This is a genomic window from Cellulomonas sp. B6 (assembly GCF_001462455.1).
In the GTDB taxonomy this organism is placed as follows: domain Bacteria; phylum Actinomycetota; class Actinomycetes; order Actinomycetales; family Cellulomonadaceae; genus Cellulomonas.
In genome coordinates, this window is the sequence record NZ_LNTD01000053.1 from 1 (window position 1) to 41,400 (window position 41,400).

At 74.7% G+C, this 41,400-nt stretch carries 35 protein-coding genes; 29 read left to right on the forward strand and 6 right to left on the reverse strand.

From position 1 onward, the window contains the following. Positions 1-209: 209 nt before the first annotated feature. Positions 210-1,238: a 4-hydroxy-3-methylbut-2-enyl diphosphate reductase gene (locus tag ATM99_RS03860; protein ID WP_082659246.1), complete on the forward strand. Its 1,029-nt coding sequence runs from the start codon at positions 210-212 to the stop codon at positions 1,236-1,238. Between the two features lie 125 nt (positions 1,239-1,363). On the opposite strand, the gene rmuC is transcribed toward ATM99_RS03860, so the two are convergent. Further along, entirely contained in the window at positions 1,364-2,749 is a 1,386-nt protein-coding gene (gene rmuC / locus ATM99_RS03865) for a DNA recombination protein RmuC (RefSeq protein WP_062101618.1), read from the reverse strand. A gap of 126 nt (positions 2,750-2,875) precedes the next feature. Between rmuC and ATM99_RS03870 the strand changes: the two genes are divergently transcribed. The 7 genes from ATM99_RS03870 to ATM99_RS03900 all read left to right on the forward strand — a co-directional run bounded on the left by ATM99_RS03870 (position 2,876) and on the right by ATM99_RS03900 (position 12,098). Continuing rightward, entirely contained in the window at positions 2,876-3,769 is an 894-nt protein-coding gene (locus tag ATM99_RS03870; protein ID WP_082659231.1) for an ABC transporter ATP-binding protein, read from the forward strand. Beyond that, on the forward strand, positions 3,745-5,301 hold the full coding sequence (locus ATM99_RS03875) for a hypothetical protein (protein ID WP_062101619.1): 1,557 nt from the start codon (positions 3,745-3,747) through the stop codon (positions 5,299-5,301). The genes ATM99_RS03870 and ATM99_RS03875 overlap by 25 nt, the downstream gene beginning before the upstream one ends. Positions 5,302-5,380: 79 nt before the next feature. After that, positions 5,381-6,466: a redox-regulated ATPase YchF gene (gene ychF / locus ATM99_RS03880; RefSeq protein ID WP_062101620.1), complete on the forward strand. Its 1,086-nt coding sequence runs from the start codon at positions 5,381-5,383 to the stop codon at positions 6,464-6,466. A gap of 57 nt (positions 6,467-6,523) precedes the next feature. After that, positions 6,524-7,174: a 4a-hydroxytetrahydrobiopterin dehydratase gene (locus ATM99_RS03885; RefSeq protein ID WP_062101621.1), complete on the forward strand. Its 651-nt coding sequence runs from the start codon at positions 6,524-6,526 to the stop codon at positions 7,172-7,174. A gap of 319 nt (positions 7,175-7,493) precedes the next feature. Beyond that, positions 7,494-9,284 carry an ABC transporter family substrate-binding protein gene (locus tag ATM99_RS03890; protein WP_223304794.1) on the forward strand — a complete coding sequence of 597 codons (1,791 nt, stop codon included), beginning with the start codon at positions 7,494-7,496 and terminating at the stop codon, positions 9,282-9,284. Positions 9,285-9,495: 211 nt separating this feature from the next. Then, positions 9,496-11,025, forward strand: a complete 1,530-nt coding sequence (locus ATM99_RS03895) for an ABC transporter permease (protein ID WP_062101623.1) — start codon at positions 9,496-9,498, stop codon at positions 11,023-11,025. Next, positions 11,022-12,098, forward strand: a complete 1,077-nt coding sequence (locus ATM99_RS03900; RefSeq protein WP_082659233.1) for an ABC transporter permease — start codon at positions 11,022-11,024, stop codon at positions 12,096-12,098. The genes ATM99_RS03895 and ATM99_RS03900 overlap by 4 nt, the downstream gene beginning before the upstream one ends. A 29-nt stretch (positions 12,099-12,127) precedes the next feature. Here the strand turns inward: ATM99_RS03900 and ATM99_RS03905 are convergent, their stop codons facing one another. Beyond that, a complete protein-coding gene (locus tag ATM99_RS03905; RefSeq protein WP_062101624.1) occupies positions 12,128-12,739 on the reverse strand; it encodes a PH domain-containing protein in 612 nt (203 codons plus the stop codon). Positions 12,740-12,765: 26 nt separating this feature from the next. Here ATM99_RS03905 and ATM99_RS03910 point away from each other — a divergent pair, with 26 nt between their 5' ends. From ATM99_RS03910 to ATM99_RS03950, 8 genes are all read left to right on the forward strand, one after another. Continuing rightward, a complete protein-coding gene (locus tag ATM99_RS03910) occupies positions 12,766-14,556 on the forward strand; it encodes an ABC transporter ATP-binding protein (protein ID WP_062101625.1) in 1,791 nt (596 codons plus the stop codon). Between the two features lie 152 nt (positions 14,557-14,708). Continuing rightward, positions 14,709-16,652: an ABC transporter substrate-binding protein gene (locus tag ATM99_RS03920; protein ID WP_082659235.1), complete on the forward strand. Its 1,944-nt coding sequence runs from the start codon at positions 14,709-14,711 to the stop codon at positions 16,650-16,652. Between the two features lie 52 nt (positions 16,653-16,704). Next, on the forward strand, positions 16,705-18,642 hold the full coding sequence (gene typA / locus ATM99_RS03925) for a translational GTPase TypA (RefSeq protein ID WP_062101628.1): 1,938 nt from the start codon (positions 16,705-16,707) through the stop codon (positions 18,640-18,642). A 23-nt stretch (positions 18,643-18,665) separates the two neighbouring features. Then, positions 18,666-20,426, forward strand: coding sequence for a BCCT family transporter (locus ATM99_RS03930; protein WP_062101629.1), 1,761 nt, complete (start codon positions 18,666-18,668; stop codon positions 20,424-20,426). Beyond that, entirely contained in the window at positions 20,423-21,379 is a 957-nt protein-coding gene (locus ATM99_RS03935) for a PIG-L family deacetylase (protein WP_062101630.1), read from the forward strand. The genes ATM99_RS03930 and ATM99_RS03935 overlap by 4 nt, the downstream gene beginning before the upstream one ends. Before the next feature lie 5 nt (positions 21,380-21,384). Further along, positions 21,385-21,756 carry a hypothetical protein gene (locus tag ATM99_RS03940; RefSeq protein ID WP_062101631.1) on the forward strand — a complete coding sequence of 124 codons (372 nt, stop codon included), beginning with the start codon at positions 21,385-21,387 and terminating at the stop codon, positions 21,754-21,756. Beyond that, positions 21,753-22,247: a flavin reductase family protein gene (locus ATM99_RS03945; RefSeq protein WP_062101632.1), complete on the forward strand. Its 495-nt coding sequence runs from the start codon at positions 21,753-21,755 to the stop codon at positions 22,245-22,247. The genes ATM99_RS03940 and ATM99_RS03945 overlap by 4 nt, the downstream gene beginning before the upstream one ends. 126 nt (positions 22,248-22,373) lie before the next feature. Continuing rightward, complete coding sequence (locus ATM99_RS03950) at positions 22,374-25,268, forward strand: VanW family protein (protein WP_062101633.1); 2,895 nt, start codon at positions 22,374-22,376, stop codon at positions 25,266-25,268. A gap of 13 nt (positions 25,269-25,281) precedes the next feature. Here the strand turns inward: ATM99_RS03950 and ATM99_RS03955 are convergent, their stop codons facing one another. Further along, a complete protein-coding gene (locus ATM99_RS03955; protein WP_062101634.1) occupies positions 25,282-25,575 on the reverse strand; it encodes a hypothetical protein in 294 nt (97 codons plus the stop codon). Positions 25,576-25,669: 94 nt separating this feature from the next. On the opposite strand from ATM99_RS03955, the gene fdxA reads away from it, so the two are divergent. From fdxA to ATM99_RS03970, 3 genes are all read left to right on the forward strand, one after another. Further along, entirely contained in the window at positions 25,670-25,996 is a 327-nt protein-coding gene (fdxA, locus tag ATM99_RS03960; protein WP_062101635.1) for a ferredoxin, read from the forward strand. 25 nt (positions 25,997-26,021) lie between these two features. Further along, positions 26,022-27,170 (forward strand): succinyldiaminopimelate transaminase, encoded by a 1,149-nt coding sequence (dapC, locus tag ATM99_RS03965; RefSeq protein WP_190278766.1) that lies wholly within the window; start codon positions 26,022-26,024, stop codon positions 27,168-27,170. Positions 27,171-27,399: 229 nt separating this feature from the next. After that, positions 27,400-28,710: a citrate synthase gene (locus ATM99_RS03970; protein WP_082659242.1), complete on the forward strand. Its 1,311-nt coding sequence runs from the start codon at positions 27,400-27,402 to the stop codon at positions 28,708-28,710. Positions 28,711-28,803: 93 nt separating this feature from the next. On the opposite strand, the gene ATM99_RS03975 is transcribed toward ATM99_RS03970, so the two are convergent. Together ATM99_RS03975 and dapD are read right to left on the reverse strand one after the other, a co-directional pair. Continuing rightward, on the reverse strand, positions 28,804-29,715 hold the full coding sequence (locus ATM99_RS03975) for a hypothetical protein (protein WP_062101636.1): 912 nt from the start codon (positions 29,713-29,715) through the stop codon (positions 28,804-28,806). 4 nt (positions 29,716-29,719) lie between these two features. Continuing rightward, entirely contained in the window at positions 29,720-30,715 is a 996-nt protein-coding gene (dapD, locus tag ATM99_RS03980) for a 2,3,4,5-tetrahydropyridine-2,6-dicarboxylate N-succinyltransferase (RefSeq protein ID WP_062101637.1), read from the reverse strand. An 81-nt stretch (positions 30,716-30,796) separates the two neighbouring features. On the opposite strand from dapD, the gene dapE reads away from it, so the two are divergent. The 6 genes from dapE to ATM99_RS04005 all read left to right on the forward strand — a co-directional run bounded on the left by dapE (position 30,797) and on the right by ATM99_RS04005 (position 37,053). Then, on the forward strand, positions 30,797-31,912 hold the full coding sequence (gene dapE / locus ATM99_RS03985; RefSeq protein WP_062101638.1) for a succinyl-diaminopimelate desuccinylase: 1,116 nt from the start codon (positions 30,797-30,799) through the stop codon (positions 31,910-31,912). 77 nt (positions 31,913-31,989) lie between these two features. Further along, a complete protein-coding gene (locus ATM99_RS03990; protein WP_082659244.1) occupies positions 31,990-32,871 on the forward strand; it encodes a TIGR00730 family Rossman fold protein in 882 nt (293 codons plus the stop codon). Next, complete coding sequence (gene folP, locus ATM99_RS03995) at positions 32,868-33,794, forward strand: dihydropteroate synthase (protein ID WP_062101648.1); 927 nt, start codon at positions 32,868-32,870, stop codon at positions 33,792-33,794. The genes ATM99_RS03990 and folP overlap by 4 nt, the downstream gene beginning before the upstream one ends. Further along, positions 33,791-35,137 carry a hypothetical protein gene (locus ATM99_RS04000; RefSeq protein ID WP_190278767.1) on the forward strand — a complete coding sequence of 449 codons (1,347 nt, stop codon included), beginning with the start codon at positions 33,791-33,793 and terminating at the stop codon, positions 35,135-35,137. The genes folP and ATM99_RS04000 overlap by 4 nt, the downstream gene beginning before the upstream one ends. Positions 35,138-35,276: 139 nt before the next feature. Then, positions 35,277-35,444 (forward strand): DUF3117 domain-containing protein, encoded by a 168-nt coding sequence (locus ATM99_RS18525; RefSeq protein WP_082131650.1) that lies wholly within the window; start codon positions 35,277-35,279, stop codon positions 35,442-35,444. Positions 35,445-35,454: 10 nt separating this feature from the next. Beyond that, positions 35,455-37,053, forward strand: a complete 1,599-nt coding sequence (locus tag ATM99_RS04005) for a M17 family metallopeptidase (protein ID WP_062101639.1) — start codon at positions 35,455-35,457, stop codon at positions 37,051-37,053. A 57-nt stretch (positions 37,054-37,110) separates the two neighbouring features. On the opposite strand, the gene ATM99_RS04010 is transcribed toward ATM99_RS04005, so the two are convergent. Then, complete coding sequence (locus ATM99_RS04010) at positions 37,111-37,743, reverse strand: O-methyltransferase (protein WP_062101640.1); 633 nt, start codon at positions 37,741-37,743, stop codon at positions 37,111-37,113. Positions 37,744-37,945: 202 nt separating this feature from the next. Between ATM99_RS04010 and sigE the strand changes: the two genes are divergently transcribed. Genes sigE through ATM99_RS04030 form a run of 4 tightly spaced genes read left to right on the forward strand, consistent with a single transcriptional unit; the run spans position 37,946 to position 41,349 of the window. Next, on the forward strand, positions 37,946-38,554 hold the full coding sequence (gene sigE, locus ATM99_RS04015; RefSeq protein WP_062101641.1) for an RNA polymerase sigma factor SigE: 609 nt from the start codon (positions 37,946-37,948) through the stop codon (positions 38,552-38,554). Next, complete coding sequence (locus ATM99_RS04020; RefSeq protein ID WP_150118107.1) at positions 38,554-39,462, forward strand: zf-HC2 domain-containing protein; 909 nt, start codon at positions 38,554-38,556, stop codon at positions 39,460-39,462. Before sigE ends, ATM99_RS04020 begins: the two co-directional genes overlap by 1 nt. Next, positions 39,459-40,934 (forward strand): trypsin-like peptidase domain-containing protein, encoded by a 1,476-nt coding sequence (locus ATM99_RS04025; protein WP_062101649.1) that lies wholly within the window; start codon positions 39,459-39,461, stop codon positions 40,932-40,934. Before ATM99_RS04020 ends, ATM99_RS04025 begins: the two co-directional genes overlap by 4 nt. 58 nt (positions 40,935-40,992) lie before the next feature. Further along, a complete protein-coding gene (locus ATM99_RS04030) occupies positions 40,993-41,349 on the forward strand; it encodes a hypothetical protein (protein ID WP_062101643.1) in 357 nt (118 codons plus the stop codon). The last annotated feature ends 51 nt before the right edge of the window (positions 41,350-41,400 follow it).

Consider the following 41,400-nt stretch of genomic DNA (forward strand, 5'->3'; position numbering starts at 1 on the left):
GCCTGCCGCACGCGTGCGACACCGTCGGCGGCACGGGCACGGGCACGGGGCCGGGCGTGGTGGGGGGCGACGACGGGGACCTTCCGTCGCCGGCTCGTGGAGGTCGCGTGAGCGTGGCCGCCGTCACCCGGTCGCCCCGGGGCGCCGCGACCCGCCCGACCTAGACTGGGGGCGTGAACCCCACCTCTTCCGGCACCGACGCGGCCGCCGTGCCCGCAGAGCCCGCCGCGCCCCGCAAGCGCGTGCTGCTGGCGGCCCCTCGCGGGTACTGCGCGGGGGTCGACCGGGCGGTCGTGGCTGTCGAGAAGGCGCTCGAGCACTACGGCGCGCCCGTGTACGTCCGCAAGGAGATCGTCCACAACCGGCACGTCGTGGACACGCTCGCGGCGCGCGGCGCGATCTTCGTCGACGAGACCGACGCGGTCCCCGAGGGCGCGCGCGTCGTGTTCTCCGCGCACGGGGTGTCGCCCGCGGTCAAGGAGGCCGCCGCGGCGCGCAACCTGCAGACCATCGACGCGACGTGCCCGCTGGTCACCAAGGTCCACAAGGAGGCCGTCCGGTTCGCGGCCGACGACTTCGACATCCTGCTCATCGGCCACGACGGCCACGAGGAGGTCGAGGGCACGCAGGGGCATGCGCCCGAGCACATCCAGGTCGTGAACTCGCCCGCCGACGCGGACCACGTGGTGGTCCGCGACCCCGAGCGGGTCATGTGGATCTCGCAGACCACGCTGTCGGTGGACGAGACGATGGAGACGGTCCGCCGCCTGCGTGAGCGGTTCCCGCACCTGCAGGACCCGCCGAGCGACGACATCTGCTACGCGACGCAGAACCGCCAGGTGGCCGTGAAGAAGCTCGCGCCGTCGTGCGACGTCGTGATCACCGTCGGCTCGGCGAACTCCTCGAACTCCGTGCGCCTCGTCGAGGTCGCGCTCGACGCGGGCGCGCGGTCGTCGTACCGCGTCGACAAGGCCGCCGAGATCGACCCGGCGTGGCTCGAGGGCGCGACGACCGTCGGTGTGACGTCGGGTGCCTCGGTGCCCGAGATCCTCGTCTCCGACGTGCTGGCGCTCCTCGCCGAGCACGGCTTCGGCGAGGTCGAGGAGGTGCGCACCGCGACCGAGGACCTGATGTTCTCGCTGCCGCGCGAGCTGCGCGCCGACCTCAAGGCGGCGGGTGAGCCGACCGGCCGACCGCGCCCCGAGGGGCGTCGCCCGCTGAGCGTCCAGCCCGTCTGACGTCTCGCCCGTCCGACGTCTCGCCCGTCTGACGTCTCGCCCGTCTGACGTCTCACCCGTCCGACTTCTCGGCCGTCCGACCTCCCGGTGCTGTGCGGTGCGGTCCCGCCGCCCGGTGGTGCTCGTCAGGCGGTCGAGGACGCGTCGTCCCGCGGCGGCGCGGGCCGTGCGGACTCGTCGGTCCACGCGCGCTCGTCCCGCCGCGCCGTTCCTCCGCCGAGCGCGAGGTCCTCGAGAGCGACGACCCGTTCGTCGGCCGACGCGACCAGCTCGGGTGCGCTGAGCGCCGCGAGCCGCGGGTCCGCGGGTGCGGGCGTCTCCAGGCCGGCGTCGACGACGTGCAGGTCGGCGAACCGTCGCGCACTGACGAGCACGCGTGACTCGAGCGAGCCGACCGTCTGGTTGTAGGCCCCCGCGGCCGCGTCGATCGCGCGGCCGAGCCGTGCGAGGTGCCCGCCCATCGTCGCGAGCCGTCCGTGCAGCTCCTTGCCGAGCGTGAGCACCTGCTGCGCGTTGGCGGCCAGCGCGTCCTGCCGCCACGCGTAGGCGACGGTCCGCAGCAGCGTGAGCAGCGTGACGGGCGTCGCGAGCACCACGTTCCGCTCGAACGCGTACTCGACGAGCGTCGGGTCCTGGTCCGCCGCGGCGTGCAGGAACGACTCGGCGGGGACGAACATCACGACGAACTCGGGGGCGGGGGCGAACTGGTCCCAGTACCGCTTGGACGCGAGGTCGTCGACGTGCTTGCGCACGTGCCGGGCGTGCGCTGCCAGCCGCTGCGCGCGCACGGCCTCGTCGTCGGTCTCGGTCGCCTCGAGGTACCCGAGGAACGCGACCTTCGCGTCGACCACGACGTGCTTGCCGCCCGCGAGCCGCACGACCATGTCGGGCCGCAGCAGACCGTCGTCGGTGCGGACCTGCTCCTGCTCGACGAAGTCGACGTGCGCGAGCATCCCGGCGGCCTCGACCACGCGGCGCAGCTGCACCTCGCCCCACCGCCCCCGCACCTGCGACGAGCGCAGCGCGGTGACGAGGCGCCCCGTCTCGCCGCGCAGCTGCTCGGAGGCGTCGCGCATGGCCCGGACCTGCTCGCCGAGCGCCGCGTTGCCCTCGGCCCGTGCGCGCTCGGCCGCGACGATCTCCGCCCGCACCTGGTCGAGCGTGCGACCGAGCGGCTCGACCATCGCGCGCACGGCCTGCTCGCGCTGCGCGAGCTCGCCGGCCTGCGTCTGGTGCTCGGCCGCGAGACGCTGGTGGGCGAGCGCGAGGAACTGCTCGCTCGTCGCCGCGAGCGCCTCGTCCGCCAGGGCGCGGAACCTGTCGCCCGCACCGGCTCGCTCGGCCTCGAGGTGCGCGCGGGCGCGCGCGGCGTCGACCTCGGCGGCGCGTACCCGGTCGTCGGCGGCGCGAGCGGTGCGCGCAGACGCGAGCACCCAGGCGACGACGCCGCCGACCACGCCGCCGACGAGCAGCGCGAGCACGACCGGCCAGGGCGAGGCGGGGATGTCCATGCGGGCAGCGTGCCAGCGACGTCCGACACCACGACGTCCGCCGCCGGACGGGACCCCGTGCCCCGTCCCGGGACGGAGGCGCGAGATCCGTCGCGCGGCCGATCCAGGGCGTCGGACGTGCTCCCTATGCTCGACGACGTGACCACACCACCTCCCGTCCCGCAGCCCGGGCCCGAGACCGGACCGGGTGCGGCGCCCGGCGCCGTCCCGACCTCCGGGTCCGTGCCGCAGCCCGCGACCGGACCCGGGCCCTCGGCCGGCGCGCCCGCCCTCTCGCTGCACGGCCTGTGGCGCCGGTTCGGCGACAAGGTCGCCGTCGCCGGCGTCGACCTCGTGATCCCCGCGGGCTCGTTCTACGGTCTCGTCGGTCCCAACGGCGCGGGCAAGACGACCACGCTGTCGATGGCGACGGGGCTGCTGCGTCCCGACGCCGGCACGGTCCTCGTCGGAGGCGTCGACCTGTGGGCCGACCCGGTCCGCGTCAAGCGGAGCCTCGGCGTGCTGCCCGACGGCGTGCGGCTGTTCGACCGCCTCACCGGTGCGCAGCTCGTCACGTACGCGGGCCTCCTGCAGGGCCTCGACCGCCCGACCGTCGAGGGCCGCACGCGCGACCTGCTCGCGGCCGTCGGTCTCACGCAGGACGCCGACACTCTCGTCGTCGACTACTCCGCGGGCATGACCAAGAAGGTCGCGCTCGCGTGCGCGCTCGTGCACGCGCCGCGCGTCCTCGTGCTCGACGAGCCGTTCGAGGCCGTCGACCCCGTCTCGGCCGCGAACATCCGCGAGATCCTCCACCAGTACGTCGACGGCGGTGGCACGGTCGTCGTGTCGTCGCACGTCATGGACCTCGTGCAGCGCATGTGCGACCACGTCGCGGTGATCGCGCAGGGCCACGTCCTCGCGGCCGGCACGGTCGACGAGGTGCGCGCGGGCCGGTCGCTCGAGGAGCGCTTCGTCGACCTCGTCGGTGGACGCATCAGCGGGGAGGGCATCGCGTGGTTGCGCACCTCGTCCGACTGAAGCTCACGCTCCTGCGCAACGGCCTGCGACGCAGCGTCTGGCAGGTCCTCGGCATGGTGGTCGGCGCGCTGTACGGGCTGTTCCTGCTGGTCGGCGCGGTCGTGGGCCTGTTCGCGCTCGGCTTCGCGGACCTGCAGGTCCGGTCCGACGTGCTGGTCGTCGCGGGCTCGCTGCTCGTGCTCGGCTGGTGGCTGATCCCGCTCGTCGCGTTCGGCGTGGACGCGACGCTCGACCCGCGGCGCTTCATCACGTTCGGCCTGCCGCGGCGCGACCTGCTCACGGGGCTGACGCTCGCGGGCCTCATCGGCGTGCCCGGTGTTGTCACCGCGCTGACCGCGCTCGCGACACCGCTGTCGTGGTGGCGGGAGCCCGCCGCCGCGGTCGCGGCGCTGCTGGGCGCGCTCGTGGGCGTGCTGGCGTGCACGATCGGGTCGCGCGCGACCACGACCGCGCTCGCGCCGGTCATCGGCCGGCGCCGCGTGCGCGAGGTCGTCGCGGCCGTCGCGATCCTGCCGATCATGTTCCTCGGGCCGATCATGTCGGCGGTGGCCGACTCGGCAGACCGGCTCGCGAGCCTCGTCACGGCGGCGCGCGTGCTGTCGTGGACGCCGATCGGCGCGCCGTGGGCGGTCGCGCCGGCCGTGGCCGCGGGTGACTGGCTCGGTGCGGTCGCGCGGCTCGCGATCGGTGTCGCGACGGTCCTGGTCGCGCTGCGCGTCTGGTCGTGGGCGCTCGACCGCACGCTCACGGACCCCGTCTCGTCCGGGGGTGACGCGCGGGCGCGCGGGCTCGGCTGGTTCGGCGTGATGCCGGCGACGCCGGTCGGCGCGATCGCGGCGCGCGCCGCGACCTACTGGCTGAGGGACCCCCGCTACGCGATCGCCGTCGCGATCGTGCCGGCGATGCCGATCGTGCTCGGGTTCGCGTCCCCCGGCAGCTCGTTGCTGCTGATCGCGGGGCCGGTGACGGCGTTCGTCGTGGGCTGGAGCATCTCGGCCGACGTGGCCTACGACGGCACCGCGTTCTGGACCCACCTCGCGGCACCCGTGCGCGGCGTGACCGACCGTTGGGGCCGTGTGCTCGTCGCCGGCGCGCTCGGGCTCGTCGTGATGGTGCTGGTGACGGTCGGGACCGTCTGGTACGCGGACCGGTTCGACGCGCTGCCCGCGCTGCTGGGGGCGGGCCTCGGCCTGCTGCTCACGTCGCTGGGTGCCGCGAGCGTCACGTCGGCGCTGGTCGTCTACCCCGTGCAGATGCCGGGCGAGAACCCGTTCGCCACCAAGCAGGGTGCGAACGCCGCCTCGTTCACGTCGCAGATGGCGGGCTTCACCGCCGTCGGCGTGCTGGCCGCGCCCGCGGCCGTGCTGGCGCTCCTGGCGGTGTCTCAGCGCTCGGCCGCGCTCGGGTGGGTCGCGCTCGCCGTCGGTGCCGTGCTCGGTGCGGTCCTGCTGGTCGTCGGCGTCCGCGTCGGCGGCTCCGTCCTCGAGCGCCGCGGGCCCGACCTGCTGCAGCGCATGCGCTCGTTCGACTGACCGACCGGGACGCCGCGGCGCCCGGCCTCCCCCCGTCCGGGGTCGGGGCCGGGCGCCGCGCTGCGTAGACTCGTCGCCCGTGGCTCTCACCATCGGCATCGTCGGCCTGCCCAACGTCGGCAAGTCCACCCTCTTCAACGCGCTCACGCGCGCGCAGGTGCTCGCGGCGAACTACCCGTTCGCGACGATCGAGCCGAACGTGGGGGTGGTCCCGCTGCCGGACCCGCGGCTGACGACGCTCGCCGGGATCTTCGGCTCCGAGCGGATCCTGCCGGCGACCGTGTCGTTCGTCGACATCGCGGGCATCGTCAAGGGGGCGAGCGAGGGCGAGGGCATGGGCAACCAGTTCCTCGCCAACATCCGCGAGGCCGACGCGATCTGCGTCGTGACCCGCGCGTTCGCCGACCCGGACGTCGTGCACGTCGACGGGCGCGTCTCGCCGAAGGACGACATCGAGACGATCCACACCGAGCTCGTGCTCGCCGACCTCCAGACGCTCGAGAAGGCGGTGCCCCGCCTCGAGAAGGAGGTGCGCGCCAAGAAGACCGACGCCTCCGTCCTCGCGGCCGCGCAGGCCGCGCTCGGCGTGCTCGAGCAGGGAACGATCCTGTCGCAGGGTGCGCGTGCCGCGGGCATCGACCCGGCCGACCTCGCGACGTTCCAGCTCATGACGACCAAGCCGTTCATCTACGTCTTCAACACCGACGACGCGGGCCTGGCCGACACGGCGATGCAGGCCGACCTGCGCGCGCACGTCGCACCGTCGGACGCGGTCTTCCTCGACGCGAAGTTCGAGTCCGAGCTCGTCGAGCTCGACGAGGACGAGGCGCGCGAGATGCTCGAGGCGAACGGCCAGGACGAGGCCGGGCTCGACCAGCTTGCGCGGGTCGGGTTCCACACGCTCGGCCTGCAGACGTACCTCACGGCGGGGCCCAAGGAGTCGCGCGCCTGGACGATCCGCCAGGGCTGGACGGCGCCGCAGGCCGCGGGGGTCATCCACACGGACTTCCAGAAGGGCTTCATCAAGGCCGAGGTCATCTCGTTCGCGGACCTGGTCGAGGCGGGCTCGGTCGCTGCTGCGCGCTCGGCGGGCAAGGCGCGCATCGAGGGCAAGGACTACGTCATGGTCGACGGCGACGTCGTGGAGTTCCGCTTCAACGTCTGACGTGCCGGTCCGACCGCTCGCCGTGCGACGGGAGCGGTCCGGCGCCACGATGGGCGGGTGGCGACGACGCTGGGCGGGCAGGAGGTCGCGGACGCCGGCCTGACGGGCTGGACGTTCCTCGGCGACGGCCTGCGCACGCGGGTCGCAACGCGAGACTTCGCGACGGGGCTGGCGCTGGTCGGCGCGATCGGGCGGGCCGCCGAGGAGGCGGGCCACCACCCCGACCTCGACCTGCGGTACGACCGCGTCGACGTGCGGCTCGTGAGCCACGACGCGGGCGGCGTCACGCAGCGCGACGTGGACCTCGCGCGGACGGTGTCGCACCTGGTGTCGCAGGCGGGGCTGCGGACCGACGGCGACGACCTGCAGCGCACGGAGATCGCGCTCGACACCCCGGACACGGCCGCGGTGCGGCCGTTCTGGGCCGCCTTCCTCGGGTACGAGGTGACGCCGGGCGTCGACGACGAGGTCCGGGACCCGGCCGACGCGCAGCCGCCCGTGTGGTTCCAGGGCTCGGGTGCCGCGGAGCCGCGCCAGCGCTGGCACCTCGACGTGTGGCTGGACCCCGAGCAGCTGCAGCCGCGGGTCGCGGCGGCCGTGGCGGCGGGCGGGCTGGTGGTGGACGACTCGCAGGCCCCGAGCTTCGTCGTGCTCGCGGACCCGGAGAGCAACCGTGCGTGCCTGTGCACCTGGCGGGACCGGGGGTAGGGCGCACGGGGGTGCCGCACCCCGTGACGAGCGGGGTGTGACGCGAACCACACGATCGTGGGATGTGTCATCCGTGTTACGCGGCTGTTTCCGCTTGGCGCGTCTCGTATGATGGACGGTACTCACCAGTATCAATCAGGTAACGATCGACATGGGCGTCGGTCCATGTCTGATTCCTCACCTCTTCCGGGGCTAGCGTTGCCCCAATTCCGGCGGGCGAGCGCGCCCCGACCCCTTGCGGTTCCGACCGAGGGAGTCGTGCGGCCACGTCCACCACGTCTCAGGAGGAACATTGAAGATCAGGCGGACCAGCGTTGCTGTGGCCCTGTTCGCGGCCGGCGCTCTCGTGCTGAGCGCGTGCGCGAACACCCCGCAGGACGAGCCCGACGGCGGCGGCTCGTCGGCGGCGGCGGCCGGCGGCGGCACCCTCACGGTGGCGGAGACGAACCAGTTCTCGTCCTTCAACCCGAACACGTCGAACGGCAACGTCGACATCAACTCGAAGCTCATCACGTACCCGACGCGCTCGTGGTTCAACTACGTCGACGGCTCGTCGTTCGCGGCGGGCAACCCGTCGGTGAAGAAGGACGAGTCCTTCGGCACGTACGAGGTCGAGTCCGAGGACCCGCTGACCGTCAAGTACACGGTCAACGAGGGTGTCGTGTGGTCGGACGGCGAGCCGGTCGACGCCGACGACCTGGTCTTCGCGTGGGCCATCCAGTCGGGCCACTACAACTCCGAGACCGTGACCTACTTCGACTACGCGGGTGACTCCACCACGCTCGGTCTGACCGAGTTCCCCGAGGTCGGCGAGGACGGTCGCTCGATCACCCTGAAGTACTCCGAGCCCGCCGCCGACTGGGAGGTCGCGTTCGCGGCCGACGCGCCGGCGCACGTGGTGGCCAAGAACGCCGGTCTCGCCGACGGCAAGGCCCTCCTCGACCTGCTCGAGGCGCAGGCGGACGTCGCCCCCACCGCGACGGCCGACAACGCCGAGCTGCGCGCCGTGGCCGACTTCTGGAACACCGGCTACGACTCCACCGTGCTGCCCTCGGACCCCGAGCTCTACCTGTCCTCGGGCCCGTACATCATCTCGGACGTCGTCGAGAACCAGTCGGTCACGCTGGTCCCGAACGACAAGTACACGGGCGACCTGAAGGCGCAGCTCGACACGATCATCATGCGCACCATCCCGGACGCCACGGCGGCCGTGCAGGCGCTCGGCAACGGTGAGGTCGACGTCATCTCGCCGCAGTCCTCGGCCGACACGCTGACGGCGCTCAAGGCGCTCGACGGCGTCACGCTGCACCAGGGCGACCAGCTCGCGTACGACCACATCGACCTGACCTTCAACAACAACGGCCCGTTCGACCCGGCCACCTACGGCGGCGACGCCGCGAAGGCGCAGAAGGTCCGTGAGGCGTTCCTCAAGACGATCCCGCGTCAGCAGATCCTCGACGCGATCATCACGCCGCAGAAGGACGACGCGCAGATCCTCAACTCGCAGCTCTTCGTCCCGGCCCAGGCCTCGTACGAGGACAGCGTCGCGTCCAACGGCTCGGCCGACTACCCGGGTGAGCCCGACGTCGAGGGCGCCAAGGCGCTGCTCGCCGAGGCCGGCGTGACCAGCCCGACCGTGCGCATCCTCTACAACGTCAACAACCCGAACCGCGTGAACGCCTACACCCTGATCGCCGCCTCGGCGACGCAGGCCGGGTTCGTCATCGACGACCAGGGCGACGCGGCGTGGGGCTCGCGCCTGAGCGACGGCTCGTACGACGCCGCGATCTTCGGCTGGATCAACAGCGGCATCGGTGTCGCCGGCGTCCCGCAGATCTTCTCGACCACGGGTGGTGGCAACTACAACGGCTACTCGAACGCGAAGGTCGACGAGCTGGCGGCCAAGCTGGTCGTGACGCTCGACACGGACCAGCAGGCGGCGATCCAGGAGGAGATCGACCCGTACATGTTCGCGGACGCGTACGGTCTGCCGCTCTTCCAGTCGGTCGGTCTGGACGCGGTCGGCGACCGTGTCGACGGCGTCAACGAGTACAACCCCAACCAGGCCGGTGTCTGGTGGAACACGTGGGAGTGGACGGTCAGCGACTGACCCGCTGACACCTCCGGTGTGACGACGACGGCGCCGGGACTCGCGAGCTCGCAGTCCCGGCGCCGTCGCGCGCGGACCAGGAAGGTCCGACCGGGGGATACAGTTCTGTCCACCCGCGCCCGAACACAGATCGGGCGTCCCCCTGCACGTCCCGTCTCGACAGGCCGGCGCGACCCCCCGCCGCCGACCCCGTCGTGCGAGAGCGAGAGACATGACTTCCTACGTCTTGCGGCGCCTCGGTGTGTCGCTGCTGATCCTGCTCGGCGCGTCGTTCCTCGTGTACCAGCTGGTCGCCCTCTCGGGCGACCCCCTGGCGGAGTTCCGCGAGTCGAACCGCCCCAACAAGGACGCCCTGATGGCGCAGCGCTCGGCGCTGCTCAACCTCGACGTCCCGGCGCCGGTGCGGTACTTCCTGTGGCTCGGCGGCGCCGTCAAGTGCGTCGTCCCCGGGCAGTGCGACCTGGGCCGCACGCTCCAGGGCCAGCCCGTCACGCAGGCGCTCGGATCCGCGATCCCCTCGACGCTCCAGCTGGTCGCGGTCGCCACGGTCCTCGCGATCGTCGTCGGCATCGCGATCGGCATCGTCACCGCGCTGCGCCAGTACTCGGCGCTCGACTACGGCGTGACGTTCCTGACCTTCCTGTTCTTCTCGCTCCCCGTGTTCTGGGTCGCCGTGCTCCTCAAGGAGTTCGGTGCGATCCGGTTCAACAACTTCCTCGCCGACCCGAGCGTGCCGATCGCGACGGTCGTCGTCGTCGGGCTGGTGTCCGGGCTGGTGTGGGCGGTGATCGTGGGCGGAGACCTGCGCCGTCGGCTCATCACGTTCGCCGTCGCGACCGTCGCCGCCGGTGGGGTGCTGTGGTACCTGGGCGCGACGCAGTGGTTCCGCTACCCGGGGCTGGGCCCCGCGCTCGTCGCCGTGACCGGTGTCGGCATCGCGGTCGGCCTGTCGGCCCTCATCGCGGGCTCGCAGAACCGCCGCGCGCTGTACGCCTCGCTCGTCACGGTCGCGCTCGCGCTGGTCGCGATGTTCGCGCTGCGGCCGCTGCTGGACCGCGCGACGCTCCCGCTGATCCTGCTGCTCGGGCTGCTCGCGGTGGGTGCGGGCGTGCTCGTCGGCTACCTGTTCGGCGGCTACGACCGCCGGCAGTCGATGCGTGTGGCCGGGCTGACGTCGTTCCTCGTCGCCGGGCTCGTCATGCTCGACCGGTTCATGATCGCGTGGCCGTCGTACTTCACGGCCGTGCGCGGCCGTCCCGTCGCGACGATCGGCTCCGAGACCCCCGGGCTCAGCGGTGACTTCTGGGTCCACGGGCTCGACAAGTACACCCACCTCGTGCTGCCGACGCTCGCGCTCATGCTCATCTCGCTCGCGTCGTACACGCGCTACTCACGCGCGTCGATGCTCGAGGTGATGGGCCAGGACTACGTCCGCACGGCGCGCGCCAAGGGCCTGCCCGAGCGCGTCGTCGTCGTCCGGCACGCGTTCCGCAACGCGCTGATCCCGCTCGCGACGATCGTCGCGTACGACATCGGCGGCCTGCTGGGCGGTGCCGTCATCACCGAGAACGTGTTCTCGTTCAAGGGCATGGGCGCGTTGTTCATCAACGGGCTCACCCACCAGGACCCCAACCCCGTCATGGGGACGTTCCTGGTCGTCGGGATCACGGCGGTGGTGTTCAACCTCCTGGCCGACCTGGCGTACTCCGCACTCGACCCGCGCGTGAGGGTGAAGGCATGAGCAGCACGACGCAGACCGACGAGCGCGAGTCCCGGGAGGTGCCCGGCGAGCTCCGCGGCATGAGCCAGGGTGCCCTCGTCCGCAAGAGGTTCCTCGGGCACACCGGCGCGATCGTCTCGCTCGTGCTGCTCGTCCTGGTGGTCCTGCTGGCCCTGACGTCCGTGGGCGTCGGCCCGATCCCGGGCTGGTGGCAGTACCGCTGGACCGACACGCCGGTGCTCCAGAACGGCGGGCGCCCGACGCTGCAGCTGTTCCCGTTCTCGCTCGGCGAGCACCCGTTCGGCCAGGACACGGTCGGACGCGACTACTTCGCCATGACGATGCGCGGCACGCAGATCTCGCTCGCGATCACGTTCATGGTCGGCATGATCTCCGCGCTCATCGGCGTGGTCTTCGGCGCCGCGTCCGGCTACTTCCGCGGCTGGATCGAGGCCGTGCTCATGCGCCTGACCGACATGGTCATCATCATCCCGGTGCTGCTGATCGGCGCCGTGATCGCGTACAACGCGGACGGCGGTGTGCTCGTGCTGGGCGTGCTCCTGGGCCTCACCACGTGGACCGGCATGGCGCGGCTCGTACGCGGTGACTTCCTGTCGCTGCGCGAGCGCGAGTTCGTCGACGCGGCCCGGCTCGCGGGTGCGAGCGACGCGCGGATCATCTTCCGGCACATCCTGCCGAACGCGGTCGGCGTCATCACGGTCAACGCGACGCTGCTCATGTCCTCGGCGATCCTGCTCGAGACCGCGCTGTCCTACCTCGGCATGGGCGTCCGTGCGCCCGACACGTCACTCGGTCTCCTCATCAGCGCGAACCAGGCGGCGTTCTCCACGCGGCCGTGGCTGTTCTGGTTCCCGGGCCTGTTCATCGTGCTGATCTGCCTGTGCATCAACTTCATCGGCGACGGCCTGCGCGACGCGTTCGACCCGCGGCAGCGCAAGGTCTCCCTGCGCCGCATGAAGGAGTCGGGCCCCGGCCGCCCGGACGCGGCCGGTGCCGCGCCCGCCGTCGCCGCGCCCGACCGCACCGACGGGCAGCCTCGTTCAGGACCCGTCGGGTCCGTGGACGGCGCGTGACGCCGGTGCGCACCGTGCGTCGTGCCGGCTCAGCCGAGGTACGGCACGACGGCGGTGACCGCCAGCGCGAGCACGGAGCCGAGCAGGCGCACGTGCGTGCGGCGCACGACGGGCGTCTCGTCCGCGACACCGGCCTCGAGCCGGCCGGCCTCGACGAGCGCGGACCAGCGCTCGCGCACGTGGCGGGCGACGACCGCGGACGGGGAGCCCGGCAGCTCGCCGATGCTCACGGCGCCGCGACCGTCCGCGGCGCCGCGCCCCGCGGCGCGCACGTCCTGCGCGGTCGCCGACGCGGCCGTGTGGCGTCCTGGTCCGGGGGCCGCGAAGACCTCGACGCGCGTGCGCGGGGTCACGAGCGTGCAGGTGAACCGCGTGCGCACATCGATGAGGGCCGCCCAGGGCACGAGCGTCGTGGTCAGGGGGTTGACGACGAGCACGCCGGTCTCGTCCACCACGACGTGCGGTCGGTAGAAGACCGCCCAGCCCAGCAACGCCGCCAGCAGGGCGCCCGGCAGGGCGCGCAGACCCGCGGCAGCGCCGCCGGTCACCACCTCGGCGGTCGTCAGACCCACGGCGACGAGCCAGGTGGCTCCGGTGAGCACGGCCGAGCTGCGCGGCCGGTACGTCCACTGCTGTTCCACCCCGTCATGATCTCAGGAGCACCGCGATGACCACGTCCGACGCGACCACGACCCCGGTCCTTCAGGTCAGCGACCTGTCGGTCGACTTCGCCGTGGACCGACGCTGGGTCCCCGCCGCGATCCGGCTCAACTACGAGGTGCGCGCCGGTGAGGTGCTCGCGATCGTCGGCGAGTCCGGCTCCGGCAAGTCCGTGAGCTCGATGGCGATCCTCGACCTGCTGCCCCGCAACGCCCGGGTCTCCGGCTCGATCAAGCTGCGCGGCGAGGAGCTGCGCGGCATGTCCGCGCAGCGCATGCGCCGCGTGCGCGGCGACGACATCGCGATGATCTTCCAGGAGCCGATGACCGCGCTGAACCCGGCGTACACGGTCGGCGCCCAGATCGTCGAGACGCTGCGTCTGCACCGGGCGATCTCGCCCTCCGAGGCACGCGACCGCGCGATCGAGCTGCTGCGCATGGTCGAGCTGCCGGACCCCGAGAAGGCGTTCCGCTCCTACCCCCACCAGCTCTCGGGCGGGCAGCGGCAGCGCGCGATGATCGCGCAGTCGCTCTCGTGCGACCCCGCGCTGCTCATCGCCGACGAGCCGACCACGGCGCTCGACGTCACGGTGCAGGCCGAGATCCTCGACCTCATGCGGAACCTGCGCGACCGGCTCGACTCCGCGGTCATCCTCATCACGCACGACATGGGCGTGGTCGCCGACCTCGCGGACCGCATCGCGGTCATGCGGCAGGGCGTGATCGTCGAGACCGGCCCGGCCGAGGAGATCTTCGCCCGGCCCCAGCACCCGTACACCCAGGAGCTCCTCGCGGCCGTGCCGCACCTCGGAGGCCCGGAGATCGACCTCACGGCCGCGCTCGCGTCCGTGACGGGCGCCGAGGACCTCGTGCAGGAGGTGAGCCCGCAGGAGCTCGCCGCACGCGAGGCGGAGAACGCGCGACGTCTCGCCGAGGCGGCCGAGGCCGAGCGCCAGCGGCTCGAGCGCATCGGCGAGCCCGTCCTCTCGCTGCGCGGCGTCGCGATCGAGTACCCCAAGCAGGGGCGGATGCCGGCGTTCCGCGCGGTGAGCGACGCGGACCTCATCGTCCACGCGGGCGAGGTCGTCGGTCTCGTGGGCGAGTCCGGCTCCGGCAAGACCACCATCGGCCGCGCCGCCGTGGGTCTGCTCCCGGCGGTCGAGGGAGAGCTGACCGTCGCCGGGCTCGACGTGCGCAACGCCACCCGCAAGGACCTCGCGGCGCTGCGCCGCAAGGTGGGCATGGTCTTCCAGGACCCGTCGTCGTCGCTCAACCCGCGCCTGCCGATCGGCGAGAGCATCGGCGAGCCGCTGCGCCTCGCGGGCGAGGCCAAGGGCCAGGCGCTGCAGCGGCGGATCGAGGAGCTGCTCGACCAGGTCGAGCTGCCCCGCGCCTACCGCAACCGCTACCCGCACGAGCTGTCCGGCGGTCAGAAGCAGCGCGTCGGCATCGCGCGGGCGCTGTCGCTCTCGCCCGAGCTGCTCGTGGCGGACGAGCCCACCTCGGCGCTCGACGTGTCGGTGCAGGCGCACGTGCTCGAGCTGCTCCAGGAGCTCCAGCAGCGCCTGCGGTTCGCGTGCCTGTTCGTCACGCACGACCTCGCGGTCGTCGACCTGCTGGCCGACCGCATCGCCGTGATGCGGCGCGGCGAGATCGTCGAGCAGGGCTCGCGCGACGAGATCCTGCGCCGGCCGCAGCACGCGTACACGCAGCGCCTCATCGCGGCGGTCCCGCTGCCGAACCCCGAGAAGCAGCGCGAGCGCCGCCGGCTGCGCGAGCTGCTCGCCGACGCGGGCTGACGCCCGACGCCACCACCGCCCCGCGCGTGGTGAGCACGCTGTGACGTGGTGCCGGGTCCGACGAGGTCGGGCCCGGCACCGCGGGTTCTGCCGGGCGCGCGCCGCCCGGAGCTGCTCGGGCACGGTCGGTTCACAGCTGCAGGAGGACGTCGGTGGCACGGACGCGGTGGGGGGCGGCGCGAGGCGCCGCGGCGGGGTTGGCGCTGCTGCTGACGGGCACGCTGGCGGCGTGCACGTCGGACACGGTCGACCCCGCGCGGGCGGGGACCGTGGTCGTCGCGGTGGACCTGCCGTTCGCGTCGCTGAACGCGGCCACGACCGCGGGCCGCGCGCCCGGGAGCGTGCTCGTGCGCGGCCTGGTCCAGTCGGGGTTCACGACCCTCGCCGACGACGGCACGGTCGGGCACGACGCGTCGTTCGGCACGGTCGAGAAGCTCGCCGACGCACCGCTGACGGTGCGGTACACGATCGCGCCGACCGCCACGTGGTCCGACGGCGTGCCCGTGACGCCCGCCGACCTGCTGCTCGAGTGGGCGGCGCGCAGCGGTCAGCTCGACGAGGTCGTGCCCGAGCTCGACGCCGCCGGAGCCCCCACCGGCGACCTCGACGGCGTCGTGGCGTTCGGTGCGACGTCGGCCGCGCTCGCGCACGCGTCGGCGGTCCCGACGGTCGACGGCGCGACCGTGACCGTCGTGTACGACACCCCCGTCGCCGACTGGCCGGTCGCGCTCGACGTCAACCTGCCCGCGCACGTCGTGGGCAGGCTCGCGCTCGACCCCGCGGCCGCCGCGGCACCGACGCCCGCCGCCACGACCCCGTCGTCGCCCGTGGCGTCGCCGACGCATGACGGGTCGACCGCAGCGAGCAGCGGGGCGACGCCGGCCCCGGACACTGCGTCGTCCCCGTCGTCCCCGTCGTCCCCGTCGGCCGCCGAGGCCGAGCGCTGGGCGGCCGCCGTCGTGACGGCGGTGCAGCAGCAGGACCGTGCCGCGCTGGTCCCGCTCGCGCGCGTGTGGCGGTCGGCGGGACGCGCCGGCGACGTCGCCGCCGACCCCGTGCTGTCGACGACGACGGGGCCCTACGTGCTGACGCGCGTCGGGACTGACGGCGTCGAGGCCGTCCGCAACGCGGCCTACGAGGGCGACCGTCCGGCGGCGTTCGACCGCGTGCGGGTGCGGACCGACCTCGACCCCCTCGCGCAGGTCGCCGCGGTCGCGTCCGACGAGCTCGACGTCGCCGCGCCGGTGAGCACGGCCGACGTCCTCGGGGCGGCCCGCGAGGACGACCGCCTCGCGGTCAGGACGGGCGGCGACGCCGTCCTGCAGCTGGTCGTGCAGGAGGGCGCGGGCGGGGTGTTCGACCCGGCGTCCCACGCCGCCGCCCCCGATCCCGCCGCGACGGCGGCCGGGCTGCGGCGTGCGTTCCTCGCGACCGTGCCGCGCGCCGACGCCGTGACGGACGCGGTCGCCCCGCTGTGGTCCGACGCCGAGGCGTCCGACGTCGTCGCCGCGCAGGTCGGCTCGCGCGCACCCGCGGCCACGACCGTGCCGGCGGGCGACGTCGCCGACGGCGCGGGGGAGGGGACCCCGACGGTGCGGGTCCTGACCAACACGGCCGACCCGCTGCGCGCCGCGGTGCTCGACGGCGTGGTCGACGCCGGCACGAGGGCGGGCTTCGCCGTCGAGCCCGTCGAGGCCGCCGACCCCGCGGGCACGCTGCGCACGCGCCCGGAGGACTGGGACGTCGCGATCGTGCCCGTCGCGCAGGAGGACCTGCCCGTCGCCGCCCTGGCCGCGCGGTGGCGCAGCGGCGGCGCGACCAACGTCACCGGTCACGCGGACGCCGGGCTCGACGCGCTGCTCGACGCGCTCGTGGCGCAGACCGACCCCGCCGCGGTGCCGTCACAGGTGACCGCCGTGTCGGACGCGCTGGTCGCGGCGGGCGCGGTGCTGCCGATCGTGCGGACGCCTGCCCTGACGGTCACGGCCGCGCGGAGCGCCGACGCCGACGCGGGGCTGCCGTTGCTCGCCCCCGTCCCGGCGCTCACGCCGGGAGCGGCGGACCTCACATGGTGGTGGGACTGGACGCGGCGGTAAGATGGACGCCGCGTCGTGCCCGGCGTGCCCCCCTCTTGAGATGAGTACCCGCATGCCCGCCACCGACCAGGCCTCCGGCACGGCCGTCCGCCACGACCTGCGCAACGTCGCGATCGTCGCGCACGTCGACCACGGCAAGACCACGCTCGTGGATGCGATGCTGCACCAGTCGGGCGCGTTCGGTGCGCACGACCACGTCGACGAGCGGGCGATGGACTCGGGCGACCTGGAGCGTGAGAAGGGCATCACGATCCTCGCCAAGAACACCGCGGTCCGGTACGCCGGCCCGGCGGCGGCGGCGTCGGGCCAGCCCGACGGCATCACCATCAACGTCATCGACACCCCGGGCCACGCCGACTTCGGCGGCGAGGTCGAGCGCGGCCTGTCGATGGTCGACGGCGTCGTGCTCCTCGTCGACGCCTCGGAGGGTCCGCTGCCGCAGACGCGGTTCGTGCTGCGCAAGGCGCTCGCCGCCAAGCTCCCCGTGATCCTCGTGGTCAACAAGGTCGACCGCCCCGACGCGCGCATCGAGGAGGTCGTCCACGAGGCGACCGACCTGCTGCTGGGCCTCGCGTCCGACCTGCACGAGGAGGTCCCGGACCTCGACCTCGACGCGATCCTCGACGTGCCCGTCGTGTACGCCGCCGCGAAGGTCGGCAAGGCCTCGCTCGAGCAGCCGGCCGACGGCGGGCTGCCCGACAGCCCCGACCTCGAGCCGCTGTTCGCGACGATCCTCGAGAAGATCCCCGCGCCGTCGTACGACCCCGCGGCGCCGCTGCAGGCGCACGTCACCAACCTCGACGCGTCGCCGTTCCTCGGGCGCCTCGCGCTGCTGCGCGTCCACAACGGCACGCTGCGCAAGGGTCAGACGGTCGCCTGGGCGCGCCACGACGGCACGCTGCAGAACGTCCGCGTCACCGAGCTGCTCGAGACGAAGGCGCTCGAGCGCGTGCCCACCGACGAGGCGGGCCCCGGCGACATCGTGGCCGTCGCGGGCATCGAGGACATCACGATCGGTGAGACCCTCACGGACCCCGACGACCCGCGGCCGCTGCCGCTCATCCAGGTCGACGACCCGGCGATCTCGATGACCATCGGCATCAACACGTCGCCTCTCGCCGGCAAGGGCGGCAAGGGCCACAAGGTCACGGCCCGCCAGGTGAAGGACCGCCTCGACCGGGAGCTCATCGGCAACGTGTCGCTGCGCGTCCTGCCCACCGAGCGTCCTGACGCGTGGGAGGTGCAGGGCCGCGGCGAGCTCGCGCTCGCGATCCTCGTCGAGCAGATGCGCCGCGAGGGCTTCGAGCTCACGGTCGGCAAGCCGCAGGTCGTCACGCGCACCATCGACGGCAAGGTGCACGAGCCGACCGAGCGCATGACGATCGACGTGCCGGAGGAGTACCTCGGCGCCGTCACGCAGCTCCTCGCGCAGCGCAAGGGCCGCATGGAGACCATGAGCAACCACGGCACCGGCTGGGTGCGCATGGAGTTCGTCGTCCCCGCGCGTGGTCTGATCGGCTTCCGCACGCGGTTCCTCACCGACACGCGCGGCACCGGCATCGCGTCGTCCATCGCCGAGGGCTACGAGCCCTGGGCCGGACCGATCGAGACGCGCCTCAACGGCTCGCTCGTCGCCGACCGCTCGGGCGTCGCGACGCCGTTCGCCATGCTCAACCTCCAGGACCGCGGCGTGTTCTTCGTCGACCCGACGTCCGAGGTGTACGAGGGCATGGTCGTCGGCGAGAACGCGCGCAACGAGGACATGGACGTCAACATCACCAAGGAGAAGAAGCTCAACAACATCCGGTCGTCCACGTCGGAGTCGTTCGAGAACCTGGTCCCGCCGCGCAAGCTCACGCTCGAGGAGTCCCTCGAGTTCGCGCGCGAGGACGAGTGCGTCGAGGTCACGCCCGAGGTCGTGCGCATCCGCAAGGTCGTGCTCGACCAGACCGAGCGGGCCCGTCAGACCGCACGCAACAAGCGCGCCTGACCCGCAGGGGTCAGGATGTCGGCATGACGACCCCGACCGACGACTCCCCAGGTGACGGCGCGGAGGCCGCGGCGGCCCGTGCCGCCGGCGGCTCCCGCGTCTCGTGGCGCGTGTTCACGCCGGCGGCCGCCGCCATCGTGGTGGTGGCCGCGCTCGCGATCCTGTTCCCCGACCGCGCGCAGGGCGTCGTGGAGGCCGTGCAGTCCGACGTGATCGGCGCGTTCGGCTGGTACTACGTGCTCATCGTCGCCGGGTTCGTGATCTTCGCGCTCTGGATGGGCCTGAGCCGGTTCGGCGACATCATGCTGGGCCGGGACGACGACGAGCCGGAGTTCTCGCTCGGCTCGTGGTTCTCGATGCTGTTCGCGGCGGGCATGGGCATCGGCCTGGTGTTCTGGGGCGTCGCCGAGCCGCTGAGCCACTACGCGCAGCCCAAGCCCGGCACGTCCGGGACGCCGGCCCAGCTCGCCGAGACCGCGATGATCCAGACGTACCTGCACTGGGGCGTGCACGCGTGGTCGGTGTACGTGGTCGTGGGGCTCGCGCTGGCGTACGCCGTGCACCGCCGCGGGCGGCCCGTGTCGATGCGGTGGGCCCTCGAGCCGCTCGTCGGCGAGCGGCGGGCCGCCGGCGGCCTGGGTGACGTGGTCGACGTCATCGCGGTCGTCGGGACGGTCTTCGGCCTCGCGACCTCGCTGGGCCTCGGTGTGCTGCAGATCGCGGGGGGCCTGGAGCACCTGGGCGTCGTGACGGCGTCGACGACTCTCGAGGTCGTGCTGGTCGTCGCGATCATGGCCGTCGCCACGGTGTCGGTCGTGTCGGGTCTCGACAAGGGCCTGAAGTGGCTCTCGAACGTCAACGTCGCGCTCGCCGGCCTGCTCATGGTGTGCGTGCTCGCGCTGGGCCCCACGCTGTTCCTGCTGCGCGAGTTCGTGCAGTCGATCGGCGTGTACCTCGCGCGGGTCGTGCCCATGTCGTTCAACGTCAGCGCGTTCTCGGGGGCCGAGGGCGAGGCGTGGCAGGCTGCGTGGACCACGTTCTACTGGGGTTGGTGGATCTCCTGGGCGCCCTTCGTCGGCGTCTTCATCGCCCGGATCTCGCGCGGACGCACCGTGCGGGAGTTCGTGGTGGGCGTGCTGGGGGTCCCGGTCGTCGCCACGTTCCTGTGGTTCTCGGTGCTCGGCGGCTCGGCGCTGTGGACCGAGCTGTTCGACGGTGGCGGGCTCGTGGGCCCTGACGGCGAGGTCGACCAGACCAACGCGCTGTTCGACCTGCTGGCCGGGCTGCCCGGCGGCGTGGTGCTGTCGGTCGGGGCCGTCGTGCTCATCGGGCTGTTCTTCGTCACGAGCGCCGACTCCGGCTCGTTCGTCGTCGCGATGCTGACGACGGGTGGGCACCCGTCGCCGCGCACGTGGACGCGCGTCGCGTGGTCGGCCGTCACGGCGTTGCTCGCCGCGTCGCTCCTGGTGGCCGGTGGTCTGGTCACGCTGCAGACCGCCGCGATCCTCATCGCCCTGCCCTTCTCGGTGGTGATGCTCGCGATGGTCGCCGCGACCGTGCGGGCGTTCCGTGCCGAGCACCACGCGACGCTCGTCGCCGAGCGGATCGCGCAGCGCGAGCTGCTCGAGGAGGCGATCGGCGAGGGGGTCGCGGCCGAGCGCGGGCGGCTGCTCGCCAGCGGCGCGAACCACCGCGTGCGGCGCATGCTCGCGCAACGTCGCGACGCGGCTGCGGGCAACGGCAACGGCACCGGTGAGGACGAGACCGGGGAGGACCGGGCGTGACCGGTGGGTTGGTGGCGGTGCACGCGCACCCCGACGACGAGTCGCTCGCGACCGGAGCGCTCCTGGCGACCTGGGCGGCGGCCGGGCGCCCCGTGACCGTCGTGACGGCCACGCGCGGCGAGCGCGGCGAGGTCATCGGCCGGCGCTGGGCGCACCTCGAGGGCGACGGGCCGGCGCTCGCCGCGCACCGCACGGGCGAGCTCGCGGACGCACTGGCCGCGTTGGGCGTGCGCGACCACGGGTTCCTCGACGAGGCCGTGGGGCAGGACGAGCGGTACGAGGACTCGGGCATGGCCTGGGTCGGCGCGGGCCGCGCGGGGGCCGCGTCCGACGCGCCCCCCGGCGCGTTCGCGTTCGCCTCGCTCGAGGAGGCCGCCGAGGGGCTCGCGCGCGTGCTGCGCTCGCGCCGGCCCGACGTCGTCGTGACGTACGAGCCGGGCGGCGGGTACGGCCACCCGGACCACGTGCGCACCCACGAGGTGACGACGCGGGCCCTGGAGCTCGCGGCGCGCGAGGACGACCCCCTGTCGCCCGCGCACGTCGTGCCCGTGCTGCTGTGGTCGGTCGCCGGCAGGGCGGCGCTGCGCCGCGCGCAGGCCGCGCTCGCGGGGGACGCCGTCCTCGCGGCGCTCGGGCCGGCGATCCAGGACCTCACGCTGCCGGACCCGGCCGCCGAGCCGCCGTCGGTCGCCGTCCCCGACGACGAGGTCGACCTGCTCGTCGACGTCGCACCCGTGAGGGACCGCGTGCTCGCCGCCCTGCGCGCCCACGCGACGCAGGTCCAGGCGGTGCGCCCGGTCGACGGCGACGACGGGCTGCTCGGGTGCTACGCGCTGAGCAACGGCGTGCTCGCGGCCTTGCCCGTCGCGGAGGGCTACCGGTACGCACCGGGCAGCCTGCGCGCGCACGAGGCGGGGATCGTCTGGCCAGAGGGCGTACGCCCGGTAGCCTGACCGTCGTGCCGCAGCTCACCGCCTCGACCCTGGCGCGCACCGTCGCCTCCCTCTGCGTGGGTCTGGGTGCCGGGACGATCGGCACGGTCATGCACCGCGCGATCCGTCCCTGGGGCCTCGTGCTGTGCGTCGCGCTCGTGCTGGCCGCCGCCCTCGTCACGCGCGCGTGGGCCGGCTGGGCGGGCTGGTTCGCGACGGTCGTCGGCACGCTCGCCGCGGCGCAGGTGCTCTCCGGGCGGGGCCCCGGAGGCGACGTGCTCGTCCCCGCGGGCGACGCGTGGGGCTGGGCGTGGGCGGTCGGGGCCGTGGTGGCACTGGGACTGGTCGCCCTCGTGCCGCGGCGCTGGGTCGAGGACCCGCCGCCGGCGACGACGTGACCGCCGCCGTCCAGCCCGAGGCCTACCGCGCCGTCGCGGCACGGCTCGCGGCCGGGGTGGTCGTGGTCACCGCGGTCCGCCACGGCGTGGTGCACGCCGCCACGGTGTCGTCGGTCGCCTCGGTCTCGCTCGACCCGCCGCTCCTGCTCTTCTGCGTGCACACCGACGCCCGGCTGCGCGACGTGCTCGACGCCACCGACGGGTGGGCCGTCTCGGTGCTCGCCGACGACCAGGCCGACGTGGCCGACTGGCTCGCGTCGCCCGGGCGCCCCGCGGTGGGGCAGCTCGACAGGGTCGCCCACGCACCGGCGCCGGTGTCGGGTGCGCCGTGGCTCGACGGGGCCGCCGCCTGGTTCGACTGCCGGACCGAGGCGGTGCACGCGGCGGGCGACCACGACGTCGTGGTCGGGCGCGTCGTGGCGGCGCGTGAGGGGGCGCCCGACGCGGGCGGCCTCGTCCACCTGCGGGGACGGCTGCGTGGCGTCCGCTGAGCGGTGAGGAGGGCACGTCCGTGCGCTGCGCGCCGGACGGCGACCGCGTCCCCGACGCGCGTGTGACGGGCCGTAGAATCGCCGCGCGCGCGGAACGCGCGCGCCCAGCACCACCTCGGGGGATCGATGACGCACGGGACCGACCGCGACGGACCGGACGAGCACGCCGCGGGTGACCCCGCCGTGCCCGGGGGGCCGCGTGAGGACGGTGCCGCGGACCCGCGGCGTCCCGTCGCCGCCGGCGACGCCGCCGCTGACACCGTCGCCGGCGACGCCGCCGCTGACACCGCCTCCGGCGACACCGCCGCCGACGAGCCCGCGACGCCGGACGTCGGGTCGACGGCCGGCGGCGAGCAGCCGCCCGCGCGTCGCGCGCTCGCGCCCGAGCCGGCCGCACCCCTGACCGCGTGGCCCTCGTGGGACGACGTCGCCGTGACGGCCCCGGTCGTCGACGACGCACCCGGTGAGGACGCACCCGCCGAGGACGCGCGCATCGACGACGCGTCCCCCGCCGACGCCGACGCCGACGCCACGCCCCTCGCCGACGCGCCCGACGCCGACGCGGTCGCCGCCGGCACGCCCGACGCCGACGCGGTCGCCGCCGAGACACCCGACGCCGACGCGGCCGCCCGGGACGAGCACGGCGACGAGGTGGTGTCCGGGCAGACCCCCGCCGCCGCCGACGACGCCCCGGCCGCCGCGCCGCGCGCTGCGGGGCCGGTCGACCTGTCCGCGCTCGCGTTCGCCGCGCTCAACGCCGCAGCCGTGGGTGTTCCCGCTCACGCGTTGCCGCGCAGCCCGCTGGACGCCGGCGGCGCCCGCGCCGACGACGGGGCGGCGGACGACCCGACCGTCGACGACCCGGGGTCGGACGCCCCGGCCGCCGACGCGCCGATCTCCGACGAGCCGATCGCCGACGACCCGACCTCCGACGACCCGGGCGACGTCGGGCCCGACGACCCTGGCGCGACCGGCTCCGCCGCCGAGGGCGGTGACGCGACCGACGCCGCGGCGGCACCGGCCACCTCGCCGGAGCCCGCCGCGTCGGACGTGCCGTCCGACGACGGCGCTGCGCCCACCGAGCCCGCCCCCGAGGGCGCTGCGCCGCCGGAGCACGCCGAGCCGCGCTCGTCGGACGCCACCGCGGTCATGCCGCGGGTCGACGACGGTGACGCGCCGCGGACCGCCGCCTCGCCGTGGCCGGCGACCACGCAGGGCGCGGCCGCCGCGCCGGGAGCCCCGGGAGGACCCGTCGTGCGCACGCCCGTCTCCGAGCGCAAGGACTCACCGCTCGACGTGTTCGAGGACGACGCGACCCCGCGCCGCTGGCCTCGCGTGCTCGCGGTCGTCGGCGCCGTGCTCGTGCTGCTCGTCGGCGGCTACGTCGGCGCGTCGTACGCGCTGGCCCACGAGGTGCCGCGCGGTGCGACGGTCGCCGGGGTGGACATCGGCGGGATGTCGGCCGACGAGGCCGAGCAGGCGCTCGTGTCGGGTCTCGCCGACCGGACGGCGGGCCCCGTCCCGGTCGTCGCGCAGGACGTCCAGGCGGAGCTCGACCCGGCCGCCGCGGGTCTCGCGCTCGACGCGCACGCGACGGTCGCGCGCCTCACCGGCGTCGACCTGATGCAGCCCGTGCGGCTGTGGCGGCAGATCGTGGGCGTGCGCGAGCAGCCGCCGGTCTCGCGGGTCGACGAGACCGCGCTCGAGGGTGCGCTCACCGAGCTGTCGGGGTCGCTGGTCCTGGCACCGGTCGACGGCACCGTCGTGTTCGCCGACGGGGCCCCGCACGCGACGCAGGCCGTCGACGGCTGGGACCTCGACGTCGAGGCGGCGGCCGACGCGCTGGCGGACGGCTGGCTCACGGAGCCGACCCCCGTCGAGCTGCCGACCGCACCGACCGAGCCCGCGATCACGCAGGCGGAGACGGACCGCGTCATGACGCAGGTCGCGCAGCCGCTCGCGGCCGCCCCCGTGACCGTCCACGTCGCGGACCGTCAGGCCACGCTCGACGTGCCCACCCTGACGAGCAACGCGTCGTTCGCGCCTGTGGACGGCACGCTCGAGCTGCAGCTCGACGGCCAGGCGCTCACCGACGCGCTGCTGGGCCAGCTTCCCGACCTGCTGACCACCGCGGCGGACGCGCGCTTCGAGTTCCAGGACGGCTCGCCGGTCATCGTGCCCGGCGTCGCGGGCACCACGCTCGACCCCGCCGCGGTCGCGACCGCCGTCGCCGACGCGGCGACGTCCGCGACGAGCAACCGGCTCGCCACGGTCGGTCTCGTCGAGAGCGACCCCGCGCAGACCACGGCGGCGCTCGAGGCGCTCGGTGTCAAGGAGGTCGTCTCGGAGTTCTCGACGCCGCTCACGAGCGAGCCGCGACGGACGTCGAACATCGCGACGGGGCTGCGCAACATCACGGGGACGCTCGTGCGTCCCGGGGAGACGTTCAGCCTCACCGAGGCGCTCGGCCCGGTCGACGCGGCCCACGGGTTCGTGCAGGCCGGCGCGATCGTCAACGGCGAGCACGCCGACGCGTGGGGCGGCGGTCTGTCGCAGGTGTCGACGACGACGTACAACGCGGCGTACTTCGCGGGCTTCGAGGACGTCGAGCACACGCCGCACTCCGAGTGGTTCCAGCGCTACCCGGAGGGGCGTGAGGCCACGATCTTCACCGGTGTGATCGACATGAAGTGGAAGAACAACACGCCCTACGGCGCACTCGTGCAGGGGTACGTGGCCGACGGTCGTGCGACCGTGCGCATCTGGAGCACCAAGCACTTCACGGTCGAGACCGAGAAGAGCGGGCGCTCGGGCGTCGTGTCGCCGACGACCGTGTACTCGCAGTCGGCGACGTGCTCGGCGCAGAGCGCGGGCAACCCGGGCTTCACCGTGACGAACACGCGGCGCGTGTACCTCGACGGGCAGCTGGTCGACACCGAGTCGAACACGTGGCGCTACAAGCCGCAGAACCGCGTGGTGTGCGGCAACCCGCCGCCGCCGGACGCCCCGCCGACCCCCTGACGGGTCCGCGGCGTCAGCCCGCGTCGTCGACGTCCTGCGGTGCCCGACGCGGCGCGCGGCGCGGCGGCGCGGGCGGCACGACCTTGGCCCGCACCACCGCGGCGGCGGGGACGGTGACGTCGCCGCGCCGCGTGCGCACGGTGAGGCCCGTGGCGTCGACCGCGACCACGTCGCCCAGCACGTCCGTGAACGGCGGCTCGCCCCCGTGCAGGGTGCCGGTCGGCGTGTCGGGGGGCAGGTCGTCGCGCAGCCGGCGCACGACGACGCGCGTGCCGGGCGCCCAGGTCTGCCACGTGGCGCGACTCACGTCGTGCGCCGCGTGTCGGGGGTTGGACGTGGGGTCGTCACGGCGGTCACGTGGGGGATACTAGGTCGACCGCTGCACCCGTGGAGGACCCGCCGTGACGTATGTGATCGCCGAACCCTGCGTGGACGTCAAGGACAAGGCGTGCATCGAGGAATGTCCGGTGGACTGCATCTACGAGGGCAAGCGCTCGCTGTACATCCACCCCGACGAGTGCGTGGACTGCGGCGCCTGCGAGCCGGTCTGCCCGGTCGAGGCCATCTACTACGAGGACGACGTCCCCGAGCAGTGGGCCCCGTACTACGAGGCGAACGTCCACTTCTTCGACGAGATCGGCTCGCCCGGCGGCGCCGCGAAGATGGGCGAGATCGACCACGACCACCCGATCATCGCCACGCTGCCGCTGCGCGTGCACGGCGACTGACGCCGCGCCCCGCGGACGACGCCACGTGGGCCTGCTGACCGGCGCGCTGCCGGACTTCCCGTGGGACTCGCTCGTGCCGCTGGCCGAGCTGGCCCGCGCGCACCCCGACGGCATCGTCGACCTCTCGGTCGGCACGCCCGTCGACCCGACGCCCGCGGTCGTGCGTGACGCGCTCGCCGCGGCCGCCGACGCGCCCGGGTACCCGACGACGCACGGCACGCGCGCGCTGCGCGAGGCCGTCGTCGACTGGTTCGCACGCCGGCGCGGCGTGCCGGGCCTGGATCCCGACGCCGTGCTGCCGACGGTGGGCTCCAAGGAGCTCGTCGCGCTGCTGCCGTCGCTGCTGGGCCTCGGCGCGGGCGACGTCGTGCTGCACCCGGCCACCGCCTACCCGACGTACGACGTCGGTGCGCGGCTCGCGGGGGCGACCCCGGTGCCCGTCGAGGACCCGGCGGCCGTGCTCGCGCAGCGTGACGACGTGCGCCTCGTGTGGCTGAACTCGCCCGGCAACCCCGACGGGTCGGTGCTGGACGTCGCACGGCTGCGTGCGGTGGTCGACGCCGCTCGCGCGGCGTCGGCGCGCACGGGCCGGCCGGTGGTCGTCGCGTCCGACGAGTGCTACGCCGAGCTCGCGTGGGACGCGCCGTGGGCGACCGAGGGCGTGCCCAGCGTGCTCGACCCCCGGGTCGCCCAGGGGGACCTGACGGGGCTGCTCGCGGTGTACTCGCTGTCGAAGCAGTCCAACCTCGCGGGCTACCGCGCGGCGTTCGTCGCGGGGGACGGCGGGCTGGTCGCCGGTCTGCTCGAGACGCGCAAGCACGCCGGCATGATCGTGCCGGCACCCGTGCAGGCCGCGATGACGGTCGCGCTGGGCGACGACGCGCACGTCGCCGAGCAGCGCGAGCGGTACCGCCGGCGGCGGGGGGCGCTGCGAGCCGGGTTCGAGGCCGCGGGGTACGTCGTGGACCGCTCGCACGCCGGCCTGTACCTGTGGGTGCGCCCGGACGGCGGGTTCCAGGACTCGTGGACGACCGTGCGCGACCTCGCGTCGTCGGGCCTGCTGGTCGCGCCCGGCGCGTTCTACGGTGCGGCGGCGGCCGGGCACGTCCGGGTCGCGCTGACGGCGTCGGACGAGCGGGTCGCGCAGGCCGCCGCGCGGCTCGCGGGCGCCTGATCCAGCAGGGGTCGCGGGCCGCCCGGCGCGGCGCGCCGCCCGACCCCTACCCCATGTGAGGCGCATCACATACGGACCAAGGTCCGTTCGCGCGGTCGTCAGGATGCCGGATTCGCGGGTACCGTCGCTGCGGGCCGACGAGGGTCACCACCGCGCGCCGGCCACCCCAGGAGGTCACGGCGCACCCGCCGGGGCCGGTCGCACGCTCGTCGGCGCAGGAAGGAACACCATGTCGGACGTCGTCACCGCACCGGTGCAGGCCCCCGTCCAGCTCGTGGTCGGCGGGCAGGCCCACGACCTGCCCGTGGTCCCCGCGACCGAGGGCAACGACGGCATCGTCGTGTCGTCGCTGCTGCGTGACACCGGCATGGTCACCGTCGACCCCGGGTTCATGAACACCGCGTCCTGCGAGTCGCAGATCACCTACATCGACGGCGACGCGGGGATCCTGCGCTACCGCGGCTACCCGATCGAGCAGCTCGCCGAGCACTCCTCGTTCCTCGAGGTCGCGTACCTGCTCATCCACGGCGAGCTGCCGACGCCCGACGCGCTGGGCTCGTTCGAGGAGCGCGTCAACCGCCACACGCTCGTGCACGAGGACTTCCGCACGTTCCTGGGCTCGTTCCCGCGCGGCGCGCACCCGATGACGGTCATGGCGTCGGCGCTCAACGCGCTGTCGACGTTCTACCCGGAGTCGCTCGACCCGTTCGACCCCGAGACGGTCGAGCTCGCGACGGTCCTCATCCTCGCCAAGACGCGCACGATCACGTCGTACGTGCACCGCACGGCCAAGGGTGAGCCGCTGCTCTACCCGGACTACTCGCGCGGGTACGTCGAGGACTTCCTGCGCATGACGTTCGCGGTGCCGTACCAGCAGTGGGACCCGGACCCGGTCGTCGTCAACGCGCTCGACAAGCTGCTGATCCTGCACGCCGACCACGAGCAGAACTGCTCGACCTCCACGGTCCGCATCGTCGGCTCGAGCCACGCCAACGTCTACGCGTCGGTCGCCGCCGGCATCAACGCGCTCTCGGGCCCGCTGCACGGCGGGGCCAACGAGGCGGTCCTGCGCATGCTCGACCAGATCAAGGCGAACGGCGGCGACGCCACCGACTTCATGCGCCGCGTGAAGAACAAGGAGGACGGCGTCCGCCTCATGGGCTTCGGCCACCGGGTCTACAAGAACTACGACCCGCGCGCCGCGATCGTGAAGCAGAGCGCCCACGAGGTGCTGCAGGCCCTCGGGAGCACCGACGAGCTGCTCGACATCGCGATGGGCCTCGAGGAGATCGCGCTGCACGACGACTACTTCGTCTCGCGCAAGCTGTACCCGAACGTCGACTTCTACACCGGGCTCATCTACAAGGCGATGGGCTTCTCGGAGCAGATGTTCACGCCGCTGTTCGCGCTGGGTCGCATGCCCGGCTGGATCGCGCAGTGGCGCGAGATGATGAACGACCCGCAGACCAAGATCGGTCGCCCGCGGCAGGTGTACACGGGCGCCACCGAGCGCGCGTACGTGCAGGTCGCCGACCGCTGACCGGCCGCGCCGCGCCGCGCGCGGGGTCGGGAGCGACCCCGCGCCGCGCGGCGACGGGCGGCGCCGGCCGTCGGCGACGCCCCGCGGGGCACGTCAGCCGCTGACGGTCACCCGCACCTGGCCGGGCGGCAGCGCGGGCGCGTCCGTCGGCTGCCACGTCGGGTCGCTGCGCGTCCACGTCCGGTCGGCGACCGTCACGCCCTCGACCCCCGTGTCGCGTGCGACCGCGACGGCCCACTGCGCGAGCGTCCACCCGGCGCGCGACGCGTCGTCGGGCACGAGCGCCGTGGCGTCGAGGTCGACGCGCGACGGCGTCCCCTCGGGTCCGTCGGCGAGCTGCGCGGTCGCGGGCAGGTCGCCCCAGTCGCGGGCCACCCGGTCGACCACCGGGCCGGTGCCGGTCGGCGTCCCGACGGGGCGCAGCGTGCAGCGCAGCGCGGCGGGCGACCACCCCGTGAGCGCCGAGGCCCACGCGCGCGAGCGGACCTCGTGCTGCGCGTACGCGTCGGGGAAGCCGCTGCGCTGCACCGCCTGCGCGGCCTCGGTGACCGGCAGGTCCTGGTAGCCCGGGACCTTCTCGAGCCCCTCGTAGAACTTGGTCGTCGAGTAGACGGGGTCCATGATCTGCTCGACCGTGCCCCAGCCCTGCGACGGGCGCTGCTGGAACAGCCCGATCGAGTCCCGGTCGCCGTAGTCGATGTTCTCCAGGCGCGACTCCTGCAACGCCGTCGCGAGCCCGATCGTCACGGCGCGCGCCGGCAGCCCGCGGCGCACGGCCAGGGACGAGACCAGCGCCGCGTTCTGCGCCTGGTCGGGGCTCAGGCTCCAGTCGGTCCCGTCGAGGTGGGCGACGCAGCGCTCGGCGACCGGCGGTCGCGGCCGTGTCCGGTCGAGCAGGGTGACGACGCCGACGACGCCGACGCCCGCCACGAGCACCGCGAGCAGTGCGACGCCCAGCGCGGGCAGGCAGCCGCCACGACGGCGGCGCGGACGGCGACGGGCCACGGCGTCAGTTCGCGTGCAGGGCCGCGTTCAGCTGCACCCCCGCGCCGGACCGTGCGACGGCCTCGACCTCGCCCGTGCGCGAGTTGCGCCGGAACAGCACGCCGTCGGCCCCCGCGAGCACGCGGGCCTTGACGACGCGCGCGCCGCCCTCGTCGACGGCACCCTCGACGTCGAAGCCGACGAGGCGCACCTTGGTGCCCGCGGTGACGTAGAGGCCGGCCTCGACGACGCAGTCGTCGCCCAGCGGGATGCCCAGGCCCGAGTTGGCGCCGAGCAGCGAGCGCTCGCCGATCGACACGACCTCGCGCCCGCCACCGGACAGTGTGCCCATGATCGACGCGCCGCCGCCGACGTCGGAGCCGTCGCCGACCACGACGCCCGCCGAGATGCGGCCCTCGACCATCGACGTGCCGAGCGTGCCGGCGTTGAAGTTGACGAACCCCTCGTGCATGACCGTGGTGCCCGGTGCGAGGTGGGCTCCCAGGCGCACGCGGTCGGCGTCGGCGACGCGCACGCCCGACGGCAGCACGTAGTCGACCATGCGCGGGAACTTGTCGACGCCGTAGACGGTGACGGGCGTGCCCGTCGCGGCGCGCAGGCGCAGCCGGGTCGCCTCGAAGTCCTCGACCGCGCACGGCCCGCGGTCGGTCCACACGACGTTCGGCAGCACCGCGAACACGCCGTCGAGGTTCTGCCCGTGCGGTGCGACCAGGCGGTGCGAGAGCAGGTGCAGACGCAGGTACGCGTCGGCGGTCCCGGCGGGCGGCGCGTCGAGGTCGACGACGGTCGCGACGAGCCGGACGTGCACGCCGCGCGCGGCGTCGTGGCGCTCGCACGCCGCGAGGTCGGCCGGCGCGTGCAGCGCGACCGAGGTCGCGTCGTCGGGCTCGAGGGTCGCGGGCGGGCCGCCGAGGGCCGGCGTCGGGTACCAGACGTCGAGGGTCGTGCCGGACTCGGTGACGGTGGCCAGGCCGAGGCCCCAGGCCGTGCGGTCGGTCATGGCGCCAGCCTACGGCGCGGCCTCGTCCGCACGGCGGCCCGTCCGCGGTGCGGGAGCGGGCGGGCGCGTAGGGTCGGCGCCGTGGCTGCCGACGACCCGCTCGACCTGTCCGCCGACGTCGTGACGCTCACGCGTCAGGTGTGCGACCTGCCGTCCGTGAGCGGCGACGAGACGCGCCTCGCGCACGCGGTCGAGGCCGCGCTGCGCGCGCACCCGCACCTGGAGGTGCTGCGCGACGGCGACACCGTGGTCGCGCGCACGCACCTGGGCCGGGACCGCCGCGTGGTCGTCGCGGGGCACCTCGACACCGTGCCGCTCGCGGACAACCTGCCCACGCGCCTCGAGGGTGACGTGCTCTGGGGCCGCGGCACGGTCGACATGAAGGGCGGGGTCGCCGTCGCGCTCTCGCTCGCGGCGTCGCTGACCGCACCGGTGCACGACGTGACGTGGGTGTTCTACGACCACGAGGAGGTCGCGTCCGACCTCAACGGCCTGGGGCGCGTCGTGCGGAACCACCCCGAGTGGCTCGCGGCGGACTTCGCGGTGCTCGGGGAACCGAGCGGCGGCGGGCTCGAGGGCGGCTGCAACGGGACCCTGCGGGTCGAGGTGCGGCTCGCGGGCGTCGCGGCGCACTCGGCGCGCGCGTGGGTCGGCGTCAACGCCGTGCACGCCGCGGGCGAGGTGCTGCGCCGGCTCGAGGCGTACGAGCCCGCGACCGTCGAGGTCGACGGGCTGGCGTACCGCGAGAGCCTCAACGCCGTGCTCATCAGCGGCGGCACGGCGACCAACGTCATCCCCGACGCGTGCGTCGTCACGGTCAACTACCGGTTCGCGCCGTCGCGCTCGGTCGACGAGGCGGTCGCGCACGTGCGCGACCTGTTCGTGGGCTACGACGTCGAGGTCACCGACGCCGCCGCGGGCGCCCGGCCCGGGCTCGACGCGCCGGCCGCGCAGGACTTCGCGGCCGTCGTCCTCGCGGTCACCGGCGGTCGTCCCGCCCCCAAGTACGGCTGGACGGACGTCGCGCGGTTCAGCGAGCTCGGCGTCCCGGCCGTGAACTTCGGGCCCGGCGACCCGCTGCTCGCGCACAAGGACGACGAGCGCGTGCCGGTCGCGCAGATCGAGCTGTGCCACCGGGCGCTGCGCGCGTGGCTCACGGGTGAGCAGCCCGACGCGCAGCCGCTCGGCACGGCCTGACGACGCGCGCGGCGGAAGCCCGGCGGGCACGCGGGCTTCCACCCGCGAGGCCCGCGACCTGCGCCTAGGCTCGGAGCATGACCCACGAGACGTCGGCACCCGCACCGGAGTACCGCCGCGGCCCCGTGCTGCTGCGCCGCGACCAGATCCCCGCCACGACCTCCGACCAGCGCCTGCTGTCGCGCGGCGAGGGCGCGTCCTGGCTGCACGACGACCCGTGGCGCGTCATGCGGATCCAGAGCGAGTTCGTCGAGGGGTTCGGCGCGCTGGCCGAGGTCGGGCCGGCCGTGAGCGTGTTCGGCTCGGCGCGCGTCAAGCCCGACGACCCGTACTACGCGATGGCGCAGGACGTCGCGCGCGGGCTGGTCGAGGCCGGGTACGCCGTCATCACGGGCGGCGGCCCCGGGGTCATGGAGGCCGCGAACAAGGGTGCGGCCGAGGCCGACGGCCTGTCGGTCGGGCTCGGCATCGAGCTGCCGTTCGAGCAGGGCATGAACCGGTGGGTCGACCTCGGGGTCAACTTCCGCTACTTCTTCGCCCGCAAGACGATGTTCGTCAAGTACTCCGAGGGCTTCGTCGTCCTCCCGGGCGGCTTCGGCACGTTCGACGAGCTGTTCGAGGCCCTCACGCTCGTGCAGACGCACAAGGTCACGGGCTTCCCGATCGTGCTGCTCGGCGGCGACTACTGGGACGGCCTGCTGACGTGGCTGCGCGGCACCGTGCACGAGCACGGCATGATCGCCGCGGCCGACGTCGACCTGCTGCAGATCGCCTCGACGGCCGAGGAGGCCGTCGACCTCGTGGTGCGGCGCAACGCCGAGCTCCGAGCCGAGGAGGCCGCTGCCGCGCGCGCCACCGCGCACGCCGTGCGCGAGGCGCAGGCGGCGAGCGGTGGCCCCGTGCGTGAGACCGGCACCGGTGACCGGCAGGACGACCAGGTGTCCGGCGGCGGGTGGTGACCAGCGGTCCGCTGCCCGGCGTCCCCGCCGGCGCGGCACCGCTGCGGCTGCGCGGCCGGACGTTCGGGCCCGACCGGCCCGTCGTCATGGCGGTCGTCAACCGCACGCCGGACTCGTTCTATGCCGCGGCCCGCTACCGCGACGACGACGTGGACGCCGCCGTCGACCGTGCGGTCGAGGACGGCGCCGACCTGCTGGACGTCGGCGGCGTGCGCGCCGGACGTGGCCCCGTGGTCGACGAGGCCGAGGAGATCGCGCGCGTCGTGCCCGTCGTCGAGCGCGTGCGCGCACGGCACCCGGACCTGCTGGTGAGCGTCGACACGTGGCGGGCCGGTGTCGCGCGCGCGGTCGCCGACGCGGGCGCGGACCTGCTCAACGACACGTGGGCGGGGCACGACCCGGGACTCGTCGAGGTCGCCGCCGAGCGGGGCCTGGGGGTGGTGTGCTCGCACACCGGAGGCGCGACGCCGCGCACCGACCCGTTCCGCGTCACGTACCCCGCGCCGCCGGGCGTCGACCCGCTCGACGGCGTGGTCGACGACGTGGTCCGCACGCTCACCGCCGCCGCGGCGCGGGCGGTCGGGCTGGGCGTCGACCCCGCGTCGGTGCTCGTCGACGCGACGCTCGACTTCGGCAAGACCACCTGGCACTCGCTCCACCTGCTCAGAAGGACCCCGCAGATCGTGCAGATCGGGCACCCTGTGCTCATGGCGATCTCGCGCAAGGACCTGGTGGGGGAGACGCTCGACCTGCCGCCGGACGAACGCCTCGAGGGCACGCTCGCCGCCACGGCCGTCGCGGCGTGGCTCGGCGCCCGGGTGTTCCGCGTGCACGACGTCGCGGCCACGCGGCGCACGCTCGACATGGTCGCGGCGATCCGTGCCGAGCGCGCCCCGGCCGTCGCGCTGCGGGGCATGCTGTGAGCACCGGGCCGGGCCGCGGCGACGTCGCCGCGCCGGCGGTCGCTGGTGGCCGCGCGGACGCCGGGACTGCGCCCGCCGACACCGCGCCCGCGGGCGACGACCGCACGGTCGACGTGGCCGGGACGGCGCCGGCCGGCTGGTGGGAGCGTGTGCGCGGCTGGCCGTGGTGGTTCCACGTGCTGCTCGTCTTCACGGCGTCCCGCCTGCTGGCCGGGGTCGTGTTCGTCTGGACCTCGACGGTCCAGGAGGCGAACCTGTGGACCGACGCGAACCCGCCGTACCAGCAGTACGTCGCGCTGATGTACGACGGCGGCTGGTACCGCCAGATCGCCGAGTCCGGGTACCCCGCCGAGCTCCCGCGCGACGCGCAGGGCCTCGTGCAGCAGAACCCGTGGGCGTTCTTCCCGCTGTACCCGATGCTCGTGCGCGGTCTCATGGCCCTCACGGGCGGTTCGTGGGTCGCGGTCGCACCGACGGTCGCGCTCGTGCTCGCGGCGCTCGCGGCCCTCGTCGTGCACGAGGTCGTGCGCCACGGTGCGCCGCGCGCCGTCGCGGCCCGGCCGGGGCTGCCGCTCGCGTCGGTCGCGCTGGTCTGCGCGTTCCCGACGGCCGCGGTCCTGCAGGTCGCCTACACCGAGTCCGCCGCGCTGCTGCTGGTCGCGACGTCGCTGCTGCTGATCGTGCGGCGCCGGTACGGCTGGGCCGCGCTCGCGGTCGTCGCCCTCGGCTTCACGCGCGCGGTCGCGCTGCCGATGGCGGTGGTGGTGGTCGTGCACGCCGGCGTGCGCTGGTGGCGCGCGCGGCGCGGCGACGACACCTTCACGCGGCGCGACGGCGTCGGCCTGGCGGGGCTCGCGGTCGCGTCGGGCGTCTCGGGCGTCGCGTGGCCGGCCATCTGCGGGTGGGCGACGGGCGTGCCGGACGGCTACCTGCAGACGCAGGAGGCGTGGCGGGGCGTGCGCGAGGTGACGCCGTTCTACGGGTGGACGTACGTGCCGCAGTTCTGGTTCGGCGACGCCGGCCCGTGGCTCGTGGCGGCAGGTGCGGCGCTCGTGCTGGCGGTGCTGCTCGTGCCGGCCGCCTGGCGGATCGGGCCCGAGCTGCACGCGTGGTCGGCCGCGTACGTGCTGTACATCGTCGCGGTGATCGAGCCGGGCTCGAGCCTCGCGCGGTTCCTGCTGCTCGCGTTCCCGCTGGCAGCGGTCACGGCCGGCGTCGTGACGCGCCCCGCGTGGGCGCGGAGGCTGTGGTTCGGGGCGGTGCTCGTCCTCATGCTCGGGCTGCAGGTGCTGTGGATCCGCCAGATGTGGGAGTTCAACCCGCACGGCGACTGGCCGCCGTGACCGGTCCGTGCTGCGGGCACCGCGGCGGCGTCCGCCCTCGGTGAACTAGGATGGTCGGCGGACAACCGGCTGACCAGTGAGGTTGCCGGGGCCGCCGACGATCGTCGGACGGCCGTAGACGAGGCGAAGGAGAGGCCGGATGGCCGCGATGAAGCCGAGGACCGGCGACGGACCGCTCGAGGTGACCAAGGAGGGCCGCGGCATCGTCATGCGCGTCCCGCTCGAGGGCGGCGGACGGCTGGTGGTCGAGCTCAACGCGACCGAGGCCGCCGAGCTGGGCGAGGCCCTGTCCTCCGTCGTCGGCTGACGACCTGCGCATGAGCCCTCGCACCACCGGCACGGCGGCGACCGCAGCACGGCGCACACCGCCCCCCGTCACGTTGCACGGCGCCACCGTCGTCGACTCGCCGCTCCTCACGGACGGCACGGTCGACGCGGTGGCGGTGCAGGTCGCGCCGCCGCGGGTGGATGACGACGCGCTGCAGCCGCGGTCGGGGACTCCGCAGGCCGCGGCCCGGTACGGCGTCGACCTGGCCGAGCTGGCCGATCGCGCGGGGCTCACCGGTGCCGCGGGCGAGGCGTTCACCGTCCACCTGCCGCTGCCGGTCGGCTCGTCCGTCGTGCTGCCCTGGGCGGGGCTGCCCTCGCGCCTCGTCCTCCTGGGCGTCGGCGACGAGAGCCCGACCGCGCTGCGCCGTGCGGGGGCCGCGCTCGCGCGGGCGACCCGTGGCGTGGGGCGCGTCGCGACGACCGTCGGCGCCCAGACCCACCACGACCCGTCCGCCGCCGCGCAGGCCGCGCGCGCCGTCGTCGAGGGCTACCTGCTGGCGTCCTACACGACGCCCCGGACCACAGCCGAGCCGAGCACCTCGCAGGCCGCCGAGCTCGTGCTCCTGGGGCGGGACGGCGACCAGGTCGCGGCCGCGGTCGAGGCCGCCCGCACCGGCGCCGAGGCGACGTGGCTCGTGCGTGACCTCGCCAACACGCCGTCGAACGTCAAGGACCCCGCGTGGCTTGCCGACCGCGCGCGTCGGCTGGGCGCCGACGCGGGGCTCGACGTCCAGGTCCTCGGTCCCCGCGAGCTGACCGCCGGCGGCTTCGGCGGCATCCTCGCCGTCGGGGGCGGCTCGGCGTCGACCCCGCGGCTCGTCCGCCTCACCTACACGCCCGCGGGCGGCGGCGGCAGGCACGTCGTCGTCGTCGGCAAGGGCATCACGTACGACACCGGCGGCCTGTCGATCAAGCCGCGCGAGGCCATGGTCCCGATGAAGACCGACATGGCCGGTGCGGCGGTCGCCCTCGCGACCGTGCTCGCGGCGGCGCGTGCACGCCTGCCGCACCGCGTCACCGCGGTCCTGCCGCTCGCCGAGAACCACGTCGGCGCCGCGTCGTACCGACCGGGTGACGTGCTGACGCTGCACGGCGGCACGACCGTCGAGATCGCCAACACCGACGCCGAGGGCCGCCTCGTGCTCGCCGACGCGCTCGCGTGGGCCGACGCGACGCTCGACCCCGACGTGCTCGTCGACGTCGCGACCCTCACGGGCGCGGCGAGCCTCGGCCTGGGCAAGCAGCACGCCGCGCTCTACGGCACCGACGACGCGCTCGTCGCGGCGCTCGCCGCCGCGGGCGACCGCACGGGTGAGCTCGCGTGGCCCATGCCGCTGGTCGCGGAGTACGAGGAGGCCGTGCGCTCGTCCGTCGCCGACCTGCGCCACGTGCCGCAGGACCGCACGATCGGCGGCGGCTCCATCACCGCCGCGCTGTTCCTGCGGCACTTCGTCGGCGACCGGACGTGGGCCCACCTCGACATCGCCGGCCCCGGGCGCTCGACGTCCGACAAGCACGAGGTCACGGAGGGTGCGACCGGGTACGGCGCGCGCCTGCTGCTGGAGTACCTGAGCGCGCTGGACTGAGGGCGGCGACGCGCACCGGCCGAACGGTCGGCCGGTGCGACCCGCGGCCGCGCCGCGTCAGCGGCGGACGGCTACCAGCAGCCCGTCGCCCACGGGCAGCAGCGCCGGCATCAGGCGCTCGTCGGCGCGGACCTGCCGGCCGACGTCGCGCACGGTCGTCGTGGCCTCGTCCCGGCGGGCCGGGTCGGCGACGCGGTCGTGCCAGAGGGCGTCGTCGACCACGAGCACGCCCCCCGGGCGCAGCAGGCGCACGGCCTGCTCGACGTAGCCCGGGCAGCCGTCGACGTCCGCGTCGACGACCACCATGTCGTACCCGCCGTCGGTCAGTCGCGGGAGCACGTCGAGCGCGCGTCCCGAGATCGCACGCGTGCGGGTGCTGCGCACGCCCTCCTCGGCGAACGCCTCCTTCGCGGCGCGCTGGTGCTCGAGCTCGATGTCGATCGTCGTCAGCACGCCGTCGGCCGGCATGCCGCGCAGCAGGTAGAGGGAGCCGACCCCGGCGCCCGTGCCGACCTCGACCACCGCGCGGGCCTGCACCGCCGCCGCGAGCACGCGCAGCGTCGCTCCCGCGCCCGGCGCGACGGGCGTGCACCCGAGGTGGGACGCGCGCTCACGGGCCCGCAGCAGCACGTCGTCCTCGTCGAGGAACTCCTCGCAGTACACCCAGCTCTGCGCCTTGTCGGTGGAGATGTCGGCCTCCTCGTCGTGCGCCCCGGTGCGGGGCGTCCCTGCCGGTCAGCGTAGTCCCGCGGGGTGCGGGGCCCCGGCAGCGCGCACGCGTGGCGGCACGCCGTCCGGTCGGTGGTTCGCCCGTGACGAACACGGGTCGAGGAGCGTGCCCGGACCTGGGACACTGGTCGTCAGCGCCCCGACCCGGAGAGAACCCACGCACATGAGCGATCAGCCCGCCGAGTGGCAGGCCCCGTCGTGGGAGGAGATCGTCCGCGAGCACTCGGCGCGCGTCTACCGCCTCGCGTACCGACTGACCGGCAACCGGCACGACGCCGAGGACCTCACGCAGGAGACGTTCGTCCGCGTGTTCCGGTCGCTGCACACGTACAGCCCCGGCACGTTCGAGGGCTGGCTGCACCGCATCACGACGAACCTGTTCCTCGACCAGGCGCGTCGTCGCCAGCGCGTGCGCATCGAGCCGATCGGGGACGACTCCGAGCGCTGGGCGTCGGCCGACGCGCTCGCGACGCCCGAGCGCGCGTTCGAGAACGGCAACCTCGACCACGACGTGCAGCGGGCGCTCGACGCGCTGCCCCCCGAGTACCGCGCGGCCGTCGTGCTGTGCGACATCGAGGGGCTGTCGTACGAGGAGATCGCGGTCACCCTCGGCATCAAGCTCGGCACCGTGCGTTCCCGGATCCACCGCGCGCGGGCCCGGCTGCGGATCGCGCTCGAGCACCGTCGTCCCGACCTCGTCGCGCGCGGCGAGGCGGTCGCCCCGGGCGCCGACGGCGACCGGTCCGGCGCCCCCGCGGAGGTGGCGGGGTGATGCACCTCGGTTCGCGCATCAGCGCCCTCGTCGACGGGCAGCTCGACCCGGCCGCGACCGAGCGTGCGCTCGCGCACGTCGCGACGTGCCGCGCGTGCGCGGGCGAGCTCGCCGACGCGCGCGCGGCCCGTCGCGCGCTCGCGGCGGCGGAGCCGGTGCTGCCCACGGAGGACCTCACGGCCCGGCTGCTGTCGCTCTCCTCGCAGGGCACCACGCCGAGCGTCCCGCACCGCGACCCCTTCGCCGTCGCGGGCGGCGCCCCGCTGCCCGTCGCGGCGACCCGCGCGCTGCGCGGCGACGTCGTGGCGCGCCGCTCGCCGGTGCGGCTCGTCGTGGGCTCCGTCGCCGGTCTCGGCGCCGTGGCCGCGGGGCTCTTCGTCCTGGGCGGTCGCCCGGTCGTCACGCCGACGAGCCACCCGGCCGCCGTCCTCGGGCTGCTCGCGCACCCGTCGGCCGTCGCGGTCGACGGCCGCGCGCTGAGCACCGACGACGCGACCGTCTCGCGGTTGCGTGGTCAGGGCTGGACGTTCCCGCAGAGCCTGCCGACGGACTGGCAGGTCGCCGCGATCCGCTGGTCGCCGGGGGACGTGCCGACGCTCGAGGTCGACGTCGCGGGCCCGGACGGCACGTTCGTCGTCACCGAGCAGCAGGGGCGCCTCGACACCGCGGCGCTCGCGGGGGCGCCGGTGCGCGAGATCGGCGGCCGTGACGTCCACGTGCTGTCCTACGAGCCGTGGCACGTGGCCTGGCAGTCGGAGGCGACCGTGGTGCAGGTGCTCGCCGCGCAGGACGACGGTGACGTCGACGCGCTCGTCGCGGCGTTCCCGGCCGGGGGCTACGACGACACCATGACGGGCCGCATCGGCCGCGGGTGGCAGACCGTGTCGACGGCCTGGGACCGCGGGTGAGCGACACCGACGGGACGACGCCCGGCGGCCCGGCCCCGACCCCGCCGCCGGCTGCGGACCGGCCCGTCGCGCCGGCGTCCCCTGCGGACGGGTCCGACACGCCCGCACCGGCCACCGACCGGGCGTCCGCGGCGGCGCCGACGGGGCCGCTGTTCGCGGCGCCCTCGTCGTACCGGCACGTCACGAGAACCCCTGCACCGGCGCCCTCGGTCGGCGTCGCACCCGGGCCGACGTCCGGCGGCCCCGCCGCGGTCCCGCCCGCCCTGCAGGCGCCCGCCGCCCCGCCGGGCACGACGCCCGACGGTCTGCCGCCGCTCCACGGGTATCCCGTCGGCTCGGCACCCGCGCCGGCTCCCGCCCGGCGGCGGTCGCGTCGCGGCCTGTCGGCCGCCTGGGTCGCACCGCTCGTCGTCGCAGCGCTCGCCGCCGGGTTCGGCGGCGGCGTGCTGGGAGCCCGTGCGTTCCCGGACGACCGTCGGCCCGCCGACGCCGCGCTGCCCGTCACCTCGACGCCCGGCGTCCCGGGGGCACCCGTGGACCGGTCGCCCGGGTCGATCGCCGCGATCGCCGCGGACGTCCTGCCGAGCGTCGTCTCGATCGAGGTCCGCACCACCGACGGCGAGGGCTCCGGCTCGGGCTTCGTGCTGCGCGAGGACGGCTACATCCTCACCAACAACCACGTGGTGGCCGGCGCCGAGCAGGGCACGCTCGTCGTCGTCTTCGCGGACGGCTCCGAGCAGCCGGGCACCGTGGTCGGTGCGACCGGCGAGTACGACCTCGCCGTCGTCAAGGTCGAGTCCACCGGTCTGACGCCGCTCGTGCTCGGGGACTCCGACGCCGTCGTCGTCGGCGACCCCGTGGTCGCGGTCGGTGCGCCGCTCGGCCTGGCCGGCACGGTCACGACCGGCATCGTCAGCGCACGCAACCGGCCCGTCGTCGCGGGGGGCTCGACCGACGCCGCGTTCATCAACGCGATCCAGACCGACGCGGCCATCAACCCCGGCAACTCCGGCGGGCCCCTGGTCGACATGGCGGGGCAGGTCGTCGGCATCAACTCCGCGATCGCCCAGCTGCCGGGCCGGCTCACGAGCGCCGGCAGCATCGGCCTGGGCTTCGCGATCCCGTCGAACCAGGCGCGGCGCACGGCCGAGCAGCTCATCGAGACCGGCCGCGCGACGTACCCGGTGATCGGCGTGCTGCTCGACCCCGACTACCAGGGCGAGGGCGTGCGCGTCGTCGAGCAGGACCCCGACGGCGGGCGGGCCGTCACCCCCGACGGTCCGGCCGACGTCGCGGGCATCCGCCGGGGCGACGTGATCCTGGCGATCGACGGCCGGCCGGTGACGGCGTCCGACGAGCTGATCGTCGCGATCCGCGCGCACCAGCCCGGCGACACCGTGGTGCTGCGCGTGCGCACGGGCGAGGACGAGCGCGACGTGCGCGTCCGGCTCGACGAGGTGGCCTCGGACTGATCCCGGAGAACCGGACGGACCGCCGAACCGGCCCCGTGCCGCGCGGTAGCCTGGTCGGGTGCTGGGGATCAACGGAGGCGAGCTGATCATCCTGCTGCTCGTCATCGCGCTGGTCGTCGGCCCCGAGAGGCTCCCGACGTACGCCGAGCAGCTCGCCCGGTGGGTGCGGCAGGCGCGCGACCTCGCCCGCGACGCCCGCGGTCGCGTCGACGAGGAGCTCGGCGCGGGCGACGTCGACTGGGAGGCGCTCGACCCCCGTCGCTACGACCCCCGCCGCATCGTCCGGGACGCCCTCCTCGAGGACCCCGCGCCGCGTGCTCCCGCGCGCGCACCCGGCGCGACCGTGGCGGCCTCCGCCGCAGCGACGGTGCTCGCGCCCGGGGCTCCGGCACCGTTCGACGACGAGGCGACCTGACCGGTCCCGCGGCGCGAGCCCCGCAGCAGCACGACCCGCAGCACGACCCCT

Excerpts from the sequence above, each read along its gene's own strand:
- ATM99_RS04020 (WP_150118107.1), top strand. The coding sequence starts at position 38,554 with ATGCACCTCGGTTCGCGCATCAGCGCCCTCGTCGACGGGCAGCTCGAC.
- ATM99_RS03990 (WP_082659244.1), top strand. The coding sequence starts at position 31,990 with ATGACCCACGAGACGTCGGCACCCGCACCGGAGTACCGCCGCGGCCCC.
- rmuC (WP_062101618.1), bottom strand. The coding sequence starts at position 2,749 with ATGGACATCCCCGCCTCGCCCTGGCCGGTCGTGCTCGCGCTGCTCGTC.
- ATM99_RS04005 (WP_062101639.1), top strand. The coding sequence starts at position 35,455 with ATGAGCCCTCGCACCACCGGCACGGCGGCGACCGCAGCACGGCGCACA.
- ATM99_RS18525 (WP_082131650.1), top strand. The coding sequence starts at position 35,277 with ATGGCCGCGATGAAGCCGAGGACCGGCGACGGACCGCTCGAGGTGACC.
- ATM99_RS03900 (WP_082659233.1), top strand. The coding sequence starts at position 11,022 with ATGAGCAGCACGACGCAGACCGACGAGCGCGAGTCCCGGGAGGTGCCC.
- sigE (WP_062101641.1), top strand. The coding sequence starts at position 37,946 with ATGAGCGATCAGCCCGCCGAGTGGCAGGCCCCGTCGTGGGAGGAGATC.
- ATM99_RS03910 (WP_062101625.1), top strand. The coding sequence starts at position 12,766 with ATGACCACGTCCGACGCGACCACGACCCCGGTCCTTCAGGTCAGCGAC.
- ATM99_RS03895 (WP_062101623.1), top strand. The coding sequence starts at position 9,496 with ATGACTTCCTACGTCTTGCGGCGCCTCGGTGTGTCGCTGCTGATCCTG.
- ATM99_RS03870 (WP_082659231.1), top strand. The coding sequence starts at position 2,876 with ATGCTCGACGACGTGACCACACCACCTCCCGTCCCGCAGCCCGGGCCC.
- ATM99_RS03970 (WP_082659242.1), top strand. The coding sequence starts at position 27,400 with ATGTCGGACGTCGTCACCGCACCGGTGCAGGCCCCCGTCCAGCTCGTG.
- typA (WP_062101628.1), top strand. The coding sequence starts at position 16,705 with ATGCCCGCCACCGACCAGGCCTCCGGCACGGCCGTCCGCCACGACCTG.
- ATM99_RS03930 (WP_062101629.1), top strand. The coding sequence starts at position 18,666 with ATGACGACCCCGACCGACGACTCCCCAGGTGACGGCGCGGAGGCCGCG.
- ATM99_RS03950 (WP_062101633.1), top strand. The coding sequence starts at position 22,374 with ATGACGCACGGGACCGACCGCGACGGACCGGACGAGCACGCCGCGGGT.
- dapD (WP_062101637.1), bottom strand. The coding sequence starts at position 30,715 with ATGACCGACCGCACGGCCTGGGGCCTCGGCCTGGCCACCGTCACCGAG.